Below are 55,719 nucleotides of genomic sequence, written 5' to 3' on the forward strand. Positions count from 1 at the left end.
GGACTGCGACGCCGCCCAGGAGATGCTCGGCGACTCGGTCTCCGTCTACCTCGACGGCGGCCCGACCCCCGCGGCCGTGCCGTCCTCGATCGTCGATGTCACCGGCCGGATCCCGGTGCTGCTGCGCGAGGGCGCGATCAGCGCGGACGAGCTGCGCAAGGTCGTGCCCGATCTCGAGGTGGCCAATTGATGGCGCCCCTGGGGCGTGGCATAGCAGGACCCTGCGACGACGACTTGCCCCCATCCGCCTCCTCCCGCCGCCTCACCACGTTCCGGATCCTCCACGTCAGCACCGGCAACGTCTGCCGCTCACCGATCACCGAGCGGCTGCACCGCCATGCCCTGGAGGTACGCCTGGGGGAGGCCCGCAGCGGCGGGCTGCTCGTGGAGAGCGCCGGCACCTGGGGCCACGAAGGCGCCCCGATGGAGGCACACGCCGCCACCGTGCTCGCCGACTACGGCGCCGACCCGGCCGGCTTCATCGGCCGGGAACTCCTGGACGAGCACGTCATCCGCGCCGACCTGGTGCTGACCGCCACCCGTGACCACCGCGCCCAGGTCATCTCGATGGGCCACTCCGCGGGACTGCGCACCTTCACCCTCAAGGAGTTCAACCGGCTGGTGCGGGCGATAGACCCCGCCACCCTGCCCGAGCCCGACCCGGACCTGCCGGACGGCGGGCTGGTCGAGCGCGCCCGCGCGCTGGTCGGCGCCGCCGCCGCGCTGCGCGGCTGGCTGCTGGCGCCCGACCCGGAGTCCGACGAGGTCTACGACCCCTACGGCGCCCCCATCACCTTCTTCCGCTCCATCGGCGACGAGATCAACCAGGCACTCGACCCGGTCGTCACGGCGCTGACGGGACTCCCGGCACGCGCCTGACCCCCGGGCGCGGCCCGGTGGCCGCGCACACCGCGCCCGATCGCCGTGCCGCGCCTACATTGGGACTACGACCCCGTACGAGGCCCGGAGCACGCCATGCCCGCCACCACCACGTCACCCCGCAGCGAGACCCGGGCCGGCCGTGTCCCGGCCGACGGGCGAGCGTCCGGGGCCGGTACCGCCGAGGAAGCCGCGGAGCGGGCGCGCCAGGCCGTGCGCGCCGGTGCGGCCGCGCCGGCCGGCGTCGGCGACTTCGCCGCCCTGCTGGGCGAGGACCCGGAGATCGCCGGGACACTGCTCGCCGAGTGCGCCCGCCAGGCCGACGGCCTCCAGCTGATCGCCGCGGAGAACTTCACCTCGCCCGCGGTGCTCGCCGCCCTCGGCTCCCCGCTCACCAACAAGTACGCCGAGGGCTACCCCGGCGCCCGGCACCACGGCGGCTGCGAGATCGTGGACCTCGCCGAACGGATCGCCGTCGAACGCGCCAAGGCCCTCTTCCGCGCCGAACACGCCAACGTCCAGGCCCACTCCGGGTCCTCGGCCGTGCTGGCCGCCTACGCCGCCCTGCTGCGCCCGGGAGACACCGTTCTGGCCATGTCCCTCCCGCACGGCGGACACCTCACCCACGGCTCCCCGGCCAACTTCTCCGGCCGCTGGTTCGACTTCGTCGGCTACGGCGTCGACGAGGAGACCGGACTCCTCGACCACGACGCGATCCGCGCACTGGCCCGTGAGCACCGCCCCAAGGCCATCGTCTGCGGTTCGATCTCCTACCCCCGGCACATCGACTACGCCGCCTTCCGCGATATCGCCGACGAGACCGGCGCCTATCTGATCGCGGATGTCGCGCACCCGATGGGACTGATCGCCGGGGGAGCGGCGCCCAGCCCCGTCCCGTACGCCGATGTGGTGTGCGCCACCACGCACAAGGTGCTGCGCGGGCCGCGCGGCGGGCTGATCCTGTGCGGTGCGCGGCTGGCCGAGCGGATCGACCGGGCGGTGTTCCCGTTCACCCAGGCGGGCGCCCAGATGAACTCCGTCGCCGCGAAGGCCGTCGCCTTCGGCGAGGCCGCCACCCCCGCCTTCCGCACGTACGCCCACCAGGTCACCGCCAATGCCCGCGCGCTCGCCGCGGCGCTGGCCGGCCAGGGGCTGACGATCACCACCGGCGGTACCGACACCCATCTGATCAGCGCCGACACCGCCCCGCTCGGTGTGGACGCGCGGACCGCCCGGGGCCGGCTTGCGGCCGCCGGGATCGTGCTGGACACCTGCGCGCTGCCGTGCGCCGAGGCCGCCAGGAACCCCGCGGCCCGCAGCACCGGCATCCGGCTGGGCACCGCCGCGGTGACGACCCAGGGGATGGGGGAGGCCGAGATGGCGCGGATCGCGGAGCTGATCGCGGCGGCGCTGCGCGAGGACCCGGCGGCCCGTTCCGGAGCCGTCGCGCTGGCACGGAGGTTCCCGCCTTATCCCGGTCACGGCTGAATCGTCCTGGTCGCGGCCGGGTGTCGCCGCCGGCCGCGACCCTTCGAGGAGGAGCGGTGTCTTCCCCTGTTCCACGGAGCCCTGTTTCACGGAGCCCTGTTTCACGGAGAAGGGGCCGACCCGCATAGGGTGTGAGGCTGTGATGGCCAGCTATACCAATGGGGCAGCCCGTGCGTGAATACCTGCTGACGCTGTGCGTCACGGCCGCGGTGACCTACCTGCTGACCGGGCCGGTACGGAAGTTCGCGATCGCGGCCGGGGCGGTGCCGGAGATCCGGGCACGCGATGTGCACCGCGAACCGACACCACGGCTCGGCGGCATCGCGATGTTCGGCGGGCTGTGCGCGGGGCTGCTGGTCGCCTCGCATCTGACGAACCTCAAGAGCGTCTTCGAGTCCAACGAGCCACGGGCGCTGCTCTCCGGTGCCGCGCTGATCTGGCTGCTCGGGGTCCTGGACGACAAGTGGGGCGTGGACGCGCTGGTCAAGCTCGGCGGCCAGATGATCGCCGCGGGCGTGATGGTCCTCCAGGGCCTGACGATCCTGTGGATCCCGATCCCCGGTGTCGGCACCGTCTCGCTGACCCCGATGCAGGGCACTCTGCTGACCGTCGCCCTGGTCGTGATCACGATCAACGCCGTCAATTTCGTCGACGGTCTCGACGGGCTGGCCTCCGGCATGGTCTGCATCGCCGCCGCGGCGTTCTTCATGTACGCGTACCGGATGTGGTTCGGCTACGGCATCGAGGCGGCCGCGCCCGCAACGCTGTTCTCGGTCGTTCTGATGGGCATGTGCGTGGGCTTCCTGCCGCACAACATGCACCCGGCGCGGATCTTCATGGGCGATTCCGGATCGATGCTGATCGGTCTGGTGCTGGCGGCCGGGGCGGTCTCGGTGACCGGCCAGGTCGACCCGGACCTGCTCAACTCGAAGGTGGGCGGTCTGCGCGAGGCGACCCATGCGATGGTGCCGGTCTACATCCCGCTGCTGCTGCCGCTGACGATCATCGCGGTGCCGGTCGCCGACCTCATCCTGGCGATCGTGCGGCGTACGTGGCAGGGCCAGTCGCCGTTCGCCGCCGACCGCGGTCATCTCCACCACCGACTGCTGGAGATCGGCCATTCTCACAGCCGGGCTGTCCTGATCATGTACTTCTGGTCGGCGCTGATCGCCTTCGGCGCGGTCGCCTACTCGGTGAACAACGCGAGCATGTGGATCGTGCTGAGCATCGCGCTGCTGAGCGCGGTCGGCCTGGTGCTGCTCCTGCTGCCGCGGTTCAGACCGCGGGCGCCGCGCTGGGCGGAGCGGATGGTGCCGCCGCGCTACCGCAGGGTCGTCCGCGAACCGGCCGCGCCGGAGGCGGTGGCGGACGACGCGGCGACGGCGGCGGACGGGGCGGCCGCGGGGGAGCCGGCGGCGGAACGGGAACCGGTTCCGGTGGGTGTCCACGGGGCCACCGCGATCGGCGACCGGTCACGCTTCGCGGATCACCGGCGGGCGGACAGTCACCACTGAAGCAGGGGTTCGACCACTCCGACGTGGGTCATAAACCTGGGCGGTTGACCCCATACCAGACAGGGATCGTGCTGTCACTGCACCAACGCGCAGGTTCACGCTCAAGTGTGACAGGCAGCACACGAACCAGGTAAAGACCTCATCAAATAGTTTGTGATACCGTTCACGAAACCCGGCGATAGAGCCGAAGGACCGTAGTGCGACGGCCCTTTGGCCTCAGGTTCTTCCTCAGGCCGGGGCTACGCTCGTCCCTGACGACATCACCCCCACCTTTTGCCGGAGCGCCGCCATGCAGTCGAATGACGCCCGACTTCTCCTTCACGCCGCTGTGCCCACGCTCGCCATCGGCGTCATCGCCGTTGCCGTGAGCGCTGCGGTCGCGGGCGGGGCGGGAGCGCTCGGCGCCGTCGTCGGCATCGCACTGGTGCTGATCGTGATGGGCGCCGGACTCGCCGTTCTCCAGTACGCCGCGAAGAACCTTCCGCAGCTGTTCCAGATGATGGGGCTGCTGCTCTACACCGTGCAGATCCTGCTCGTCGGTGTCTTCCTGCTGACGTTCAAGGGCACAACGCTCTTTGATACCAAGGCATTTGCGTTCACGTTGCTCGGCACCACCCTGGTGTGGATCGCCGCCCAGACCCACGGTCACATGAAGGCAAAGATTCTCTACGTCGACCCCGACTCCGCAGAGGCGAAGGCGGCGGAGACGGCGGGGTCGCCGACGTGACCGGTAGGGCCGGGATAAACGCCCGCACGCGGGCCTGCTATCGTCCGATGCCAACTGCGGCACAGTTGGTGCAGGTGGCTGAGCTCCTGAGTTCCACGGGATGGAACGGGCAGTCCTCACGACCCATGCCTGTGATCCGACCCGGCCCAGCGCCGAACCGCCGCCCCCCATTCCGTAACACCAGTCCAGTGCCGCACCGTGGCTCAACGCCGCGCCGACACAACGAGGTTGCCGTACCCATGCGCCACGCTGAAGGAGCCCGCGGTGAGTGCTGAAACGATGCTCGCCTTCGAGACCGACTGCCACATCTTCTCCGGGTGTGGCTTCGAGGCCCCGGGTCTTCATTCGTTCGTTTTCGAACCCCTCTTCACGGTCGGTGGCTTCGAGTTCAACAAGCCGATGCTGCTGGCCTTCCTCAGCACGATCGTCGTGGTGTGGTTCTTCTGGGCCGCGTTCGGGAAGGCCAAGGTCGTCCCCGGCAAGCTTCAGATGATCGCCGAAGCCGGCTACGACTTCGTGCGCCGCGGGCTCGTGTATGACGCGCTGGGCAAGAAGGAGGGCGACAAGTACGTCCCCTTCATGGTCTCGCTGTTCTTCTTCGTCTGGCTGATGAATATCTGGTCGATCATTCCGGTCGCCCAGTTCCCGGTGACCTCGGTCATCGCGTTCCCGCTCGGCCTCGCCCTGGTGGTCTACGTCCTCTGGCTGTCCCTGACCTTCCGGAAGCACGGATTCGTCGGCGGCCTGAAGAACATCACCGGCTACGACAAGTCGCTCGGCTGGATCCTCCCGCTGATCATGGTGCTCGAACTCGCACAGCACCTGATCATCCGGCCCTTCACGCACGCGGTACGGCTCTTCGCGAACATGTTCGCGGGCCACATGCTGATCCTGATGTTCACCATCGCCAGCTGGTACCTGCTGAACGGCGTCGGCATCATCTACGCGGGTGCCTCGTTCGTGATGACTCTCGTGATGACCGCGTTCGAGCTCTTCATCCAGGCCGTCCAGGCGTACGTCTTCGTCCTCCTGGCCTGCAACTACGTCCAGGGCGCGCTGGCCGAGAACCACTGAGCCCCGGCTCCCCCGTCCCAACAGACGTCCGGTGGCCAACCCCCACCGGTCCGTGAACAGAGAAGGAAGTAACGGCATGTCCGCTGCTCTCGAAATGGTCAACCTCGCCGCCAAGGACACTTTCTCCGGCAGCGCCAGCGCGATCGGCTACGGCCTCGCGGCGATCGGCCCTGGCGTCGGCGTCGGCATCATCTTCGGTAACGGCACCCAGGCCCTCGCGCGTCAGCCCGAAGCGGCCGGCCTGATCCGCACCAACCAGATCATGGGTTTCGCCTTCTGTGAGGCGCTCGCCCTGATCGGCATCGTCATGGGCTTCGTCTACCAGTAAACGAAGCGCATCGACTATCCATTCAGACGGAAGGCACTGATGTGAACGCCCTGGTGAACATGGCGGTGGAGGTTCCTGAGAACCCCCTGATCCCGCCGATTCCAGAGCTGGTCATCGGTCTTATCGCCTTCTTCATCGTCTTCGGCTTCCTCGCCAAGAAGCTCCTCCCGAACATCAACAAGGTTCTGGACGAGCGCCGCGCGGCGATCGAGGGCGGCATGGAGAAGGCTGAGGCCGCCCAGGCCGAAGCTCAGCAGGTGCTTGAGGACTACCGGGCCCAGCTCGCCGACGCGCGTCACGAGGCCGCGCGGCTGCGCCAGGAGGCGCAGGAGCAGGGCGCGACCCTCATCGCCGAGATGCGTGCCGAGGGCCAGCGGCAGCGTGAGGAGATCATCGCTGCCGGTCACGCCCAGATCGAGGCGGACCGCAAGCAGGCCGCGCAGTCGCTGCGTCAGGACGTGGGCAAGCTCGCCACCGACCTGGCCGGCAAGCTCGTCGGCGAGTCCCTCGAGGACCACGCCCGGCAGAGCCGGACCATCGACCGCTTCCTCGACGAGCTCGAGTCCAAGGCGGCGCCGGACGCGACGAAGGCTGAGGCCGGCCGATGAACGGAGCGAGCCGCGAGGCACTCGCCTCCGCACGCGAGCAGCTCGACGCGCTGACGGACAACACCTCCGTCGACGCGGCGAAGCTCGCCGAGGAGCTGGCTGCCGTCACCGCTCTGCTCGACCGCGAGGTATCGCTGCGTCGGGTCCTCACCGACCCGGCGCAGACCGGCGAGGCGCGGGCCGAACTGGCCGGGCGGCTGCTCGGCAGCCAGATCGGTGGCCCGGCCGCCGACCTGGTCAGCGGCATGGTCCGGTCCCGCTGGTCGCGCTCGCGTGACCTCTCGGACGCGATCGAGGAGCTGGCGTACAGCGCCGACCTGATCGCGGCGCAGCGTGCCGGCCAGCTCGACGACGTCGAGGACGAGCTGTTCCGGTTCGGCCGGATCGTGACCTCGGCGGGCGAGCTGCGCAGCGCGCTGACGGACCACAACGCCACGGACTCGGCCAAGACCGCGCTGCTGCACACGCTGCTGGGCGGCCGGGCCAACCCGGTCACCGAGCGGCTCGTGGTCCGTCTCGTCGGACAGCCGCGGGGCCGTAGCCTGGAAGCGGGGCTCGACGCCCTCTCCAAGCTGGCCGCGGACCGCCGGGGCCGGATGGTCGCGGTGGTCACCACCGCGGTGCCCCTCGACGAAGGGCAGCGGGAGCGTCTCGGCGCCTCGCTGGCCAGGATGTACGGACGGCAGGTCCACCTGAACCTCGACGTGGACCCCGAGGTCCTCGGCGGCGTCCAGGTACGGATCGGCGACGAGGTCATCAACGGAACCGTCGCGGACCGCCTCGATGAGGCGACCCGGCGGATGGCCGGCTGACCCAGCCACCAACTCAAGAGCTGCACAGCCGGCGGCCAGGCGCCGGACCAGCCGGCCGGACCGAGAGGTCCGGCTGCGGTCCGGGACCGGCCCCGGGGACACAGCACAAGCATGACGGCGGCCCGAGTTGGGCCGTAGGCGGAAACCCCCTGGGGGGACGGCCCCCCAGACCCCCGCAAGTAACTTCGGGCCCAACAAGGAGAGCAGGGAACCCAGATGGCGGAGCTCACGATCCGGCCGGAGGAGATCCGGGACGCGCTGGAGAACTTCGTCCAGGCGTACAAGCCGGACGCGGCCTCGCGCGAGGAGGTCGGCACGGTCAGCGATGCAGGTGACGGCATCGCGCACGTCGAGGGGCTTCCCTCGGCGATGGCGAACGAGCTGCTGAAGTTCGAGGACGGCACGCTCGGTCTTGCGCTGAACCTGGACGAGCGCGAGATCGGTGCGGTTGTCCTCGGCGAGTACAGCGGTATCGAGCAGGGCCAGCCGGTGCAGCGCACCGGTGAGGTGCTCTCGGTCGCCGTGGGCGAGGGCTACCTCGGCCGCGTCGTCGACCCGCTGGGCAACCCGATCGACGGCCTCGGCGAGATCGAGTCCGAGGGCCGCCGCGCCCTGGAGCTTCAGGCTCCGGGCGTCATGGTCCGTAAGTCGGTGCACGAGCCGATGCAGACCGGCTACAAGGCCGTCGACTCGATGGTGCCGATCGGCCGCGGCCAGCGTCAGCTGATCATCGGTGACCGCCAGACCGGCAAGACCGCCCTGGCCGTCGACACGATCATCAACCAGCGCGACAACTGGCGCTCGGGCGACCCGAAGAAGCAGGTCCGCTGCATCTACGTCGCCATCGGCCAGAAGGGCTCCACCATCGCGTCCGTGCGCGGCGCGCTGGAGGAGGCCGGCGCCCTGGAGTACACCACCATCGTCGCCGCCCCGGCGTCCGACCCGGCGGGCTTCAAGTACCTGGCGCCCTACACCGGCTCGGCCATCGGCCAGCACTGGATGTACCAGGGCAAGCACGTCCTGATCATCTTCGATGACCTCTCGAAGCAGGCCGACGCCTACCGCGCCGTGTCCCTGCTGCTGCGCCGTCCGCCGGGCCGTGAGGCGTACCCGGGTGACGTCTTCTACCTGCACTCGCGTCTGCTGGAGCGCTGCGCGAAGCTCTCCGACGAGCTGGGCGCCGGTTCGATGACGGGCCTCCCGATCGTCGAGACCAAGGCGAACGACGTGTCGGCGTTCATCCCGACCAACGTCATCTCCATCACCGACGGCCAGTGCTTCCTCGAGTCCGACCTGTTCAACGCGAACCAGCGCCCCGCGCTGAACGTCGGTATCTCGGTCTCCCGCGTCGGTGGCTCCGCCCAGCACAAGGCGATGCGGCAGGTCTCCGGACGACTGCGCGTGGACCTCGCCCAGTTCCGCGAGCTGGAGGCGTTCGCCGCCTTCGGTTCCGACCTGGACGCGGCCTCCAAGGCACAGCTGGGCCGCGGTCAGCGCATGACCGAGCTGCTCAAGCAGAGCCAGTACTCCCCGATGCCCGTCGAGGAGCAGGTCGTCTCCATCTGGGCCGGCACCACCGGCAAGATGGACGACGTCCCGGTCGCGGACATCCGCCGCTTCGAGCGGGAGCTCCTGGACTACCTGAACCGGGAGAAGAAGGAGCTGCTGACCAGCATTGCCGAGGGCGCCAAGATGTCCGACGACACCATCCAGGCGCTCACCGACTCCGTCGCCGCCTTCAAGCAGCAGTTCGAGACCTCGGACGGCAAGCTGCTCGGTGAGGACGCTCCGGTCAGCACCACCAAGTGACGACGGAAGGGACCTGATCCATGGGAGCCAAGCTCCGGGTCTACAAGCGTCGCATCCGCTCCGTCACCGCGACCAAGAAGATCACCAAGGCGATGGAGATGATCGCCGCCTCGCGCATTGTCAAGGCACAGCGCCAGGTGGCGGCATCGACGCCGTACGCGAGTGAACTGACCCGCGCGGTGACAGCGGTTGCCACCGGTTCGAACACCCAGCACGCCCTGACCACCGAGGTGGACAAGCCGGCCCGCGCCGCGGTGCTGCTCATCACGAGCGACCGCGGTCTGGCCGGCGGCTACTCCTCGAACGCCATCAAGGCTGCCGAGCGGCTCACCGAGCGGCTCGGGGCCGAGGGCAAGGAGGTCGACACGTTCATCGTCGGCCGCAAGGGTGTGTCCTACTACGCCTTCCGCGAGCGCACGGTCGCGGATTCGTGGACCGGCTTCACCGACAGCCCGACCTACGCGGACGCCAAGGCCGTGGCCGGGCCGCTGATCGAGGCCGTCCTCAAGGACACGGCCGAGGGCGGCGTGGACGAGCTCCACATCGTCTTCACCGAGTTCGTGTCGATGATGACGCAGTCGCCGGTCGACGACCGGCTGCTGCCGCTCAGCCTCAAGGCGACGGCCGAGGCGGAGGAGACGGCCCAGGGCGAGATCCTGCCGCTGTTCGACTTCGAGCCGTCGGCGGAGGACGTCCTCGACGCGCTGCTGCCGCGGTACGTCGAGTCGCGGATCTACAACGCACTGCTCCAGGCCGCCGCCTCCAAGCACGCGGCCACGCGGCGTGCGATGAAGTCGGCGACCGACAACGCAGAAGAGCTCATCAAGTCGCTCTCGCGGCTTGCCAACGCGGCCCGACAGGCCGAAATCACCCAGGAAATCAGCGAGATCGTCGGTGGCGCCAGCGCCCTGGCCGACGCGACCGCGGGGAGTGACTGACAACTATGACCACCACAGTTGAGCCGACCGCTGCGTCGGGCGTGGCCAACGGCCGCGTCGCGCGCGTCATCGGCCCGGTTGTCGACGTGGAGTTCCCCGTCGACGCGATGCCGGACATCTACAACGCGCTGCACGTCGAGGTCGCCGACCCCGCCGAGCAGGGCAAGCTCAAGACGCTGACCCTGGAGGTCGCCCAGCACCTGGGTGACGGCCTGGTCCGCGCCATCTCGATGCAGCCCACCGACGGCCTGGTCCGCCGGGCGCCGGTGACCGACACCGGCGCCGGGATCACCGTCCCCGTCGGCGATGTCACCAAGGGCAAGGTCTTCAACACCCTCGGCGAGATCCTGAACGTGGACCCCGCCACGGTCAAGGTGACCGAGCGCTGGCCGATCCACCGCAAGGCCCCGAGCTTCGACCAGCTCGAGTCGAAGACCGAGATGTTCGAGACCGGCGTCAAGGTCATCGACCTGCTGACCCCGTACGTCAAGGGCGGCAAGATCGGTCTGTTCGGCGGCGCGGGCGTCGGCAAGACCGTCCTCATCCAGGAAATGATCTACCGCGTGGCCAACAACCACGACGGTGTGTCGGTGTTCGCCGGTGTCGGCGAGCGCACCCGTGAGGGCAACGACCTCATCGAGGAGATGTCCGAATCCGGCGTCATCGACAAGACCGCCCTGGTCTTCGGTCAGATGGACGAGCCCCCGGGCACCCGGCTGCGCGTCGCGCTCGCCGGTCTGACCATGGCGGAGTACTTCCGCGATGTGCAGAAGCAGGACGTGTTGTTCTTCATCGACAACATCTTCCGCTACACCCAGGCGGGCTCCGAGGTCTCCACGCTGCTCGGCCGTATGCCGTCCGCGGTGGGTTACCAGCCGAACCTGGCGGACGAGATGGGCCTCCTCCAGGAGCGCATCACCTCGACCCGTGGTCACTCGATCACCTCGATGCAGGCGATCTACGTCCCCGCGGACGACCTGACCGACCCGGCGCCGGCCACCACCTTCGCCCACCTGGACGCGACGACCGTGCTGTCCCGTCCGATCTCGGAGAAGGGCATCTACCCGGCGGTCGACCCGCTGGACTCGACGTCCCGGATCCTGGACCCGCGCTACATCGCGCAGGATCACTACGACTGCGCCTCGCGGGTCAAGACGATCCTCCAGAAGTACAAGGATCTCCAGGACATCATCTCGATTCTGGGTATCGACGAGCTCGGCGAGGAAGACAAGCTCACCGTCTACCGCGCCCGTCGTATCGAGCGGTTCCTGTCGCAGAACACCCACGTGGCGAAGCAGTTCACCGGTGTCGACGGCTCGGACGTCTCGCTCGACGAGTCCATCACCGCGTTCAACGCGATCGCGGACGGCGAGTACGACCACTTCCCCGAGCAGGCGTTCTTCATGTGCGGTGGCATCGAGGACCTTGAGGCCAACGCAAAGAAGCTCGGCGTCTCCTGACCCGTGCTCCCGGTCCCGGGGGCGGCCCTGGCCGCCCCCGGTCCGTACGACCACTAGTATTTGACCCAACATCTGCCGAGCCAGGCAGGTGGAGACCCGAGGAGCCATCGTGGCTGAGCTGCACGTCGAGTTGGTCGCCGCGGACCGTCAGGTCTGGTCCGGCGAGGCCAGCCTGGTCGTCGCGCGCACCTCGTCGGGCGACATCGGCGTCATGCCCGGACATCAGCCGCTGCTCGGCGTGCTGCAATCGGGCCCGGTGACGATTCGTACGACCGGCGAGAGCGGGGACGGCACCGTCGTCGCCGCCGTGCACGGCGGCTTCATCTCGTTCGCCGACAACAAGCTGTCTCTGCTCGCGGAGATCGCCGAACTGTCGGACGAGATCGATGTCCAGCGCGCGGAGCGGGCCCTGGAGCGAGCGAAGTCGGCGGCCGACGCGGCCGCCGAGCGCCGCGCCGATGTCCGGCTGCGCGCGGTGACGGGCGTTCACTGAGCCCCGTCACCGACGAGATCGATCCTCAGCCGCGGGCTGCCCCGGAATTCTTCGGGGCGGCTCGCGGCTGAGGCAATGCAGGTGCGTTTCCCTGCCCCCGGACTCCGCCCGGGGGTACCCCCACCGAAGCGAGGAGGTCGGTCGAGATGGTCCTCGCTCTGCTTGTGAGCGGCGCGGTCGTGGTGCTGGTGCTGCTGGGGCTGTTCGTCTTCGGACTGCGGCGGCGGCTCATCCAGCGGTCCGGCGGCACGTTCGACTGCAGCCTGCGCTGGGACGTACCGGAGCACGAGACCGACCCCAGCGGCAAGGGTTGGATCTACGGTGTGGCGCGCTACAACGGCGACCGGGTCGAATGGTTCCGGGTCTTCTCCTACGCGCCCCGGCCCCGCCGGCTCCTGGAGCGGTCGGCCATCGAGGTCCTCCAGCGCCGTACCCCCCAGGGCGAGGAGGAGCTGGCACTGCTCTCCGACTCCCTCGTGCTCGCCTGCCGGCACGGCGGTACGCGGCTGGAGCTGGCGATGAGCGAGGACGCCCTCACCGGTTTCCTGGCCTGGCTGGAGGCGGCGCCTCCCGGGCAACGGGTCAATGTGGCGTGAGTGAGGGGCGCCCGCTCCTCCGGCAGGGAGTCCGGGGGAGGGGCGAGGTGCGGTGACACCGGGCTGATGCGCGCGGTGGCCCGGCCGGGCGTGGCACGGGGCCGCGCGGCCGGCCCCCGCCGCTACGGAGCTTCCACACCCAACTCCTGTGCCAGGACGGCCGCCTGGACCCGGCTGCGCAGTTCCAGCTTGGCCAGCAGCCGGCTGACATGTGTTTTGACGGTGGCCTCCGCCATCACCAGCCGCACCGCGATATCGGCGTTCGACAGCCCGCGGCCCAGGGCGCCCAGCACCTCCCGCTCGCGCGGGGTGAGCAGGTCCAGGACGGCCGGATCGGGGATCTCGCGGTCCCCGGCGGACCGGTAGGGCGCCCGCGGGCCGGCGAACTCCGCGATCAGCCGGCGGGTCACGGCGGGCGCGATCATCCCCTCGCCGGAGGCCACGGTGCGCACCGCGGTCAGCAGGGTGGCCGCGTCGCTGTCCTTGAGCAGAAAGCCCACCGCGCCCGCGCGCAGCGCCCCGAAGACGTACTCGTCCAGGTCGAAGGTGGTCAGCACCAGCACATCCGCGAGCCCCTCGGCGACGATCTGCCGGGTGGCCGAGACCCCGTCGAGCCGGGGCATCTGGATGTCCATCAGGACCAGGGCGGGGCGCAGTTCACGGGCGAGCCGGACCGCTTCCTCGCCGTCCACCGCCTCGCCGACCACCTCGATGTCGGGGGCGGAGCGCAGGATGAGCACCAGCCCGGCCCGTACGGCGGACTGGTCCTCGGCGACCAGGACCCGGATCGGCCGGGTGTCGGTGCCGGTCATCGTCGTACCTCCTTCTCGGCGCCGGGCAGCGCTGCCCGCACCAGCCACACCGTGCCGTCCGGCCCGGCGTCGAATGTGCCGCCCAGCAGGGCGATCCGCTCGCGCATGCCGACCAGGCCGGCACCGGAGCCGGGCGCGCGGGGCCCCGGCCGGGCCGCGAACGGGCTGCTGACAACGACGCTGAGCGCCCCGTCGGGCTGCTGCGCGATCCGCACCCGGACCTCGCCGGGTGCGGCGTGCTTGAGCGCGTTGGTCAGCGACTCCTGGACGATGCGGTACGCGGCCAGTTCGACCGGCGCGGCCGGCCGGGCCCCGGAGCCCGCGCCACCGGGGTGCCGGGCGTCGTCCAGTACGAAGGTCAGGCCGCTGCTCGCACCGTTCGTACCGGCCTGGGTGATCAGCGCGTCGAGACCGTCGAGGGTGGGCGTCGCGGCCGGCTCCGTACCGCCGCCGCGCGCCGTGGGGTCCCGCAGCAGTCCGATGAGGCGACGCATTTCGGCCAGGCCCTGCACGCTGTTCTCCCGGATCACCCCGAGGGCCTCGCGGGTCGCCGCCGGGTCGTCGATGGTCTGCGCGGCGGTGGAGTGGATCGCGATGGCGGAGAGGTGGTTGGCCACCATGTCGTGCAGTTCGCGGGCCATCCGCGTCCGCTCGCCCAGCACCGCCTGGGTCCGGTCCATCTCGGCCAGCAGCGCCGTCTGCTCGGCGCGCAGCCGGGCGGTCCGGGCGGCGTCGCGGTGGTCGCGGATGATCAGGCCGGTCCAGGCGGGGGCGATGGTGATCAGGGCGAGGGCGACGCTGACCAGCAGGACCTGCGGCTGGCGCCAGACCGCGGTGATGACGACGGTCGCCCCCACGGTCACCAGCACGCTGAGCGTGCAGAGGCGGCGGGCCGTGGCCGGGCCGGCGTAGAGCACCGCCGCGTAGACCAGGTCCGTGAACATCAGGACCGTGGCGATCAGGGTGCCGGCGCAGGTGTCGAGGGCGAGCGCGAGGACCCCGATGGCCAGCGCGGTCCGCGGGGCGGTCCGGCGCATCAGCTCGGCGCCGGAGATCGCGGTGAGCGCGACCAGGGTGAGCGCGGACGGCAGGCCGAAGAGCGGCGGGCCGCCGTTCAGCCCCAGCGTCCAGAGCAGCAGCCCGAAGAGCAGCCCGCCGCCCGCGGCGGCCACATCGACGCGGTGCGGCCGGTGGCGGGCGGCGGGGGGTCGGCGGCTCATTCCCCCATCCAACACGTCGCGGCGGCCCGCCGCGTCCGCGCCCGGGGCGGATCCCGCCGGCCCGGGATACATCGAAAGATGGAGGCCCGGATCACCTCGTACGACGACGAAGGAGCCGGGCGCCGCCGGGAGACTTGAGGTGTCCATTCGAAGAGGAGACGCCGTGGTTGTCACGCTCATCATCGCCTGCGAGGTCGGCTTCTGGGTCCTGCTGGGCGTCGGCCTGGCCCTGCGGTACCTGGCGCGGATGCCGCGCACGGGTGCGGCGGTGCTGCTCCTGGAGCCGCTCCTGGAACTGACCCTGCTGATCGTCACCGCGATGGACCTGAGGAACGGCGCGGCGGCGGACTGGAAGCACGGTCTGGCCGCCGTCTACATCGGCTTCACGGTCGCCTACGGCCACTACACGATCAAGTGGGCCGACGGGCACTTCGCGCACCGCTTCGCGGGCGGCCCGCCGCCGGTCAAGCCCCCGCGCTACGGTATGGCCCGTGCCGGGCACGAGGCGCGGCTGTGGCTGCGTACGGTGCTGATGGCGGCCGTCGCCGCCGGACTGCTCCAGATCGCGGTCTGGTACGTCGGCGACGGCGGCGACACCACGTCACTGCGCGGCTGGCAGGGGACCTCTCTCCAGATCGTCGCCATCCACGGAGTCATCGCCCTCTCGTACCTCCTGTGGCAGAAGAAGGACCCGCACGACGGCGCCACGGACGCGGTGGCACCGCCCCGGACGCGGGCGAAGAACCTGGAGTAGACGGGGCCCGGGGTCTCCTGCGGCGGGCCGGTGCGTCCTAGCGCTCCCCGCCCGGCACCCACAGGACGTCCCCGGCCTCCTTGTTGGCGGCGCGCGCGAGGATGAACAGCAGGTCCGAGAGGCGGTTGAGGTAGGTCGCGGCCAGCGGGTTCATCGTCTCGCCGTGCTCCTCGAAGGCCGCCCAGGTCGAGCGCTCCGCGCGCCGTACGACCGTGCACGCCTGGTGCAGCAGCGCGGCGCCGGCGGTGCCGCCCGGGAGGATGAAGCTGCGCAGCTTCTCCAGGTCCGCCAGGTAGTGGTCGCAGTCGGCCTCCAGCTTGTCGATATAGCTCTGTTCGACGCGCAGCGGCGGGAACTTCGGGTTCTCCGCCACCGGCGTGGACAGATCGGCGCCGACGTCGAAGAGGTCGTTCTGCACACGCAGCAGCACCGTGGCGACGTCCTGCGGCAGCGAGCCGAGGGCGAGCGCCACGCCGATGGCCGCGTTGGCCTCGTTGGCGTCCGCGTAGGCCGAGATCCGCGAATCGGTCTTGGCGGTACGGCTCATGTCGCCGAGGGTGGTGGTGCCCGTATCGCCGGTGCGGGTGTAGATGCGCGTCAGATTCACCATGGGGACGAGCCTACGCCGCGGTCTTCCGGAAGGCCCGGGTGCACAGGACGACGGAGACGGCGGCCAGGGCGAGCGCGGCGAGGACGCCGTGGAGCACCGCGGGGGCGGTGTAGTCACCGGCGAACGCGGCCCGGACCGCGTCGACGGGATAACGCAGCGGCATGACGTGCGAGACCGCGTCGAGCCACGCGGGCCCCAGCGCCATCGGCAGCAGCAGCCCGGACAGCAGCATCGACGGCAGGGTGACGGCGTTGACGACCGGGGCGAACTCCTGCGGGGTGCCGACCTTCAGCGCCAGCGCGTAGGAGAGCGAGGCCAGCGCGACGGTCAGCACGGCGACGAACACGAAGCCGATGAGGATGCCGGGCAGCGGCGCCCGCAGCCCCATCGCCACCGCGGCCGCCACCAGCAGCCCGGACTGGAGGACGAGCACCACGGTGTCCCGCAGCACCCGCCCCAGCAGCAGCGCCGGCCGGCTCACCGGCGTCACCCGCATCCGCTCCACCACCCCGTACTGCTTCTCGACGAGGATGCCGAAACCGCAGAACCCGGCCCCGAACAGGGCGAGCTGGAGCAGCAGACCGGGGACGAGCGACTGCCAGGAGCTGCTGCCGGACGGCCCCAGGCGCAGACCGGTCAGCAGCGGACCGAAGAAGAGCAGATACAGCAGGGGCATCAGCAGCCCGAAGAGCATCTGGAGCCGGGAGCGCAGCGTCTGCCGTGCGTAGCGCCCGAAGATCAGGACGGTGTCGGAGAGGAAGCTGGAGAGAGCGGAGGAGAGGGGAACGGAGCGGGAAGGGGGCATCGGGGCTCCTGGCTGGGGAGGGAATGGGGGCGGGCGGGCTCGCGGACGGTGGGTTCAGACGGCGAGCGGTGCGGCGTCCCGCGGCGCGGCACCGCGCCCGGTGACCGCGAGGAAGGCGTCCTGGAGCGAGGCGTCGGCGGACCCCGCGTGCGCCCGCTTGAGCGCGTCCGGGGTGCCCTCGGCGACCACCACGCCGTGGTCGACGATGACCAGCCGGTCGGCGAGCGCGTCCGCCTCGTCGAGGTAGTGGGTGGTCAGGAAGACGGTGGTGCCGTGCTCGGCGCGGATGCGGCGGACCAGCTCCCACAGGGCGGCGCGGCTGCCGGGGTCGAGGCCGGTGGTCGGCTCGTCCAGGAACAGCACCTCGGGGCGGTGGGTGAGTCCCAGCGCGAGGTCCAGCCGCCGCCGCTGGCCGCCGGAGAGCGCCGCGGTCCGGTTCTCCAGAAGGCCGGTGAGGCCGAGGTCGTGCGCCAGCTCCGCGGCGCGGTCCGCCGCTTCGGCCTTGGTCAGGCGGTACAGCCGCCCCTGGGTGATCAGCTCCTCGCGGACCGAGACGCCCGGGTCCACCCCGCCGGACTGGGCGACATAGCCGCTGCCGCGCCGCACGCCCACGGGGTCCGTGGCGAGGTCGCAGCCGGCCACCGTCGCGCTGCCGCCGGTCGGCGTGAGGAGGGTGGTGAGCATGCGCAGGGTGGTGGTCTTGCCCGCGCCGTTGGGGCCGAGGAAGCCGAGGATCTCGCCGCGCCGGACGGTGAGATCGATGCCGCGTACGGCCTCGACGGGGCCGCGGCCGGTGGTGAACGTCCGGGCCAGCCCGGTCGTGGTGATGACTGCCATGGCCCCAGAAAAACAGAGGCTCCACAATTTTGCAATGCCTCCAAGTTTGATGCGGGGGCAGCTACGTTTACGATGACGGCATGACAGAAGGGCTCAGGGAGCGGAAGAAGCGCCGGACCAGGCAGCTGATCTCGGATGTGGCCACCGGGCTGTTCCTGGAGCGCGGTTTCGACGCGGTGACGGTGGCCGAGGTCGCCGAGGCCGCGGAGGTCGCCGTCAACACCGTCTACAACTACTTCCCGGCCAAGGAGGACCTCTTCCTCGACCGGAGCGCCGCCCTGGTGGAACGGCTCTCGCGGTACGTCCGCGGCCGCGACCCGGGCGAGTCGGCCGCCGCCGCGGTCCTGCGCGAGCTGCGCGGCGAGGTGGAGGCCGTCTCGCCCACCGTCGGCCTGATGGCGGGGTACGACCGGTTTCTGCGCGTCGTGCACGGTGCGGACGCCCTCAAGTCCCGCCTCTGGCACCTCCAGCAGGAGCAGCTCGTCCACCTGGCGACGACGCTGCGCGAGGAGACCGGCTCGGCGGCCGACGACCCGCTGCCGACCCTGGTGGCCGGTCAGCTCAACTGGGTGCACACGGCCCTCGCCGACGCCATCGGCCGCGAGATGACCGCGGGCCGCGCCCCGGCCGAGGTCTCCCGCGAGGCGCTCGTCCTGCTCGACGAGATGGAGGACCTGCTGGGCGAGAAGGTCCTCAACTACGCCGTACGGCCGCCCGGCTGACGGCCTCCCGGCCCGCGTCCGCGCCCCGCGGTGTGATGTCCGTCATCTGAGACGTGACGCGCATCTCTTACCCGCCAAAGGACCGCCCGCGACCGCTAACGTCACCTTGAGAGCCGTTGGGTACACAGGGCGTGAGGGGACAGCAGTGGCAAAGAAGCTCGCCGTCATCGGGGCCGGACTCATGGGGTCGGGTATCGCGCAGGTCTCCGCGCAGGCGGGCTGGGACGTCATCCTGCGCGATGTGACGGACGAGGCGCTGGCCCGCGGCAAGGGCGGCATCGAAGCCTCGTACGCGAAGTTCGTCGCCAAGGGCAAGCTGACGGCGGACGCCGCCGAGCAGGCGCTGGCCCGCATCACCACCACCACCGACCTGGACGCGGCCGCCGACGCGGACCTCGTCGTCGAGGCCGTCTTCGAGAAGATCGAGGTCAAGCGCGAGATCTTCCGGGCGCTGGACAAGCTCGCCAAGGACGAGGCGGTGCTGGCCTCCAACACCTCCGCCATCCCGATCACCAAGATCGCGGCGGCCACCTCCCGCCCCGAGCGGGTCGTGGGCACGCACTTCTTCTCGCCGGTGCCGATGATGCAGCTCTGTGAGCTGGTGCGCGGCTACAAGACCAGCGACGAAACCCTCGCCACCGCCCGGGAGTTCGCCGAGTCCGTCGGCAAGACCTGTGTCGTCGTCAACCGCGATGTCGCCGGGTTCGTGACCACCCGGCTGATCTCGGCGCTGGTCGTCGAGGCCGCGAAGCTCTACGAATCCGGCGTGGCCAGCGCCGAGGACATCGACATCGCCTGCAAGCTGGGGTTCGGCCACGCGATGGGACCGCTGGCCACCGCCGATCTGACGGGCGTGGACATCCTGCTGCACGCCGCCGACAACATCTACACCGAGTCCCAGGACGAGAAGTTCGCGCCGCCGGAGCTCATGCGGCGGATGGTCGACGCGGGCGACCTCGGCCGCAAGAGCGGGCAGGGCTTCTACGCGCACTGATGCCACGTCAGGGCCCGGTGGTCCGACGGCGTCACCCGTCCGGGGTGACTTCGGTATCGGTTCGCTTACAGGCGGCAACTTCGCCGTATGAGAGGCAGTCAGTTCGGTAGACGTCACGCACGAAGACCCATGATCTCGGGGAGCGCATATGCACATCAGGGGCGACCACGCCGAGCTGGTCGTCGGGGGCCGCCTCGACGTCCGCACCGCGGCGGACGCCCGTACGGTCCTGCACACCGCCGTCGACTCCGGCCACGGCGATCTCGTGCTGGACCTGACCGAGCTGGACTCCTGGGATGCCACCGGGCTCGGCGTGATCATGGGAGTGCACCGCCGCGCGGGCCGGGCCAACCGCCGGCTCGTGCTGCGCGGGGTGCCGGCCCAGATGCAGCGCCTCCTGGTGGCCACCCGGCTGCACCGCATTCTCGCGATCGAGGGCGGTATCGCGGCGGAGTCGCTGCCGCGCGGGTGAGCCCCCCGGCCGGCAGGGCGGCCCCGGGCGGCCGGTGCCGGCGGCGGAGCCTGTACCGTGATGCGGCAAAAGCCGCGAAACCGAGCGATTCTCACCACATCGGGGCGTTCCGGTCAGGAAGGGACCCCGGCGGTGCACCGGGGCGTTCCCCCGGTCTATGGTTCGATTCCCGGCCGTGTGCCATCAGCCGCGGCGGGCACCGGACCAGACGCGCCGGCCGAGGACTCTTCCGGCCGGCCGGAGAGTGCGGACGGCCGGAAGCGCAGTCGGCACGCCACATCTGGGGGCATTCAGCATGGACCCGAACACGCACCGGGGACCTGACGAGAACGGCGAGCAGGGCCACCCTGCCGAGCCGCCGGCGTCCGCGCCGGGCGACCCGCAGACCGGCACCGGCGGCCTCGCCCGGGTCGTCCAGCTCGTCTCGGGCAGCTACCTCGTCACCGTCAACCCCGTCGACGGCAGCGAGATCGAACCCTGCCCGCCCGGTGAGCACCCGGCCGCCCCCGGCAGGCTCGGACCGGCCGGGCGCGCGGCGGCGCCGGTGCCCCCGGAAGCGCCCGGATTCGCCGGCCACGCACTCGGCCTCGAAGAGCGCGCCGAGGACATCGAACACCTGGTACAGCTGCTCTCCCGCGGCAGGTCCGTGCGCGTCACCGGACCCGCGGGCTCGGGCCGCACCCGGCTGCTGGACGCCGTGGCCGACGCCTGCGCCGACCTCGCCCCGGACGGCGTCGTCCGGCTCTCCGGCTACCACCGCACCGCGACCGACGTGCTGTACGCGCTGTTCGCGGCGGTGCACGAGGCCACCCAGTACCGTCCCGAGCGCCCGGAACTGCTGCGGCTGCTCGCCGGTATCGGCGCGATCGTCGTCCTGGACGACCTGGAATTCGGCGGTGACGCGCTCGACGAGCTGCTCGAGGCGACCCCCGAATGCGCCTTCCTCCTCGCGGCCACCCCGGACGTCGCGGCCCCCGGCCCCGACGCGCACCTCGAAGAGGTCACCCTCGCCGGCATCGGCCTCGGCGGCTGCGTACGGATGCTGGAGCACGCCGTCGACCGGCCGCTCACCGACGACGAGGCGGCCTGGGCGGCCGACCTCTGGTACGCGTCCGAGGGGCTGCCGCTGCGCTTCGTCCAGGCCGCGGCCCTGCTGCGGCAGCGCGAGGACCGGCTGGCGGGCCCCGGTGCCCTCGACGACGGCTACGGTCTCTTCCCCGACCGGCCGCGGGACGACGCGTCCGACGGGACCGCGGAGGACGCCGGCACCTCGCTCCCGGCCCCGGACGAGGCCGCCCCGCGCCTCGCCGCCGGGCTCGGCGCCGCCGCCCGGGAGACGCTCCGCTTCGCGGTCGCGCTCGGCGGCGAGCTGCCGAGTCCGGCGCAGCTGCCGGCGCTCACCCAGGACCCGCTCGCGGAGGCCGCCCTCGGCGAACTGCTGGGCTGCGGGCTGATCACCCCGGCCGGTACCCACTTCCGGCTCGCCGCGACCGTTCAGGAGCAGCTGACCGCGGCCGGATACGCGGCAGGCGCGGCCGGACGGGCGCACACCGCCGCCCAGCACTACGCCTGGTGGGCCGGACACCCCTCGGTCACCCCCGAGCAGGTCGCCGCCGAGTCCGACGCGGTGCTGGCCGCGATGGCGGTGCTGACCGGCAGCCGGGAGAGCGGCCACACCAGCGCGGCGGTGCTGCTCGCCCGGACGGCGGCGCCCGCGTTCGCCGCGGCGCTGCACTGGAGCGCCTGGGAGCGCAGCCTGCGGCACGGCCAGGAGGCCGCGCGGCTGGCCGGCGAGGTCGCCCAAGAGGCGTATTTCCACCACGAGCTGGGCGTACTGGCACTGTGCACCGGCAGCCTCGACCGGGCGCGCGCCGAGCTGGAGGCGTCCATCGGGCTGCGCGGCGTGCTCTCCGACCGGGACGGTGCGGTCGCCGGCCGGCGGGCGCTCGCGCTGGTCGCGGACCGTACGCGGTTCGCCCGGACGGTCGGCATGCCGCAGCTCGCGGCCGGCCCCACCGCGGCGAAGGCGCGGCCCGGGACGGCCGACCCGTCGCCCGACGACGTGCCCACGACACTGGTGCCGGTCGTCGGGCAGACCGTGCCGACGGCCGTCGCCCACGGCGCCGTGGTCAGCGCGAACGCGGCCGGCGGTGCGGCCGGCGGCAAGGGTGCCGCGGCCCGTCCGGCCGGTAAGCGGGGGATCTTCGGCGGGGCGCGGCGCAACCTGGTGGCCGCCGGCGCCGGAGTGCTGCTGGCGGCCGTGCTCGGCACCGTCGTCACGCTCGGCGCCACCTCCGGCGGCGGCGACACCGACGGCGGCCAGGTCACCTCGGAGCAGAGCACGGCGCCGGACGGCGACGGCCAGGACGGGCCGTCCGAGCAGCCCGGTACGGGACCGGACCGGTCGCCCTCCGACACCGGCGCGGACCGGTCCGGGACCCCGGGCGGCGAGCTCAGCCCGTCCCCGAGCACCGGCAGCCCCGACACCAGCGGCACGCCGACCGACCCCGGCAACCGGCCCACGGACCCGACGACCGGCCCGACCCCGCCGGCCGGTTCGCCGAGCACGGGTACGGACCAGCCCCCCTCGCACAAGCCGAGCGGCAAGCCGAGCAATCCGAGCCCGACGACGGACAAGCCGACGGAGGACCCCACCACCCCGACGCCCAGCGACGATCCGACGGACAAGCCGACGACCGAGAACCCGCCGCACACGGCCGTCGGCCCGATGGGCGGCGCGTCCGGCTCCGGATCACCGGCCACCTCCGGCAACCCGTCCTCGTCCGGCCACGGCGCCGACGGCACCCCCGTCGGCTGACGCCCGCCCGGGCCCGTACGGGGGTCCGGGGGCGCCGGAGACAGCACAACGGCCCGGTACGGGGCCGGCCGCCGAACGGGCGGGCCGGCCGCGTACCGGGCCGTCGTGCTGCCGGAGCGGGCCGGGCGGGGTCAGAACAGGCGGAGCTTGTCGTCCTCGATGCCGCGCAGCCCGTTGTAGTCCAGCACGACGCAGCTCATGCCGCGGTCGGTCGCCAGCACCCGAGCCTGCGGCTTGATCTCCTGGGCCGCGAAGATGCCCTTGACCGGGGCCAGGTGCGGGTCGCGGTTGAGGAGTTCGAGATAGCGGGTGAGCTGCTCGACGCCGTCGATCTCACCGCGCCGCTTGATCTCCACGGCGACGGTCTGGCCGTCCGCGTCGCGGCACAGGATGTCCACCGGACCGATGGCGGTGGGGTATTCACGCCGAATCAGCGAATAGCCTTCGCCGAGGGTTTCGATCCGGTCGGCGAGCAGCTCCTGGAGGTGGGCCTCCACGCCGTCCTTGATGAGGCCCGGATCGACGCCGAGCTCGTGGGAGGAGTCGTGGATGATCTCCTCCAGGGTGATGATGAGCTTCTCGCCGCCCTTGTTCTCCACCGTCCACACATCACCGTCCCCCTCCTTGAGCGAGCAGGGCGGGGACATCCAGTTGAGCGGTTTGTAGGCCCGGTCGTCCGCGTGAATGGAGACGGAGCCGTCCGCTTTCACCAGGATGAGGCGGGGGGCCGAGGGGAGATGGGCTGTGAGCCGGCCCGCGTAGTCCACGGAGCAGCGGGCGATGACGAGACGCATGGTGCGTCACGCTACTCGACCGGAGGCCGCCGACGCGATTCGCCCCTGGATCGACCTGTTCGACGATGGCCGGTTGTCTGTGCATTCTCCTGGTGCGGGCCACTGGCGCGGCATACCGTTGCAGCGGGGGGTCGTGAAGCGAACACGCTCCGTCGCGATATCCCCGTGTCCCATCCCTGAGGCCCCGTCCCGGCGGGGCCGCGAGAGGAGAACCCCATGTCGCTCGACGTCTCACCGGCCCTCCTCGAACAGGCCGAGCGAGGCGAGGTCGATGAAGCGGATTTCGTCGACTGCGTCCGGACCTCCCTGCCCTACGCATGGGAGATGATCAGCTCTCTGGCGGCCCGGCTGAAGGAGGACGGTGGAGAATTCGCCGACAACCAGACGCCCCCGCCGAGCGAGTTCGCCCGCGGCCAGTTGCTGCGCGCGTTGGCGAGTAACGCCATCCGCGGGTCGCTGGAGCGCCACTTCGGTGTGCGTCTCGCCTTCCAGAATTGCCACCGGGTCGCCGTCTTCCCGCTCGACCCGTCGGTGGACGACCGCCTGGCCCGATTCACCTCCGTACGGGGCCAGCTGCTGAACCAGTCGCCCGAACTGCGCGACTGCTGACCGGAGTTGCTGCCGCTGCGCACGTGGAAGCGGGCACCTTCGGTGCCGGTGCGCCAGCGGCAGCACCACCGGACAGCTACCTGACCTCACCAGAGCACGGCGCCCTCGCACCACCGCACGGCCACCGGCGGCCGCACCACAGGGCACGCCGGGGCGCTGCCGCGGGCCGCTCCGCCGGAGGCGGCGGGGTCACCCCAGCTGCGGCAGGACCTCCGCGCCCAGGCGGCGGACGTTCTCCTCGGTGGCGGCGAGATCGCCGGAGCCCTCGACGAGCAGCGCGTACCTCGTGATGCCCGTACGCTCCGCCGAGGCCGCCAGCCGGTCCGCGCACAGCCGTGGCGGACCGACGGGATGCAGCGCGCACAGCAGCTCCGTATAGGCCAGCGGATCGCGCATCGAGCGGTAGCGGCCGTCGACGGTCACATGCGCGCCGAGCCCCTGCCGCAGCCAGCCGGGCATCGCCTTCGTCAGCGACTCCGTCGCGTCCTGGCGGGCATCGGCGATCTGCACCACCCCCGCCGACACATGCGCGGCCGCGGCCACTTCGTCGCCGTCCCGGCCGGCTTCCAGGGCGGCCGACCGCCACAGCGCGACCATCTCCGCCTTCTCCTCGTCCCCGCAGTGCATCCCCACCAGCATCGGCAGCCCGCGCGCGGCGGCCAGCCGGACCGACGCGGGCGAGGTACACGCCACCACCACCGGAGGGCCCGGGGGACCGGCCGACGGGTCGTCCGGATCGGCGAGCGACTCGATCGGCCGGGGCACGACCGCCACCTCCCGGAACGCGTAGCGCTCGCCCGCCGCGCCCACCCGGGGCTCCCGCAGCCAGCGCAGCAGCAGATCCAGGGCCTCCGGGAAACCGTGGTCGTACGCGGCGAGTCCGGCGCCGAAGACCTCCAGATCCACCCACGGCCCGCCCCGGCCGACACCGAGCGTGAACCGGCCGTCGGAGGTGAGATGCAGCAGCGCCGCCTGCTCGCCGAGGGCCACCGGATGCTGGGTCGGCAGCACACTGACCGCCGTCCCGACCCCGATCCGGCGGGTCCGCCCCAGCAGCAGCGCGGCCAGCGTCACCGCGGACGGGCAGACGCCGTACGGTACGAAATGGTGTTCCGCCAGCCAGACGTCGTCGAGCCCGGCCTCCTCCGCGACCTCCGCGGAGCGCACCGCGCGGTGCAGCGTCTCGCCCTGTCCCTGGCCCGGAAATTGAGCGGCCAGGATGAAAGCCCCAACGCGCATCGTTCTCTGCCTCCCTCGCAGCCGACGCGGCCTCCCCCACACGGGCAACAACGTCTGACACGTGCCATGGGCACGGCCTGGCGGGAAATCTCCAGATGATCGCAGAAACGTATCGGGCGGCGCCTACCCATGACCGAGCCGCGTACGCTGGTGACAGCCCGTGATCCCGTAAATTTCCGAGGTGCCCAGTGTCTCCGCGTCGAAACCGTCAGCGCGTCGGTGCGCAGCCCACCGAGCACGTGGACGGGGACCGTTACGGTCTGGAACGCACGGAAGAGTGGCGCGGCGAGGAGTGGGTCGTCCGGCAGGTCGCCGGCGCCGGTGCGGCCAAGCACTACCGCTGCCCCGGCTGCGACCAGGAGATCCCGCCCGGCGTCCCGCATGTCGTCAGCTGGCCGCAGCACGGCGATGTGGACGACCGCAGACACTGGCACCGGGCGTGCTGGACAGCACGGGACCGCCGGAGCGCACGGCTCCAGCGGTCCCGGAACGCGCCCAGATACTGAGCGCTCGCGCGGTGCGCGGAATCAGACGTCGCGCTTGGCCAGCACGGCGTAGGCGCTGCCGAGGGCGACCGCGGTGAGGCCCGTCATGATCCACAACGGGTCCCAGCCCGAGGGGCCGTTGTCGGTCACGGCGCTGCTGTACATCGCGCCGAGCTGGCTGGGGATCGCGTACTCCAGCAGCCATGCGCGGACGTCCGACAGGCTCTCCGCCATCATGAAGATCGCCAGCACGAGCGGCAGCAGGTAGAGGCCGATCATGAGCGTGATCGCGCCCGCGGAGTGCCGCAGCAGCGAACCGAGGGCGAGCGCGAACAGTCCGGTCATCGCGACGAAGAGGCTGACGCCCACGGTCGCCTTGAACCAGTCGCCGCCGGTCGGCGCCTCCGTCGTCATATCGCCGAGCAGGGCGGTGTTGAGGAGCGCTACCAGCACGGTGGTGACCAGGGAGACGGCGAAGCTCAGCGCGAAGAAGACGATCGCCTTGGCGGTCAGTATCCGGGCGCGGCTCGGGCAGGCGGTCAGGGTGGTGCGGATCATGCCGGTGCCGTACTCGGAGGTGATGACCAGCACGCCCAGTGTGAGCAGGCACATCAGGCCCATCATCATGCCGAACGTGCCGAAGCTCAGGGGCGAGGTGTTCCCGAGCCGGCCGCCGCTGCTGGCGACCACCGTGGCGGTCAGCAGGCTGATGCCCAGGACCAGGACGACCATCACGCCCAGCGTCCAGAGCGTCGAGCGCACCGAGCGGATCTTCGTCCACTCGGAGGCCAGCGCATCGCCGAGGTGGGTACGGCGCACCGGGATCGGCGAGACGTAACCGCCGCCGCCCTGCCAGTTGGGTCCGGGCTGCGGCTGGGGGTGTCCCTGCGGGTGTCCCTGCGGGGGGATCGGGGGCTGTCCCTGGTGCTGCGGGCCGCCGGGCGCGGCTCCGGCGTACGCGGGCCGGGGCTGCGGCTGGGGCATGCCCGGAGCCTGGGCCTGGGCCTGGGCCGGAGCCTGGGCCTGGAGCAGCATCGTGCCCGGCTCCTCGGCGGGCACGGACCGCTCGGGTGCCGACTGGGCCTGGAGCAGCATCGTGCCGGCCTCCCCGGCCGGTGCGGAGTGCTCCGGAGCGGGCTGCTGAACGGCCGGACCCGGCTGCTCCGGCTGCGGCTGCTGGGCCGCCTGCGGCTGCGGCTGTGCCTGCGGCTGCTGCGGCGGGGCCGGCGGTGCGGCCGGTATCGGCTGCCGGGCCTGCGGGGTGTCGTTCGGCTCAGGCTGCGCCTGGGGCTGCGGCTGCTGAGGGCTGGTCATCGGGCGTCCTCGTGGTGCGGCGTGGTCGGGGCGGCGGCGGCGGGGGCGGCGGGCGGCATCGGCGCGGCGGGCTGCGGCTGCTGCCCGTACGGGTGGGGTGCGCCGTACGGACCGGGTGCCCCGTACGGGTGACCCTGGGCCTGGCCGGGACCGGGCGGCGGATAGCCCTGCCCCGGTGCGGCCCCGGGCGCCTGCTGCCCGTACGGGTTCTGCTGCGCGTACGGGTTCGGCTGCGCCTGGCCGGGGTGACCGGGCCCGCCCTGCGGGCCGGGGGCGTACCCGGGGCCCGCGTAGCCCTGCGGCGGGCCACCCTGCGGCGCGTACCCGGCGGGCGGCCCCTGGAGACCGGCCCGCGGGTCGGCCGTCGAGCGGTAGTCCACGGCGCCCTGCGTCATCCGCATGTACGCCTCCTCCAGGGACGCCTGGTGCGGCGACAGCTCCCACAGCCGGATGTCGGCCGCGTGCGCGAGCTCACTGATACGGGGCAGCGGCAGCCCGGTCACCCGCAGCGCACCGTCCTGCTCGGCCGTGGTCCGGCCGCCCGCCTCGCCGAGCACCGCGGCCAGCTTCTCGCGCTGCTCGGGCTCGGTGTCGGGGGTGCGCACCCGCGCGAAATCGGCGGAGTTGGCCGAGATGAAGTCCGTGACGGACATGTCCGCCAGCAACTGGCCCCGGCCGATCACGATCAGATGGTCGGCGGTGAGCGCCATCTCGCTCATCAGGTGTGAGGAGACGAAGACCGTACGGCCCTCGGCGGCGAGCTGCTTCATCAGATTGCGCACCCACAGGATGCCTTCGGGGTCGAGGCCGTTGACCGGCTCGTCGAAGAGCAGCACCTGCGGGTCGCCGAGCAGTGCCGCCGCGATGCCCAGCCGCTGGCCCATACCCAGCGAGAAGCCGCTGGAGCGGCGCTTGGCGACATCCTGGAGGCCCACCACGCCGAGCACCTCGTCGACCCGGCGGGCCGGGATGCCGGACAACTGGGCGAGCGAGAGCAGATGCTGACGCGCGCTGCGGCCGCCGTGCACGGCCTTGGCGTCGAGCAGCGCGCCCACCTGGCGGGGGGCGTTGGGGAGCTTGCGGAAGGGGTGGCCGCCCACGGTCGCATGCCCCGAGGTCGGTGTGTCCAGGCCCAGGATCATGCGCATCGTCGTCGACTTGCCGGAGCCGTTGGGCCCCAGGAAGCCGGTGACCATGCCCGGCCGTACCTGGAACGACAGGTTGTGCACGGCCGTCTTGGCGCCGTAGCGCTTCGTCAGGCCGACTGCCTCGATCATTCTCCGCCCCTCGCGAGATCGTCGGGGCAGAGGTCCCTCGTGCCCCCCGTGAGGGTTATGAGGCTATCCGGATGTTGACGGTTCCCGCCAAAACGGGTGCGGGGGCCCGTGACGGACCGTCCGGCCGGAGCCCCGCCGGTCAGGCGTCGCGCCGCTTCAGCAGGACGAACCCGCCGAGCAGCGCGGCCAGCACCCAGCCGACCATGATGGCCAGACCGCCCCACGGGCCGTACGTCACATGGTCGTTGACCCGCGGGACCACCTGCATGATCTTCTGGCCCGCCTGGTCGGGGAGATAGCGGCCGATCTTCCGGGTCGCCGGGACGTTGCCGAGGATGCTGGAGATCAGGAAGAAGAACGGCATCAGGATGCCCAGCGACAGCAGCGGGCTGCGCAGCATCGTGGCCACGCCCATGGAGAACAGCGCGATCAGCGTCATGTAGAGGCCGCCGCCGATCACCGCGCGCAGCACGTTCGGGTCGCCGAGGTGCGCCCGGTGGCCGCCCAGCACCGCCTGCCCGGCGAAGAACGCCGCAAAGCTGGTCGCCAGGCCCACGACGCACACCAGCGCCGTGGCCACCGCGAGTTTGCAGGCGAGGAAGGTGCCGCGCTGCGGGACGGCGGCGAGCGAGGTGCGGATCATGCCGGTGCTGTACTCGTTGGAGACGACCAGCACGCCGAAGACGATCATCGCCAGCTGGCCCAGGCCCATCCCGGCGAAGCTGGCGTTGGTGGGGTCGAAGGCGATCTGGTCCTTGGCCGCCAGCGAACCGAAGTCGCTCTTGGCCAGGAGGCAGAGCAGCACCCCCAGGGCGACGGTGATCACCACGGCGATGCCGAGCGTCCACACCGTGGACTGCACCGACCTGATCTTGGTCCACTCCGACCGCAGGACCTGTGTGACCGCCGACATCGTCAGCTCCCCTTCCGCTGCCAGTCCGCTCCCCAGCCGCCGCCCTGCGGGGCATCCGGCCCCGGGCCGCCCGCGGCCGCGGCGACCGCGGGCACCGCGGACCGCGCCGCCGGCGGTTCGCCGTCGTGTGCGTGGTACTCCACCGATTCGGCGGTGAGCCGCATGAACGCCTCTTCCAGGGAAGCCTGCTGAGGGCTCAGCTCGTGCAGGACGAGTTGCTGCCGGGCGGCCAGTTCGCCCAGCCGGGTCGCGGGCACCCCGTCGATCTCCAGCGAGCCGTCGTCGGCCGCCACCGCCCGGATGCCCGCGCTGTGCAGCATGTCGCGCAGCCGCTCCTGTTCCGGCGACCGCATCCGGACGTAGGACCGTGAGTTCTGGTGGATGAAATCGGCCATCGAGGTGTCCGCCAGCAGCCTGCCCTGTCCGATCACGACCAGATGGTCGGCGGTGAGCGCCATCTCGCTCATCAGGTGCGAGGAGACGAAGACCGTACGTCCGCGGTGCGCGAGGTTCCGCATCACCGTGCGGATCCAGTGGATGCCCTCCGGGTCGAGGCCGTTGACCGGCTCGTCGAACATCAGGATCTCCGGGTCGCCGAGCAGCGCCGCGGCGATGCCCAGCCGCTGCCCCATACCGAGCGAGAACCCCTTCGAGCGCTGGGTGGCGACGGTGCTCAGCCCGACCGTGTCCAGCACCTCGCCGACCCGCCGGCGCGGAATGCCGTTGCTCTGCGCCAGACAGAGCAGATGGTTGTAGGCGCTCCGGCCGCCGTGCACCGCCTGCGCGTCCAGCAGCGCCCCGATGTACCGCAGCGGGTCCTTGAGCTGCCGGTAGTGCTTCCCGTCGATACGGACCGTGCCGGCCGTCGGATTGTCCAGGTCGAGCATCATCCGCATGGTCGTCGACTTGCCCGCCCCGTTGGGGCCGAGGAAACCGGTGACGATGCCGGGCCGCACCGTGAAGGAGAGATGGTCCACGGCGAGCTTCTCGCCGTAGCGCTTGGTCAGCCCGTCCAGCTCGATCATGTACAGCACGCTAGGCGCGACCCGGGACCCGCGCCACCGGGAGCGGCGCCCGGCCCGGCCGCGGCACGACCGCGCCCCCGCACCGCCGGAGGGGCGGTACGGGGGCGCCGGGAATCAGTTCCGCGCGGCCTGCGGCCGACGCGTCAGCGGGACTGCTGGGCCGGGACGCCGCGGGTGAGGGTCTCGTCCTCGCCCGGGGAACCGGCCGCGGCGACGGCCGCACCGGTCAGCGTCGCCAGCATCTCGCGGACGTTCGTCAGCTGCGCGTTGATGGAGTCGCGGCGGTTCGTCAGCGCCGCCAGCTCGCGCTCCGACTCGCTGCGGATCCGGTCGGCCTTGGCATTGGCGTCGGCCACGATGTCCTCGGCCTGGCGCTGTGCGGTCTCCACCGTCTGGCGGGCCCGGCGCTCCGCGTCCGTCCGCAGCTTCTCGGCCTCCAGCCGCAGCTGCTCGGCGCGGTGCTCGATCTCCGCGAGACGCTTCTCCGCCTTGGCCTGACGGGAGGCCAGGTCGCGCTCGGACTGCTCCCGGCGCTTGGCGAGATTGGTCTCGAAGTCGGCGGCGGCCTGCGCGGCCTTGGCGCGGGTCTCCTCGAAGAGGCTCTCCGCCTCCTCACGCTTGGACTGCGCGTCCTTCTGGGCCTCGGAGCGCAGCGTGGACGCCTCGCCCTTGGCCTTCTCGACGATCCGGGCGCCCTCGTCCTCCGCCTTCGACTTGCGCTCGGAGGCGAACTGCTCGGCGTCGTTACGGACCTGCTGGGCGGACGACTCGGCCAGCTCGCGGTGCTGCTCGGCGGCCCGCCGGGCCTCCTCACGCAGATCCTTGGCCTCCTCCTCGGCCAGCCGGAGGATCTTCTCCACGCGCGCACCGAGGCCCGCGTAGGACGGCTCCGCGTCATTGACCTGGGCCTGGGCGTTCTGCGTTTCGAGGTGCAGCTCCTCGATCCGCTTCTCCAGTGAGGTGATGCGGGCCAGAGCACTGTCACGATCGGCGACGAGCTTCGTAATGCGGTCGTCCACCTGACCGCGGTCGTATCCACGCCGCACGAGCTCGAAGCCGAAAGGGGAGGAAGTGTCGCTCATGGGGTTCCTGTCGAAAGAGACCGGTGAGGTGTTTTAAGGGGAATCCTAGGGGCCTTAACGGCGTGTCATCGAGTCAATGCACGTTTGTTGTGGAGAATGACCCCTCATTTGAGTGGCTACCCCTCGGACTGCTTGCCACTCGAACGAGTTGCCCCCGCGCCCGCGGCGGCCTTCGTGCCGCCGCCCTTGCCTTCCGCGCCCCCCGTGGGCGTCTCGAACGACTCCAGCGCCTCCAGCACATCCTGGACGCGGGAGATCTCGGTGTTGATGTCCTTGCGCCGGCGCGCCAGGACCTCCAGCTCGTGTTTGCCCTCGTCGACGATCCTGGTCGCCTCCGCCTCGGCCTCGGCGCGCCTGCGGTCCGCGTCGCGCACGGCCTCGGCCTTCTTGTTCTCGGCCTCCTTGATGAGGGTCTCGGCCTTCTTCACCGCCGCGATCCGGACCTTGCTCGCCTCGCTGTTCGCCTTCGACAGCAGCTGCTCGGCCTTCTCCTCGGCCTCCGTCTGCTGCGCGGTGGCCTGCGCGATGAGCTTGTCGACGCGCTCGCCGGCATTCTTCATCGCCTCCGACGCCTCGCGGCGGGCCCGGTCGTGCAGCTCCTCGACCTCGCTCTCGATCCGCGTCCGCAGCTCCTCCGTGCGGTCCCTTATCGCCGTGGCGTCCCCACGGGCCTCGGCCAGCAGCGTGTTCGCGTCCGTACGGGCCTTCTCCACCCGCGTGTTGCCCGCCACCGTCGCCTCCATGACGATCCGGTCGGCCTCCTTGCGGGCCGCCCCGACCATCGCGTCCGCCTGCTCCTCGGCCGCCGCGGCGGCGCGCAGCGCCTCCTCCTGGGCCTTCGCGACGAGCTGGTCGGCCTGCTCCGCGGCGTCCGCGCGGCGCTTGGCGGCGTCCGCGCGGGCCTCGTCCAGCAGCCGGTCCGCCTCCTGCCGCGCCTCGGCCCGCAGCCGCTCCGCCTCCGCGGTGGCGTCCGCCTCGACCTTCGCGGACTCGGCGCGGGTGCGGTTGGCGTGCTCCTGCGCGGAGGTGACCGTCTCGGCCGCGTCCGCCCGCAGCCGGTCCGCCTCCCCGGTGGCCGTCGCGATCATCCGGTCCGCCTGCTCGCGGGCGTCGGCCCGGGTGCGGTCCGCGTCCCGGTCGGCCGCCGCGGAGGTCTCCGCCGCCTCCGCGCCCAGCCGCCCGGCCTCCGCGGTGGCCTCCGCGATCAGCTCGTCGGCCTGCGCCGCAGCGTCCGAACGGGTCTTGTTCGCCGCCTCGCGTGCCTGGTCGCCGCTGCGCTCCGCCTCGGCACGCGCCGTCTCCAGCACCTCGGCCGCCTCGGCCCGCAGCCGCTCCGCGGCCTCGGTCGCCTCCCGGACCATCGCGAGCGCCTGCTTCTCGCCGTCCGTCCGCAGCCGGTTGGCGGCCCGCTCGCCCTCCTCGACCGTACGGTCCGCGTCCTCCTGCGCCGAAGACGTCAGCTCGGCGGCCTCGGTGACGATCCGTTCGGCCTCCGCGCGCGCCTCGGTGAGCAGCCGGTCGACCTGCTCGGCGGCGTCCGACCGCATCCGGTTGGCGTCGTCCCGCGCCTCCGCACGGGCCCGTGCCGCGTCCTGCTCACCGGACGCCAGCGCGTCCGACGCGTCAGTACGCAGCTGCTGCGCCTTCGCCGACGCGTCCGTGACCAGCTTCTCCGCCTGCGCGGTCGCCTCCGACACCAGGCGGCCGGCCTGCTCCGCGGCGTCCGCGCGCACCGATTCGGCGTCCTTGCGCGCCGTCTCCAGTACCTCGGCCGCCTCCGCGCGCAGCCCCTCGGCCTCCTCGATGGCCTCCGAAACCGCCCGCTCCGCAAGGGACTTGGCAGCCTCCGAAGCCTCCTGCGCCTCACTGCGCACCCGCGCCGCGTCGGCCGTGGCGCGCTCGCGCTCGTCGTGCGCGTCGGCGCGGACCCGGTCCGCCTCCTCCTGCGCCTCGGACTTGGTGCGCTCCGCGGCGTGCTCGGCCGCCGAACGCAGCCCGGCGATCTCCTCGTCGGCCTGCTCGTGCAGCCCCGCGACCGCGTCCCGTACCTGCTGGGCGGTCGTCTCGGCCGTCGCCACCAGCTCGTTCGCGCGCCGGTCCGCCTCCTCGACCAGCCGCTCCGCCTCCGCCTGCGCCTCGCTCACCCGGGTACGGGCCGACGCCAGCAGCTCTTCGCTCTGCTCCTGCGCCGCGGTGCGCTCCTGGTGGGCCTCCTCGCGGGCCTCGCCCAGCAGCTGCTCGGCCTCCCGGCGCCGCCGGGCCGCCTCCTCCTGGGCCGCGGCCAGCTCCTGGGCCGCCTCCGTCCCCGTGCGCTCGGCCGCCGCCGCCGCCTCCGCGCGCACCCGGTCGGCGGTCTCCTGCGCCGCCTCCTTCAGGCGCGCCGCCTCGGCCGTCGCCTCGGTGCGCAGCCGCCCGGCCACCGACTCGCCCTCGGCACGCGCCGCCGCGGCGTCCGCGGCCGCCTCCGTGCGCAGCCGCTCGGTCTCCTCCTCGGCCTGCTGCTGCGAGGTACGGATCCGCTCGGCGGACTCCGACTTGAGCCGGGCCGCCTCCTCCTGCGACTCCCGGCGCAGCCGCTCCGCCTCCGCGCGGGCCTCGCGCAGCGCCTCCTCGGCGGCGGCGACCTTGTCCGACGCCTCAGTGTGCAGCCGGTCGAGTTCGGCCTGCGCCTCGGCCTGCCGCTCCGCGGCGGCCTGCTCGGCCTCGGCCCGCAGCCGCTCGGCGGACTCCTCCGCCTCCGTCGTCACCGTCTCGGCGGCCTGGGCGCCCTCGAAGAGCAGCTCCTCGGCCTCCGTACGGGCCTTCTCCAGCACCTCCTCGGCCTGCCGGCGCAGCGCCGTGGCGCGCTCGGTGGCCTCGGTCCGCACCCGCTCGCTCTCGGTGCCGGCGCTCGAACGGGTCTCCTCGGCATCGGCCTTGGCCTTGGTCAGCAGCTCCTCGGCGGTACCGGCCGCCTCCTCGATCTGCTGGACGGCCTCCCGGCGGGCCTCGCCGCGGATCCGCTCGCCCTCGGCGACCGCGTCCGCCCGCAGCTGCTCCGCCTCGCCGCGCAGCCGGCGGGCCTCCTCCTGGAGCTCGGCGGTCTTGGCGCGGTACTCCTTCGTGTCGTCCTTCGCCGCGCCCTTGAGCTGCGCCGCGGTGTCGTGCGCCTCCTCGCGGAGCCGGTCCGCCTCGGTCTCGGCCTCCCGGCGCAGCCGCTCGGCCTCCTCGGCGGCGGCCTTGGTGGTGGCCTTGGCCTCCTCGGACGCCTTGGTCAGCACCTCCTCCGCGGTCCGCGCCGCCTTCGCCAGCTGCGCCGCGGAATCCTCCGCCGCCTTGGACCGCGCGCTCTCCTGCGCCTCGGCGATCAGCCGCTCGGACTCCGCGCGGGCGTCCGCGCGCAGCTGCTCGGCCTCGGCCCTGAGGTCCTCGGCCTCCTTCGTCGCCTCGCCGACCAGCCGCGCGATCTCCGCCTTGGCCGTACGGGTGCGCTGCTCGTTCTCGGACTCGGCGGCCGAAAGCCGCTTGGTGGCGCTCTGCTGCGCCTCGTCGACCAGCTTCTCCGCCGCGGCCCGCGCCTCGCGCAGCGCGGCGTCCGCCTCCTGGATGCGCGCCTCGGCCGTGCGGGTCAGCTCGGCGGCCTGCCGGCGCGCCTCCTCGGACTCGCTGCCGGCGCTGGTGCGCAGCTGCTCGGCCTGGTCCGTGGCCTCCTGGGCCTGGCTGGACGCGGCGGCCAGCAGCCGCTCGGCGTCCGAACGCGCCCGGCGCAAAATGCTTTCCGCTTCGGCGCGGGCCTGTTCGGCCTCGGCGCCCAGCCGCTCACGGGCCCGCTCCGCCAGCCGCTGTGCCTCGGCGCGCGCGGCGCCCAGCGACTGTTCGGCCTCCGCCCGGGACTCCTCCATCAGGCGGCGGGCCTGGGACTCCGTACGGGCCCGCAGCTGCTCGGCCCAGGCGACGTTCTCGTTGACGTGCGATTCGACGGTCTGGCGGCGCTCGTTGAGCTCCTCGTCCAGCCGCTGCCGGCGGCCGACCGCCTCCGCGTGCAGCTCCGCCTCCAGCCGGGCCTGCCGCTCGGCCTGCTCCTGCAACAGCCGCTGGGTCTGCGCACGGGCCTCGCGCAGCTCGCGCTCGGAGTCCGCGCGCAACTGGTCGGCCTGGATCTGGGCGTTGCGCAGCAGCTGGTCGGCCTGATGGCTGACGTTGTCGTAGGCAGGACGGGTCGCGAGGTTGCGGCGCGCCTCGTGGAGCTTGGCGCGCAGCACCTCGACCTGATAGCCGAGATCGTCGGCGTGCTGGACGGCCTTGTCCCGCTGGGTCTTCAGCCGCTCCATCTCGGCTTCGAACTGCGAGAGGTGATCGTCAGCCTCGTAGCGGTCGTTGCCCCGCACTGCGCGGTCCCATCCGTCCCCTGGTCATGGTGGCGGCCGGCTCCGTCCTTCTCGCGACTCGTCCCATACACGTCATGTCGTACCGGATTCGCTCGCGGTGGAGCCGACCCTTTCCGAAGAAATGGTGTCAGATCATCGGCAGAGCATGGACCGAGCCCCATCCCGTACCCCGGCCGCGGCTGCACTCTACCGGCCGGGGAACGTGAAGGTCAGTGGTCTGTCGCGGTGGGGGACGCGGCGGTGACGAGTTCGGTCAGCACACCGTGGCAGTCCTTGGGGTGCAGGAAGGTGATCCGGGACCCCATACTGCCGGTCCGGGGCTCGTCGTACAGCACCCGGACGCCCTTGTCGCGGACGGCCTGCGCGTCGCCGTCCACGTCCGCGGTGCCGAAGGCGATGTGATGCACACCCTCGCCGTTCTTGGCCAGCCACTTGCCCACCGCCGAGTCCTCGCGGGTGGGCTCCAGAAGCTGGAGATAGGAGGCGCCGCCGTCCGATGTTTCGTTGATCTTGAGCATCGCCTCCCGGACGCCCTGCTCTTCGTTGATCTCGGAATGACACACCTCGAAGCCGTACGTGGCACGGTAGAAGTCGACGGTCTTGTCGAGGTCGAAACAGGCGATCCCGATGTGGTCGATTCGCGTCAGCATGGTTCCAGTGCACCGCTCGCACGGCTGGTTACGCAACGTGCGCGCGATCACACCCACTTCCCGGTGACCCGGCGGGTACCGCTCAGTACATTGACGGGAACCCTCGTTAACTTCCCTGCAAAGGAAGGCCGCACCGCATGTCTGCAACGAACGGCACGAACGGCACCACTTCAGTGATCGTGGCGGGAGCGCGCACCCCCATGGGCCGTCTCCTGGGGTCCCTGCGGACCTTCTCGGGCGCGGACCTGGGCGCGGTGGCCATCAGGGCGGCGCTGGACCGGGCGGGTATCGGCGGTGACCAGGTCCAGTACGTGATCATGGGACAGGTCCTTCAGGCCGGCGCCGGGCAGATCCCCGCCCGGCAGGCCGCGGTCAAGGCCGGCATCCCGATGAGCGTCCCGGCGCTGACCGTCAACAAGGTCTGCCTCTCCGGTCTCGACGCCATCGCGCTGGCCGACCAGCTGATCCGCGCCGGGGAGTTCGACGTGATCGTCGCGGGCGGCCAGGAGTCGATGACCAACGCGCCGCACCTGCTGCCCAAGTCCCGTGAGGGGTTCAAGTACGGGGCGGTGGAGATGCTCGACTCGATGGCGCACGACGGCCTCACCGACGCGTACGAGGGCATCGCGATGGGGGAGTCGACCGAGCGGCACAACGGCCGCCTCGGCATCGCCCGCGCCGAGCAGGACGAGGTGGCCGCACGCTCCCACCAGCGGGCCGCGGCGGCGCAGAAGAACGGGATCTTCGAGGCGGAGATCACCCCGGTCGAGATCCCGCAGCGCAAGGGCGAGCCGGTGATTTTCCGCCAGGACGAGGGGATCCGCGCGGAGACCACCACCGAGACGCTCGGCAAGCTGCGCCCGGCGTTCACCAAGGACGGCACGATCACCGCCGGCACCTCCTCGCAGATCTCCGACGGCGCGGCCGCCGTCGTCGTGATGAGCCGGGCCAGGGCCGAGGAGCTCGGCCTGGAGTGGATCGCCGAGATCGGTGCGCACGGCAATGTCGCGGGCCCGGACAACTCGCTCCAGTCGCAGCCCTCGCACGCGATCGAGCACGCGCTCGGCAAGGCGGGACTGAGCGTCGAGGATCTTGATCTGATCGAGATCAACGAGGCGTTCGCGGCGGTTGCCGTGCAGTCAATGAAGGACCTCGGGGTCTCGCCGGAAAAGGTGAACGTCAACGGCGGCGCCATCGCGCTGGGCCACCCGATCGGCATGTCCGGGGCCCGGCTCGTGCTGCACCTCGCGCTGGAGCTGCGGCGGCGCGGCGGCGGCGTGGGCGCGGCGGCCCTGTGCGGCGGCGGCGGACAGGGCGACGCGCTGATCATCCGCGTCCCGGGCAAGTGACGTCCCGGCCTTTCGCGTCGCGGATGAGCGGTCGCGGGCAGACAAGCGCGTACGAGTGGAGGAGCTGAGCCGATGGTGGACGTCCCGCAACTGGTGGAGCAGGCACGGCAGGGCCGGCCCCGGGCGGTGGCCCGGCTGATCTCCCTCGTGGAGGGGGCGGCGCCGGAGCTGCGCGAGGTGATGGCCGCGCTGGCGCCGCTCACCGGAAGCGCCTATGTGGTCGGGCTGACCGGCTCACCGGGTGTCGGGAAGTCCACCACCACCTCGGCGCTGGTGAGCGCGTACCGCAAGGCCGGCAAGCGGGTCGGGGTGCTCGCCGTCGACCCGTCCTCGCCGTTCTCCGGCGGCGCGCTGCTCGGTGACCGGGTGCGGATGACCGAGCACGCGTCGGACCCGGGCGTCTACATCCGCTCGATGGCCACCCGCGGACATCTGGGCGGTCTGGCCTGGGCCGCGCCGCAGGCGATCCGGGTGCTGGACGCGGCGGGCTGCGATGTGGTGCTGGTCGAGACGGTCGGGGTCGGCCAGTCCGAGGTGGAGATCGCCTCGCAGGCCGATACGAGCGTGGTGCTGCTGGCCCCGGGGATGGGGGACGGCATCCAGGCGGCCAAGGCCGGGATCCTGGAGATCGGCGATGTCTACGTCGTCAACAAGGCGGACCGGGACGGCGCGGACGCCACCGCGCGGGAGCTCAACCACATGCTGGGGCTGGGCGAGGCGCGGGCGCCGGGCGACTGGCGGCCGCCGATCGTCAAGACGGTCGCGGCGCGGGGCGAGGGCATCGACGAGGTGGTCGAGGCCCTGGAGAAGCACCGGGCCTGGATGGAGGAGCGGGGCGTCCTGCGGCAGCGGCGGCGGGCGCGCGCGGCGCGGGAGGTCGAGACGATCGCGGTGACGGCGCTGCGGGAGCGGATCGGCGACCTGAGCGGGGACCGGCGGCTGGACGCGCTGGCGGAGCGGATCGTGGACGGCGGGTCGGATCCGTACCGCGCCGCGGACGAGCTGGTGGAGGGGCTGACGAACGGCGGCTGAGGAGCGGGGCCCGACCGGGCCACCGGCCCCGGACGCGCCCGGCGGGGCCCTTGGCGGAGATCCTCGGCCAAGGGCCCGGCCGCGGCCCGGCGGGGCCCCGGCCGGACCGGCTGTCGCGTCAGAGGCTGCCGCGGCGCTCGCGCAGGTGCTCGGCCACCGGGGTGAGCGAGGCCCGCAGGGCGTTGAGGTCCTCGGGGGTGAACAGGTCGATGAAGTGCTTGCGCACCGACGCGACATGGTGCGGGGCGACCCGGCGCATGGTCTCCCAGCCCTCGTCGGTCAGCACGGCGTACAGCCCGCGGCGGTCCGACTCGCAGCTCTCGCGGCGGACCAGACCGGCGTTCTCCATGCGGGTGATCTGGTGCGAGAGCCGGCTCTTGGACTGGAGGGTGCCGGCCGCCAGATCGCTCATCCGCAGCCGGCGGTCCTCGGCCTCGGAGAGGTTGACCAGGATCTCGTAGTCGTTGTTCGTGAGGCCGAACGGCTGTAGGTCGCGCTCCAGTTGGTGCATCAGCAGCCTGCTGACGTCCAGATGAGTGCGCCAGGCACGCTGCTCCTGGTCGGTCAGCCAGGGGGTGTCGCTGTCGGTCGTCATGGATGAATTCTACCCGTGAAAGTTGAAAAATGAATTAATATGCCGTGATTGGCAGAAACCAACCGGCCGGGCGCCGGGGTGACGGTCAGGCGTTCGAAGTCACCGTCCGCAGACTACCGCTCACAGCCCGAAGCGGCGCTGGAGCCCCCCGAGGTTGCCGGGCAACTGCGGCGGTTGTGAGCCACTTTGCGGAGCTGGTACGCCCCCGCCCGGTACGCCCTCCGCGGTCACCGTCGCGCCGGTCGCCAGCTCCGGCATCAGCTGCTCGGTGGACTGGAGCAGAACCGTGCCGGCCCCGACGAACTCGAACTGGTGCTCCTCGCCGGAGGCCCCGCCGAGACCGGTGTGCGCCCGTACCTCGCCCAGGAATCCCCGCAGGTACCGGTGGTCGTAGTGGTGACAGGGGGACGGGCAGTCCGCCCAGCCGACGAGCGCCTGCGGATCGACCCGGATCGGCGGTTCGGCGAAGACCACCGGACCGTTCGAGGCGGCCACGAACTTGCCCGTGCCGATGAGGGTGAGGAAGCCCGGGATGATCGACTGCTTCAGCGACAGAGATGGCTGAAAGGCGAGCAGATTGCCGGAGCGAATCGTGAGGTTGCCCTCATCGAGGTCGTAGGAGTTCACGTCGAAGGCCCGGTCGGCGAGGAGCATCTTGCCCCGGCCCTCGGCGACGACCCAGTCCGCGGCGTGCAGTGGCGAATGGAAGCTGTGGGCGATCAGCCGGTCCAGGGGGCCGTGCCCGATGCCGTGGAAGTCGATCCGCCCGTAGTAGGCGATCATCTTTCCCTTTTGCAGGAACCACTGGCCGTCGAGCGCCACGCTGAAGGCGTACTCGTTGACGTTGTCATCGCTCGGCAGCGTGTGGATGTCGTGGACGACGGGACCGGTCACAGCTTCTCCTCCGACGCCTGTACGTAGACGGTGCCCTCGCCCGACAGCTCCAGCTGGAAGCCCTCGCCCGAGCCGCGGCCGACCATCTCGCGCCAGCCGAGCGCCGTGGACAGTTTGTTCTGGACATCCCCGCGGTGCGCGACATACGCCTGCGGGTCGACGTGCACCGTGCGCTGCGGCGTGATCGGCAGTTCGATGACGCCGCCGTGCGCCATCACCGCGGTCGAGCCGTGCCCCTGGAGCGTGGTGGTGAACAGGCCCTGCCCGGTGAACTGGCCGCGCACCATGCCCATCACCCCGCCCTGCGACCCCAGGAACATCGTGCCCTGCCGGAGCGAGCCGTCGAAGGCGAGCAGCCGGTCGGCCTCGACATAGAGGGTCTCGCCCGTCAGGTCGACGATGTGGATGTGATGGCCGCCGTGACCGAACATCACCGTGCCACTGCCTTCTACTGTCATCAGCGGGGTGGCCTCGCCGGCGATCCGGCGGCCGAGCATCGAGCCGATGCCGCCCTGGCCGCCCTGGATGTTCGGGGTGAAGGAGACCTCGCCACGGTAGGCGAGCATCGCGCCGCGCTGGCTGTACAGCCGCTCGCCCGGCCCGATCCGGGCCTCCACCATGCGGGAGTTGATCACCGTGAACGGCATCAGAGCTCACCGCCCAGGGTGTTGCGCTCGCTGGGCTGCACGTACACCAGGCCCTCGCCCTCGAAACGGATCTGGAACGCCTCGCCGGAGCCCTCACCCAGGAACGTGCCGAGATTCACCCCGGACTGGAAGTGCTGTTTGAGGTCGCCGGTGTGCGCGACGTACGCGCCCGGGTCGACCTGGAGCGGATACTCCCGGGTGACCCGCAGCACCACCGCGGGACCGTCGGAGGTGATCGCGGCCTGGCCGCGGCCCTCGACGGTGGTGGTGAACAGACCGTTGCCCTGCGCCGCGCCGCGCAGCCCGGTGAAGGTCGTGCCGGTGCGCAGCGCCGCGTCCGTGCACAGCAGATTGCTCGCCTCGACGTACAGCTTCTCGCCCCGCAACTCCACCAGATTGATCTCGCTCGCGCGGTCGGCGAAATAGCAGGTCCCCTTGCCCATCACCTCCATCACGGCCATCTGCTCACCCGTGAGGCGCCGGGTGACCAGACCGCGCAGCCCTTCGCCGCCGCCGGTCTTCTTCTTGAATGTCATCCGGCCGTCGTACGCGACCATCGCACCGTTCTTCGCCTTGACTGCGTCGCCCGCCATGTCGACGGCGAGCACCTTGCTTCCCTGGAGCCGAAACTGAGCCACGCCCCGACCGTAGTCGGCCGGGGCCCCGCGGGGCAGGCCCAGGGCCCCGGACCCCGCACGCGTTGATCGCCGGGACGGCTGTAACAATGGGGCGGAGTTTGTGAACTCTTGCACAAGCAATCCCCGGCACCAGCGGTCCGGCACCAGGAACGCTGCCTGCCCCTGCCACCCGAACGAGGTTCCCGTGGACATCAAGACCGCCGCCGCCCTGCACCGACTGCGCCTGGCATCCATTCCGGAGGCGCTCTCCTTCCCGGCGCTGCTGATATTCGGCACCGGTTTCCGTATCGCGCTCGACTACGACTCCCTGGTGATGCCGCTCGGCATGCTGCACGGCGTGCTGTTCGTGATCTACGTGCTGCTGCTGCTGGACGTGTGGAACCGCACCAAGTGGCCCGTCAAGCGGGTCGCCTTCTTCTTCCTGCTCGCGATCCTGCCCTTCGGCGGGCTGTACGGGGACAAGGTCCTCAAGCGCGAGGAAGAGGCCGGTGTGGCCGCCGCCCACGCGCGCGAGGAAGGCACGGTGGACGCATGATCGTCGCCTTTTCGGTGAGCCCGCTGGGCGTCGGCGAGGACGTCGGGGAGTACGTCGCCGACGCGGTCCGGGTGGTCCGCGAGTCGGGGCTGCCCCACCGCACGGACGCCATGTTCACCTCCATCGAGGGCGAGTGGGACGAGGTCATGGACGTCGTCAAGCGCGCGGTCGCCGCCGTCGAGGCGCGCTCCGGACGCGTCTCCCTGGTCCTCAAGGCCGACATCCGGCCCGGCGTCACGGACGGTCTGACCACCAAGGTCGAGACCGTGGAGTGCTATCTCGCCGCGGGCGGCCCGGCGGCCCCGGACCTGCCCTGACCCACCCCGCCGCCGGGGCGGCGCCCGGCGGCACGCGCTCGTCCGGCACCTGAGGTCCGTACCGGTGCCGGACCGGGGCGAATGACGATCACGGGCCTGGACGTGGCGCCGGCCGGAGCCGCCGAGCCGGCACCCCTTCGAGTGGTCATGCCGGCCGTGGGTGTGCCGGGGCGGTCCGCGTGGCGGCGGTGAGCGCCGCGGTGCGGCGGACGGCGGGCGGGCCGGTTCCGGGAGGGCGCGTACGAGCCCGGTGCCGAGGCCGGTGGCGGGCGCGGAGGCGGGGGCGGGCACCGGCGCGGAGGCGGGTGCCGTGGGGCGGAGCCGGTTTGTGTGCCCGGAGTCCGAGACGGGGCTGACCACCATATGACCGGCGGGTAGGGTCGGGTCCGTGCCGAAGCCGCTCAGTCTTGCTTTCGATCCCATCGCCCGCGCCGACGAGCTGTGGCAGCAGCGATGGGGCGCCGTGCCGTCGATGGCCGCGATCACCTCGATCATGCGCGCCCAGCAGATCCTGCTGGCCGAGGTGGACGCCGTGGTCAAGCCGTACGGGCTGACGTTCGCGCGCTACGAGGCGCTGGTGCTGCTGACCTTCTCCAAGGCCGGTGAGCTGCCGATGTCCAAGATCGGTGAGCGGTTGATGGTGCATCCGACGTCGGTGACGAACACCGTCGACCGGCTGGTGAAGTCCGGTCTGGTGGCCAAGCGGCCGAACCCGAACGACGGGCGCGGCACGCTCGCGTCCATCACGGACAAGGGGCGCGAGGTGTGTGACGCGGCCACCCGGGACCTGATGGCGATGGACTTCGGGCTCGGGGCGTACGACGCCGAGGAGTGCGGGGAGGTCTTCGCGCTGCTGCGGCCGTTGCGGGTGGCGGCGGGGGACTTCACGGAGGACGTCACGGAGTCCGCCGCCAGAGGCTGATCGGGTCAACCGCGGTCCCCGGGCGATGGGGGCGGCGAAGATCGGGCCGGAACGGGCGGTTACGCTCGATGGCATGAAGAAGAGCGTCCTGACCCGTTACCGGGTGATGGCCTACATCACCGCCGTGATGCTGCTGGTGCTGTGCTTGTGCATGGTTTTCAAGTACGGCTTTGGGATGGGCAAGGACCTCACCCTGGTCGTGTCCCAGATCCACGGTGTGCTGTTCATCATCTATCTCGTCTTCGCCTTCGACCTGGGCTCCAAGGCGAAGTGGAAGTTCGGCAAGCTGCTGTGGGTGCTGGTCGCGGGGACGATCCCCACGGCGGCGTTCTTCGTCGAGCGGAACGTCCGGCGGGAGATCGAGCCGCGGGTCACGGAGGGGACGCCGCAGCCGGTCAAGGTCTGAGCGGCCCCGGTTCTCTTACGCGCCCTGCCGGTGGTGGGGCGCGTTTTTCGTTGCCGGGGGCTGGGGCTGGGGCTGGGGCTGGGGCTCTGGGGGCCCGGGGTTTCCGTACCGCGGCGGGGGCCGGAGCGGCTGGGGGCCGCTCGGGGGGCCTCCGGGCGAAGACTCCTGTCGGTGGCCATCGACATTTACTAGGACGTCCTAGTAAATTCGAGGGTATGGACGCTGACGCGATCGAAGAGGGCCGCCGCCGCTGGCAGGCCCGGTACGACTCCGCCCGGAAGCGCGATGCGGACTTCAGCACGCTCTCGGGCGACACCGTGGAGCCGGTGTACGGGCCCCGGCCCGGTGACACGGTGGACGGGTTCGAGCGGATCGGGTGGCCGGGGGAGTACCCCTTCACGCGTGGTCTGTATCCGACCGGCTACCGGGGGCGGACCTGGACCATCCGGCAGTTCGCCGGGTTCGGCAACGCCGAGCAGACCAATGAGCGGTACAAGACGATCCTGGCCAACGGTGGCGGCGGACTGTCCGTCGCCTTCGACATGCCGACGCTGATGGGGCGGGACTCCGACGACCCGCGCGCGCTCGGCGAGGTCGGCCACTGCGGTGTCGCCATCGACTCCGCGGCGGACATGGAGGTGCTGTTCCAGGACATCCCGCTCGGGGACGTCACGACCTCGATGACGATCAGCGGGCCGGCCGTGCCGGTGTTCTGCATGTATCTCGTCGCGGCCGAGCGGCAGGGCATCGATCCGGGCGTGCTCAACGGCACCCTCCAGACGGACATCTTCAAGGAGTACATCGCCCAGAAGGAGTGGCTCTTCCAGCCCGAGCCCCATCTGCGGCTGATCGGCGACCTCATGGAGCACTGCGCGGCGGGCATCCCCGCGTACAAGCCGCTCTCGGTCTCCGGCTATCACATCCGCGAGGCGGGGGCGACGGCCGCGCAGGAGCTGGCGTACACGCTCGCCGACGGTTTCGGGTACGTCGAGCTGGGGCTTTCCCGGGGGCTGGACGTCGACACCTTCGCACCGGGGCTGTCGTTCTTCTTCGACGCGCATCTCGATTTCTTCGAGGAGATCGCCAAGTTCCGGGCGGCGCGCAGGATCTGGGCCCGCTGGATGCGCGACGTGTACGGCGCGACGAGCGAGAAGGCGCAGTGGCTGCGGTTCCACACACAGACCGCCGGGGTGTCGCTGACCGCCCAGCAGCCGTACAACAACGTCGTCCGGACGGCCGTGGAGGCGCTGGCCGCGGTGCTCGGCGGTACCAACTCGCTGCACACCAACGCACTGGACGAGACGCTGGCGCTGCCCAGTGAGCAGGCGGCCGAGATCGCGCTGCGCACCCAGCAGGTGCTGATGGAGGAGACCGGGGTCGCCAATGTCGCGGACCCGCTGGGCGGTTCGTGGTTCATCGAGTCGCTGACCGACCGCATCGAGGCGGACGCGGAGAAGATCTTCGACCAGATCAAGGAGCGCGGCGCGCGGGCCGTGCCCAGCGGGCAGCACCCGATCGGGCCGGTCACCTCCGGGATCCTGCGGGGTATCGAGGACGGCTGGTTCACCGGCGAGATCGCCGAATCCGCCTTCCGCTACCAGCAGTCCCTGGAGAAGGGGGACAAGCGGGTGGTCGGCGTCAACTGCCACCACGGCTCGGTCACCGGCGATCTGGAGATCCTGCGGGTCAGTCACGAGGTGGAGCGCGAGCAGGTACGAGTGCTGGCGGCGCGCAAGGCGGCCCGGGACGATGCCCGGGTGCAGGCTTCGCTCAAGGCGATGCTGGCGGCCGCGCGGGACGGCGGGAACATGATCGAGCCGATGCTGGCGGCGGTCCGGGCCGAGGCGACGCTCGGCGAGATCTGCGGAGTGCTGCGGGACGAGTGGGGCGTCTACACCGAGCCGGCCGGATTCTGAGGGAGCGGCCGCGCCGCAGGGCGCGGCCGCTCACCCCTTGAGCGCGGCTCCGAGGACGGGGCTGACGACGAAGAGCCCGAAGACGGCCGCCGCCGCGAGGACGAGCACGATGACGCGGGTCGCGGTGCCCTTGGTCGCGCGCCACGCCGCTCCCACGGCCTGCCAGGACCCGTCGGTTTTCCAGAGCACACCCGTGAGCAGGAAGAAGAGCGCGATGTCGGCGATGAGGAGGCCGGTGAAGGCGCCCAGGAATTTGGGAATGGCCGACCAGGAACCGCGCATGAGATAACCCCCGCCGGGAGTGCTCTCGTCCTTCTGGGCCGGGAGCACGACCTCCTCGGGGAAGCGCTTCTCCACGTCGTTTATCGCTGCCTTGCCGTCGACGAATTTCCCGTCGTCCGCGCGGAATGTCCCCGTGCAGTCGAAGGTGTGCGTGGAATGTGGGCCCCCGCCCTTTCTGCCGGTATTGGAAACCTTGTGCACGGAGCACTCGCCGACCGTGAACGATCCGTGTGTGCCGATGACGCCTGTCGCGGTCAGCCCCTTCGTGAAGAACACGACGCCGAAGAGCAGGGCAGCCGCGATGGTGAGCGAGGCGACGCACTGCCCCAGAAATGGCTTGATGGCGGCGGGAAGTGAAAACCGGGGCATTGAGGGAGATTCCCTTTCGTGTCGTCAAGGGGGGGCGACGAAGACCCCCGCAGAGTGTCGGATACCGTACGTCACAAGGTTTATCCGATCACCGGCAGTGGATATCAGGGGGGCTCCATGGCAGGCTCGGGGTACGACGTCGACCCGGCCGTTCTCAAGACGCAGGGTGGCGTTTTCGAGCAGATCGGCTCAGGATTCACCGCGGCCGCCCACCAGTTGGCCGACGCGATCGGTGGGGATCCCGGGGAGAACTGGGGCGACGACGACTTCGTCGGTACCTTCAACACCTTCTACGGGCCAGTGGCCGAGGGGATCTCCCACTCGATGCCGCACCTCGGCGAGGCGCTCTCCAAGATCGGCAGCAATCTCCAGGAGATGGGCACCCGGTACGAGTTCACCGAGCAGACCCAGGACGACACCATCACCGCGTACGCGGCGAACCGTCCCGATCTGACGATGTGACGCCGTCACAGATCCGTACGCCCGGCCAACGCACCGCCATCACACGCTTCTCGGGGGAGTGACCCAGCTTGTCCATCATGCTGCCGACGGAAGTCGACTGGATTCTCGATCTGCTGGGATTCAACTGGCCCAATGCCGACGAGGACAAGATGTGGGAGGCGGCGGAAGGCTGGAGCGCTTTCGCCACCTCCGTCCGGCAGTACCAGGCGGACGGTATCGCCGCCGCGAACGCCGTACGCGGCGCCAACTCCGGTGAGGCGATCGAGGCTTTCGACGAGGCGTGGAAGAAGTTCGCGGGCGGCGGTGACGGCTATCTCGACGAGGTCATCGAGGCCGCCGAGATCCTCTCCTTCGCGCTCGACGCGGTGGCCACGATCGTCCTGACGATGAAGATCGCGGTGATCGCCCAGCTCATCGCCCTGGCCATCGAGTTCGCCATCGCCCAGGCCGCCGCGCCGGTCACCCTGGGCGCCTCCGAGATCGGTGCGGCCGCGGCCACGCAGACGACCAGGATGATCGTCCGCCGGATCCTGAACGAGGCGAAGCAGAAGATCATCCATGCCATCACGGAGGCCATCGAGCAGAAGGCCGTGAAGAAGGTCCGCGAGATGCTGACGGACCTGATCAAGGACGTGGGCAAGGACATGGCCAAGGGGCTCGCGGGGAACCTCGTCGCGCAGGGGATCCAGACCCACTTCGGGGAGCGGAAGGGGGTCTCCGGCAGAGACGCGTTCGACGCGATGGCCAAGCCCGCCGTCGACAAGGCCGAAGGCATCGCCAAGGTCGGCACCGGCACCGCTCAGATGGCCCACGGGGTCGACGCGATCGCGCACGGCGATCTCTCGGAGGGCGCCGACCAGATCTGGGCGGGGCGCAAGGAACAGTCCGAAGGCTTCATCAACGTCGCCGGCGTCGTCACGAAGGACAGGCCGTCCGCGGGTGAGGGCGGCGGGCCGGCGCCCGCGCCCCGGGCCCCCGCTCCCACGCCGCCGCCCGAGCCCACCACCCGCAGCGGCCGGGACGAGGCCGATCGCGTCCGCGACGCCTTCGGCTGAGACCGGCCGACGACGGCTGGTTCCGGTATCCGTGAAGAGGAGTTCCGTCCCGATGAACAACAGGCACGACAGGCACAGCGGGCACGACACCACCGCTCCGGGAGAGCGCGAGTACCCCATCGAGGAGCAGGACCTGTCGGAGGAGCAGAACGAGCACCTCACCACGTCCCTCCGTGCCGTGCGGAACAACGCGGCCGCCCCGCCCGCCCTCCAGGACCTCGCCCGCAAGATGCTCGGTGGCCGGCTGGCGATCAAGGACGTCCTCGACGACCCGGCCGGTCACCGCGCGCTCACCGAAGGTCTCGCCGGTCTCGGCGACCAGTGGCGGTCGATGTCGCCGCAGGACCGCCAGGCGGTCCGGACGGCCGTCGCCGAGGGCGCGGACGAGCGGGTGGCCGGCCGCGGTTGATACCGCGACCGCAGGCGGCGTGCCGGGCCATGGTGCCGGTCGCCGGGCCGGCGGAGACACGGGGGAGCGGACGCCCCCGATCCCCTGGATGAAGATCCCCTGGATGAAGATCCACTGGATGAACAAGTCCGATGTCCTTGGCGGGCAACGGTGAGTGAGCACTTGATCGGGGCGTCGACGGTCACGGTGTGGCAGATGGCGGTGGACATGGCCCCGGTTCCGGGACCGATGCGGTCCTCCATAGGGGTGGAAGGCCGTTCGAGCGGGCATGGCGGGGCCGACGGTATGCGCATAAATGGGGCATGACACCTCGCGCACCCGCGTTCGCGCTCGTCGGGGCCGCGGCCCTGGCCGTCCTCGTCCTCGCAGGCCCGGCGGTCCCCGCCGTCGCCGCGCCCGCCGCCACCTGTGGGCAGGCCGTGGCCCAGACCCGCAGCGATCTGGAGAGCGCCGGTGCCCCGAGCAGCCACACTGACTGGCAGGGCGTGCGCGACGACGCCCAGAGCTTCGTCGACAGCCACCCCTACGACGGCAGCGGCACCAGAAAACTCCGCGCCGACATCGACAGCCTGAACGCCAACTGCGCCGCGTAGCCCGCATACAGGCGCCCGGCGGCGCGACCGGTGCCGACCCCGGGCCGACAGCCCGCGGCCGAGCCGACTCCACCTCCTGCCGGGCCCACCGGCACGCTGCCGGGGCACGCAGGAAACCGCCGGCGGGTGCCGGGTGGAGACGCACGCCCCGGCAGCACCGCGCCCGACTCGGCCGCCGAGCGACGGGTGGCCGGAGCACGTTGGCGCGACCCGGCTGCCCGGTCACAGGGGCGGTCGAGGTCCGGGGCGCCTGCGACGGGGCGAGCGGGATCAGGCTCGCCGGCGACGCCGTGCAAAGGCGGCGGCGAGCGCCATGGCCAAGGTGGTGTTGGCGGCGGTCCAGAACACGAGCCTGGCGTTCTGGCCATTGACCGTCCGCAACTCCCCGTCTGTGTGGCGGCAGAACGAGTCGGGCGGGAAATACCGCGAGACAGGAGTGCTGCGCGTGCCGTAGCAGGGCGACGTATCGGGAAACAGGCCCGGCTGCGCGCGCTGCGAGAGGGCGCCGCCGACGAACACTGTCAGCCAACCGGCCAGCAGGAACACGATCAGCATCCAGCTGGGGACCCTCGCTCGCTGCCCCAGCCGCCAGACCAGGCAGGTTGGCATGACGAAAACGACAGACGCGGCGAACAGCAGGATCAGAGCCTTCATGATCCTCCGACCATAGTGATCGATGATCCGCCGGACGGGCCCTAACCCCGTTCCGGGTGCGCATCACGCGCACGAGGCGCGTGTTCCGGGAGGAGCTGGGCAGGGGCCGCGGGGCGGGCGGTCGGCGGCAGGCCCGCGGTTCTGCCGCCGGGCGGCCGGCCCCGGTGGGACCGGGGGGCGGGGTCGGACGCCGGGTGGCGGTAGGGGGTCGCGCGGGCGCGGGAGCGGTAGACGATGTAGGGGCGGGTCAGGTAGCCGAGTGGTGCGGTGAAGGCGTGTACCAGGCGGCTGAAGGGCCAGAGGGCGAACAGTGCCATCGCCAGGAGCGCGTGCAGCTGGTAGGTGACGGGGGCCTGGGCCATGAGCGTCACCTGGGGGTCGAGGGTGAACAGGCTGCGGAACCAGACGGAGACGCCCGTGCGGTAGTCGTAGGCGCCGGGCACCGCGCCGCCGGCGGTGACGGTGAGGCCGGCGAGCAGGACGGCGGCCAGCAGCGGGTAGACGGCGCGGTCGCTGCGGCTGGTCGCCCGGCGTACGGCCGGTACCCGTAGCCGGCGCCAGAGCAGGACGGCCAGCCCGGTGACGGCGGCGAGGCCCGCGGCGCCGCCGGCCAGCAGCGCGTTGGTGTGGTAGAAGCTCTCGCCGATGTGCAGGTGGTCGGTCCATGACTCGGGGACGAGCAGGCCGATGACATGGCCGGCGAAGACGAGGACCAGCCCGTAGTGGAAGAGCGGGCCGCCGATGCCGAGCAGCCGGCTCTCGTGCAGCTGGCTGGAGCGGGTGGTGAAGCCGAAGCGGTCGTAGTGGTAGCGCCAGAGGCTGCCGGCGACCAGGACGGTGAGGACGACGTAGGGCAGGACGCCCCACAGGGCGATGCGCAGATGTGTCAACGACGGGTTCCTTCCTGGTGCGGGCCGTCCCGGTCGGGGAAGGGGTCGAGCCCGACGCTCTCGGCGGGCGGCCCGTGGCGGGCGAGCTGGAGCGCGGCCGCCCGGTCGGCGGGCGCCGGTCCGGGCAGCGTCCGGCGGACGGCGCCCAGCACGTCGGCGTACGGGCTGTGGTAAGCGGTGAGCGCGTGGCCGAGGAGTTCGAGTGCGGGGCGGTGGGCGGTCAGCAGCTCCTCGCCGGGCCGGGGGCAGCGGGCGGCGAACTCCAGGACGGCGGGGAGGAAGTCGGGGAGTTCGGCCGCGGCCAGCTCCCAGCCGTGGGCGCGGTAGAGGGCCTTGAGCCGGGCCAGGGAGGCGCCGCGGCGGCGGGTGTCGCCGTCGGTGTAGTAGGTCAGGTGCAGGGTGCGGCGGCGGCTGCGGTCGAAGGTGCGGACGTAGCGGGCCGCGAGGTCGAGCGGCGGCACCCCGTCCACGGCCGCGCAGAACCGCGTCAGCAACTCCGTCTCCGGGCCCGGGAGTTCGCCCAGGTCCGTGCGGACGGTGCGCAGCAGACCGGGCCAGCTGTCGTCGGGGTAGCTCAGCAGCAGGGCCGCCGCCTGGTGAACGGCCGGGCGGTTCACCGGTGTTCCCCCCGTCGGGGGAAGAGCCCGGCGGGCCGCGAGCGGCCGTCCCAGTTCAGCAGGTTGACGCGGCCGCGCAGCCCGCCACTCGCGGCCGGCTCGGGGGCGGTGGGCGGGGCGTGGAAGTCCGCCATGCCGGGCAGGCCACTCTCCATCATGCCGGGGCCGCCGTCGCCGTCCAGGCTGCACCCGCCGTCCGCCCCGTCCTCGGGCACGCTGCCGGTGTAGCTCGTCGGGATCACATACCGCTCCTCGTACTTGGCGATCGCGAGCAGCCGGTACATCTCCTCGATGCCGTCGGCGTCCATTCCGACGCTCCGGGCGATGGCCGGATCGCGCGGCTCGTCGAGGTTGATGCGGCGCATATGGGCGCGCATCGCGGCGAGCCGGCACAGGGCGGCCTCCACGGGGCCGGTGTCACCGGCGGTGAAGAGCCCGGCGAGGTACTCCAGCGGAATGCGCAGGGTGTCGATGGCCCCGAAGAGACCGGCGGGGTCCTCGCCGTCGTGCCCGGTACCGGTCAGCGCGTCCACGATCGGGGAGAGCGGCGGGACGTACCAGACCATCGGCATGGTGCGGTACTCCGGGTGCAGCGGCAGCGCCACCCGGTAGCGGGTGATCAGGGCGCGCACCGGGGAGCGGCGGGCGGCGGTGAGCCAGTCGTGCGGGATGCCCGACCGCTCGGCCGCCTCGGCCACCTCGGGGTCGTCCGGGTCGAGGAAGCAGCCGAGCTGTGCCTCGTAGAGGTCCTGTTCATCGGGGACGGCGGCGGCTTCGCCGACCTTGTCCGGGTCGTAGAGCATCACGCCGAGGTAGCGCAGCCGCCCCACGCAGGTCTCCGAGCAGACGGTGGGCTCGCCCGCCTCGATGCGGGGGTAGCACAGGGTGCACTTCTCGGCCTTGCCGCTCTCATGGTTGAAGTAGACCTTCTTGTACGGGCAGCCCGAGACGCACATCCGCCAGCCCCGGCACCGGTCCTGGTCGACCAGGACGATGCCGTCCTCGATGCGCTTGTACAGCGCGCCGGAGGGGCAGACGGCCACGCACGACGGGTTGAGGCAGTGCTCGCAGATCCGCGGCAGATAGAACATGAACGCCTGCTCGTACTCCAGCCGTACGCGTTCGTTCATCCGGCGCAGGACGGGGTCCTCGGCGATGTGGCCGGGGCCGCCGCCGAGGTCGTCGTCCCAGTTGGGGCCCCAGGTGACCGCCGTGGGGCGGCCGTCGATCAGCGAGCGGGGCCGGGCGGTGGGCACATCGTCGCCGAGCGGGGCCGAGGTGAGGTTCTCGTAGTCGTAGGTCCAGGGCTGGTAGTAGTCGTCCAGCGAGGGGAGTTCGGGGTTGGCGAAGATCCGGGCGAGGCGGCGGGCGCGGCCGCCGGTGCGCGGTACGAGGCGGCCGCCCTTGAGCCGCCAGCCGCCCCGCCACCGGTCCTGGTCCTCGTGGCCGCGGGGGTAGCCCTGGCCGGGGCGGGTCTCGACGTTGTTGAACCAGACGTACTCGGTGCCGGTCCGGTTGGTCCAGGTCTGCTTGCAGGTGACCGAGCAGGTGTGGCAGCCGATGCACTTGTCGAGGTTCATGACCATGGCCACTTGAGCCATCACCCTCATGTCAGTACTCCATGGTGCTAGTAGGACACGGTCTGGGAGCGGCGGCGGATGACGGTGACGGCGTCACGCTGGTTGCCGGTCGGGCCGTAGTAGTTGGGGGCGAACGACAACTGGCCGTAGCCGCCGATGAGATGGGTGGGTTTGATCAGGAGTTTGGTCAGCGCGTTGTGGACGCCGCCGCGCCGGCCGGTCGCCTGTGACCTGGGCACGTTCACCAGCCGTTCCTGTACGTGGTACATGAACACGGTGCCGGCCGGCATGCGGTGCGAGACGACGGCGCGGGCGACGACCACGCCGTTGGCGTTGACCGCCTCGATCCAGTCGTTGTCCGCGGCTCCGATGGCCCCGGCGTCCGCCACGCTCATCCAGATGACCGGCCCGCCGCGGGCCAGGGTCTGCATGAGCAGGTTCTCCTGGTACTCGGAGTGGATGGACCACTTCGAGTGCGGGGTGACGTACCGGACGGTCACCGTGCGCTCGCCGTCCGGGCCGCCGGTGGTCCCGGGGCCGCTCTCGCCGAGCGCGGCGAGGTCCAGCGGCGGCCGGTAGACGGGCAGTTGCTCGCCCAGTTCGGCCATCCAGTCGTGGTCGAGGTAGAAGTGCTGGCGGCCGGTGAGGGTGTGCCAGGGCTTGCCGTGCTCGGTGTTGACGGTGAACGGCGAGTAGCGGCGGTCGGTGGCCTCCTTGCCGGACCACTCGAAGCTGGTGGAGACCTGGACGGGCCGCTCCTGGGTGTCGGAGAAGAGCACCCGCCGCTCGGCCACCGACTCGCCCAGCGCCGCCAGGCCGCTGCCGGGACCGCACCGTTCGGCGAGGCGGGCGAACCCCTCGGCGGCGATCCGCCCGTTGGTGGTGCCGGACAGCGCGAGGATCGCCTCGCAGAACTTCACGTCCGTGTCCAGCAGCGGCCGCCCGGCGGCCGCGCCGCGGGCGGCGGTGCCGCAGCGGGCCGCCAGCCAGCGGCTCTCCGCCACGGGGTGGACGGTGAGCCCCTTGACGGTCATACCGTCGCGCTCCGCCAGCGGTCCCAGGGCAGCGAGCTTGCCGGCGATGGCCGTGTAGTCGCGCTCCACCACCGTGCGCGGGGGCAGGTTGCCGCCCGGTACGGCGGGGGCGCCGGTGCGCCAGTCGGGGACGGTGCCGCCGGGCTGCGCCGTCTCGCCGGGGGTGTCGTGCTGGAGGGCGGTGGCCACCAGGTCGTACGCCACGTCGAGGCGTCCCTCGGCCAGTTCGCCGAGCCGGGCGGCCAGGCCGTGGAAGATCTCGAAGTCGGTGCGGGCCTGCCAGGGCGGGTCGATCGCCGGGGTGAAGGCGTGGACGTAGGGGTGCATGTCCGTACTGGAGAGATCGTGCTTCTCGTACCAGGTGGCGGCCGGCAGGACGAGGTCGGCGAAGAGCGTCGTGGACGTCATCCGGAAGTCGAGGGCGAGCAGCAGGTCGAGCTTGCCACGCGGCGCCTCCTCGTGCCAGGTCAGCTCGCCCGGCCGGTCGGCGGGCGGCGCCTCCGCCGCGCTCGCGTTGTCCTGGGCGCCGAGCAGATGCCGCAGGAAGTACTCGTTGCCCTTCGCGGAGGAGCCGATGAGGTTGGCGCGCCAGACGGTCAGCACCCGCGGCCAGTTGCCTGGCGCGTCCGGGTCCTCGCAGGCGAAGTCCAGCCGCCCGGCCGCCAGTTCGTCGGCGACCCAGGCGCCGGGTTCGCGGCCGGCCGCGCGGACCCGGGCGCCCAGGTCGAGCGGGTTGGCGGCGAACGTCGGGTAGGAGGGCAGCCAGCCCAGCCGGGCGGACTGGGCGACCAGGTCGGCGGTGTGCCGGCCGGTGAAGAGGCCGCGCCCGGTGGGTGCGGCCAGCACGTCCGCCCGGTAACTCTCGTAGCGCCACTGGTCGGTGTGCAGATACCAGTACGGGGTGCCGGCCATCTGCCGGGAGGGGCGCACCCAGTCGGCGGCCGTCGCCAGCTGCTGCCAGCCGGCGTACGGGCGGACCTTCTCCTGGCCGACGTAGTGCGCCCAGCCGCCGCCGTTGACGCCCTGGCAGCCGGTCAGCAGGAGCAGCGTCAGAAAGGCCCGGTAGATGGTGTCGGAGTGGAACCAGTGGTTGGTGCCCGCCCCCATCACGATCATGGACCGGCCGCGGGTCTGCTCCGCGTTCCGGGCGAACTCCCGCGCGATCCGGATCACCTGGGCGGCCGGTACGGAGGTGATCTCCTCCTGCCAGGCCGGGGTGCACGGCCAGGTGGCGTCGTCGTACCCGGTCGGCCAGTCGCCGGTGAGCCCCTCGCGGTGCACGCCGTAGGTGGTGAGCAGCAGATCGAAGACGGTGGTCACCAGGCGGCCGCCGATCTCGCGGACCGGCACCGTACGGCGGACCGTGCCCCCGGGCCGGTCGAAGCGGGGCAGGACCACCTCCGCGGTGGCGCCGCCCCCGGCCCCGTGGAAGGTGAGTTCGGGCACGAGGTCGCCGAGGTCCAGGTTCCAGCGGCCCTTGCCGCGCTCGGACCAGCGCTCGCCCAGCGTCCCGGGGGGAACGGCCGGCCGGCCCGTGGCGGCGTCGAACACCATCGGACGCCAGCGGTCCGCCTCCTCGCCCGCGCCGGCGCTCCCGGCCGGGCCCGGATCCGCGGCGGTGACGAACTTCCCCGGCGTGTGAGCGCCGTCCGCCCGCTCGTCGAGCGCGACCAGGAACGGCAGATCGGTGAAGCGCCGGACGTAGTCGGTGAAGTAGGGCACCTGCCGGCGGACGAAGAACTCGGTGAGGACGACGTGCCCCATCGCCATCGCCAGGGCGCCGTCGGTCCCCGGGTGCGGGTGCAGCCACTGGTCGGCGAACTTCGTGGCGTCCGCGTAGTCGGGGGAGACCACCACCACCTTCTGCCCCCGGTAGCGGGCCTCGGCCATCCAGTGCGCGTCCGGCGTCCGGGTCACCGGCACGTTGGAGCCCCACAGCATCAGATACGCCGCGTCCCACCAGTCGCCGGACTCGGGCACATCGGTCTGATCGCCGAA

Annotated in this window: 56 protein-coding genes (2 of these 56 cut by a window edge); 32 read left to right on the forward strand and 24 right to left on the reverse strand. The window is 71.7% G+C overall.

Annotation, left to right across the window (positions count from 1 at the left end; genetic code table 11):
* From ACLJWH_RS35440 to ACLJWH_RS35505, 14 genes are all read left to right on the forward strand, one after another.
* Positions 1–190, forward strand: the end of a protein-coding gene (locus ACLJWH_RS35440) for an L-threonylcarbamoyladenylate synthase (protein WP_052856453.1). The gene continues 458 nt to the left of window position 1, outside the view; 190 of the gene's 648 nt are visible here — the last part of the coding sequence; its start codon lies beyond the left edge, outside the window; it ends in the stop codon at positions 188–190.
* Positions 187–879: a protein-tyrosine-phosphatase gene (locus ACLJWH_RS35445; RefSeq protein WP_411145906.1), complete on the forward strand. Its 693-nt coding sequence runs from the start codon at positions 187–189 to the stop codon at positions 877–879. The genes ACLJWH_RS35440 and ACLJWH_RS35445 overlap by 4 nt, the downstream gene beginning before the upstream one ends.
* 96 nt (positions 880–975) lie before the next feature.
* Complete coding sequence (glyA, locus tag ACLJWH_RS35450; protein WP_411145907.1) at positions 976–2,367, forward strand: serine hydroxymethyltransferase; 1,392 nt, start codon at positions 976–978, stop codon at positions 2,365–2,367.
* Between the two features lie 158 nt (positions 2,368–2,525).
* Positions 2,526–3,881, forward strand: a complete 1,356-nt coding sequence (locus tag ACLJWH_RS35455; RefSeq protein ID WP_411145908.1) for an MraY family glycosyltransferase — start codon at positions 2,526–2,528, stop codon at positions 3,879–3,881.
* 289 nt (positions 3,882–4,170) lie between these two features.
* Positions 4,171–4,608, forward strand: coding sequence for a hypothetical protein (locus ACLJWH_RS35460; RefSeq protein WP_411145909.1), 438 nt, complete (start codon positions 4,171–4,173; stop codon positions 4,606–4,608).
* Between the two features lie 279 nt (positions 4,609–4,887).
* Positions 4,888–5,682, forward strand: a complete 795-nt coding sequence (atpB, locus tag ACLJWH_RS35465; protein ID WP_052856449.1) for a F0F1 ATP synthase subunit A — start codon at positions 4,888–4,890, stop codon at positions 5,680–5,682.
* 76 nt (positions 5,683–5,758) lie between these two features.
* Positions 5,759–6,010, forward strand: a complete 252-nt coding sequence (gene atpE, locus ACLJWH_RS35470; protein ID WP_052856448.1) for an ATP synthase F0 subunit C — start codon at positions 5,759–5,761, stop codon at positions 6,008–6,010.
* 41 nt (positions 6,011–6,051) lie between these two features.
* On the forward strand, positions 6,052–6,618 hold the full coding sequence (locus tag ACLJWH_RS35475; protein ID WP_052856447.1) for a F0F1 ATP synthase subunit B: 567 nt from the start codon (positions 6,052–6,054) through the stop codon (positions 6,616–6,618).
* Complete coding sequence (locus ACLJWH_RS35480) at positions 6,615–7,430, forward strand: F0F1 ATP synthase subunit delta (protein ID WP_411145910.1); 816 nt, start codon at positions 6,615–6,617, stop codon at positions 7,428–7,430. The genes ACLJWH_RS35475 and ACLJWH_RS35480 overlap by 4 nt, the downstream gene beginning before the upstream one ends.
* Before the next feature lie 216 nt (positions 7,431–7,646).
* Positions 7,647–9,239, forward strand: coding sequence for a F0F1 ATP synthase subunit alpha (gene atpA / locus ACLJWH_RS35485; protein ID WP_411145911.1), 1,593 nt, complete (start codon positions 7,647–7,649; stop codon positions 9,237–9,239).
* A 20-nt stretch (positions 9,240–9,259) separates the two neighbouring features.
* Positions 9,260–10,177: a F0F1 ATP synthase subunit gamma gene (locus ACLJWH_RS35490; RefSeq protein WP_411145912.1), complete on the forward strand. Its 918-nt coding sequence runs from the start codon at positions 9,260–9,262 to the stop codon at positions 10,175–10,177.
* A 5-nt stretch (positions 10,178–10,182) separates the two neighbouring features.
* Entirely contained in the window at positions 10,183–11,637 is a 1,455-nt protein-coding gene (gene atpD, locus ACLJWH_RS35495; RefSeq protein ID WP_411145913.1) for a F0F1 ATP synthase subunit beta, read from the forward strand.
* Between the two features lie 109 nt (positions 11,638–11,746).
* Positions 11,747–12,130: a F0F1 ATP synthase subunit epsilon gene (locus ACLJWH_RS35500; RefSeq protein WP_052856442.1), complete on the forward strand. Its 384-nt coding sequence runs from the start codon at positions 11,747–11,749 to the stop codon at positions 12,128–12,130.
* Positions 12,131–12,276: 146 nt separating this feature from the next.
* Complete coding sequence (locus ACLJWH_RS35505) at positions 12,277–12,726, forward strand: DUF2550 domain-containing protein (protein WP_052856441.1); 450 nt, start codon at positions 12,277–12,279, stop codon at positions 12,724–12,726.
* Positions 12,727–12,848: 122 nt separating this feature from the next.
* Here ACLJWH_RS35505 and ACLJWH_RS35510 read toward each other — a convergent pair whose 3' ends face one another.
* On the reverse strand, positions 12,849–13,538 hold the full coding sequence (locus ACLJWH_RS35510; RefSeq protein WP_411145916.1) for a response regulator: 690 nt from the start codon (positions 13,536–13,538) through the stop codon (positions 12,849–12,851).
* On the reverse strand, positions 13,535–14,758 hold the full coding sequence (locus ACLJWH_RS35515) for a sensor histidine kinase (protein WP_411145917.1): 1,224 nt from the start codon (positions 14,756–14,758) through the stop codon (positions 13,535–13,537). Before ACLJWH_RS35515 ends, ACLJWH_RS35510 begins: the two co-directional genes overlap by 4 nt.
* Positions 14,759–14,921: 163 nt before the next feature.
* Between ACLJWH_RS35515 and ACLJWH_RS35520 the strand changes: the two genes are divergently transcribed.
* Positions 14,922–15,512 carry a hypothetical protein gene (locus ACLJWH_RS35520; RefSeq protein WP_411145918.1) on the forward strand — a complete coding sequence of 197 codons (591 nt, stop codon included), beginning with the start codon at positions 14,922–14,924 and terminating at the stop codon, positions 15,510–15,512.
* A 37-nt stretch (positions 15,513–15,549) separates the two neighbouring features.
* Here the strand turns inward: ACLJWH_RS35520 and ACLJWH_RS35525 are convergent, their stop codons facing one another.
* The 3 genes from ACLJWH_RS35525 to ACLJWH_RS35535 are packed head-to-tail and all read right to left on the reverse strand — an operon-like array spanning position 15,550 to position 17,764.
* The gene (locus ACLJWH_RS35525; protein ID WP_411145919.1) at positions 15,550–16,122 is read right to left on the reverse strand and encodes a cob(I)yrinic acid a,c-diamide adenosyltransferase; all 573 of its coding nucleotides are present in this window, start codon (positions 16,120–16,122) and stop codon (positions 15,550–15,552) included.
* 10 nt (positions 16,123–16,132) lie between these two features.
* Positions 16,133–16,927 carry an ABC transporter permease gene (locus ACLJWH_RS35530; RefSeq protein WP_411145920.1) on the reverse strand — a complete coding sequence of 265 codons (795 nt, stop codon included), beginning with the start codon at positions 16,925–16,927 and terminating at the stop codon, positions 16,133–16,135.
* A gap of 54 nt (positions 16,928–16,981) precedes the next feature.
* Entirely contained in the window at positions 16,982–17,764 is a 783-nt protein-coding gene (locus ACLJWH_RS35535) for an ABC transporter ATP-binding protein (protein ID WP_411145921.1), read from the reverse strand.
* Between the two features lie 80 nt (positions 17,765–17,844).
* On the opposite strand from ACLJWH_RS35535, the gene ACLJWH_RS35540 reads away from it, so the two are divergent.
* From ACLJWH_RS35540 to ACLJWH_RS35555, 4 genes are all read left to right on the forward strand, one after another.
* The gene (locus ACLJWH_RS35540; RefSeq protein ID WP_411145922.1) at positions 17,845–18,486 is read left to right on the forward strand and encodes a TetR/AcrR family transcriptional regulator; all 642 of its coding nucleotides are present in this window, start codon (positions 17,845–17,847) and stop codon (positions 18,484–18,486) included.
* Between the two features lie 145 nt (positions 18,487–18,631).
* On the forward strand, positions 18,632–19,480 hold the full coding sequence (locus ACLJWH_RS35545) for a 3-hydroxyacyl-CoA dehydrogenase family protein (protein WP_411145923.1): 849 nt from the start codon (positions 18,632–18,634) through the stop codon (positions 19,478–19,480).
* 148 nt (positions 19,481–19,628) lie between these two features.
* Entirely contained in the window at positions 19,629–19,952 is a 324-nt protein-coding gene (locus tag ACLJWH_RS35550; protein ID WP_411145924.1) for an STAS domain-containing protein, read from the forward strand.
* Positions 19,953–20,247: 295 nt separating this feature from the next.
* A complete protein-coding gene (locus ACLJWH_RS35555) occupies positions 20,248–22,770 on the forward strand; it encodes an ATP-binding protein (RefSeq protein ID WP_411145925.1) in 2,523 nt (840 codons plus the stop codon).
* A gap of 131 nt (positions 22,771–22,901) precedes the next feature.
* On the opposite strand, the gene nucS is transcribed toward ACLJWH_RS35555, so the two are convergent.
* Positions 22,902–23,564, reverse strand: a complete 663-nt coding sequence (gene nucS / locus ACLJWH_RS35560) for an endonuclease NucS (RefSeq protein ID WP_411145926.1) — start codon at positions 23,562–23,564, stop codon at positions 22,902–22,904.
* Between the two features lie 216 nt (positions 23,565–23,780).
* Here nucS and ACLJWH_RS35565 point away from each other — a divergent pair, with 216 nt between their 5' ends.
* Positions 23,781–24,173: an SCO5389 family protein gene (locus ACLJWH_RS35565; protein ID WP_052856430.1), complete on the forward strand. Its 393-nt coding sequence runs from the start codon at positions 23,781–23,783 to the stop codon at positions 24,171–24,173.
* Between the two features lie 189 nt (positions 24,174–24,362).
* Here ACLJWH_RS35565 and ACLJWH_RS35570 read toward each other — a convergent pair whose 3' ends face one another.
* Positions 24,363–25,412 (reverse strand): LLM class flavin-dependent oxidoreductase, encoded by a 1,050-nt coding sequence (locus ACLJWH_RS35570; RefSeq protein ID WP_411145927.1) that lies wholly within the window; start codon positions 25,410–25,412, stop codon positions 24,363–24,365.
* Positions 25,413–25,600: 188 nt separating this feature from the next.
* Between ACLJWH_RS35570 and ACLJWH_RS35575 the strand changes: the two genes are divergently transcribed.
* Entirely contained in the window at positions 25,601–25,918 is a 318-nt protein-coding gene (locus ACLJWH_RS35575) for an ATP/GTP-binding protein (RefSeq protein ID WP_411145928.1), read from the forward strand.
* Positions 25,919–25,939: 21 nt separating this feature from the next.
* Here ACLJWH_RS35575 and ACLJWH_RS35580 read toward each other — a convergent pair whose 3' ends face one another.
* The 7 genes from ACLJWH_RS35580 to mce form a co-directional block, all read right to left on the reverse strand.
* Positions 25,940–26,881, reverse strand: coding sequence for an ABC transporter permease subunit (locus ACLJWH_RS35580; protein ID WP_411145967.1), 942 nt, complete (start codon positions 26,879–26,881; stop codon positions 25,940–25,942).
* Positions 26,882–27,207: 326 nt separating this feature from the next.
* Positions 27,208–28,488: an ABC transporter ATP-binding protein gene (locus tag ACLJWH_RS35585; RefSeq protein ID WP_411145929.1), complete on the reverse strand. Its 1,281-nt coding sequence runs from the start codon at positions 28,486–28,488 to the stop codon at positions 27,208–27,210.
* A 139-nt stretch (positions 28,489–28,627) separates the two neighbouring features.
* Positions 28,628–29,401: an ABC transporter permease gene (locus ACLJWH_RS35590; protein WP_411145930.1), complete on the reverse strand. Its 774-nt coding sequence runs from the start codon at positions 29,399–29,401 to the stop codon at positions 28,628–28,630.
* Between the two features lie 2 nt (positions 29,402–29,403).
* Positions 29,404–30,426 carry an ATP-binding cassette domain-containing protein gene (locus tag ACLJWH_RS35595; protein ID WP_411145931.1) on the reverse strand — a complete coding sequence of 341 codons (1,023 nt, stop codon included), beginning with the start codon at positions 30,424–30,426 and terminating at the stop codon, positions 29,404–29,406.
* A gap of 143 nt (positions 30,427–30,569) precedes the next feature.
* Positions 30,570–31,508 carry a cellulose-binding protein gene (locus ACLJWH_RS35600; protein WP_411145932.1) on the reverse strand — a complete coding sequence of 313 codons (939 nt, stop codon included), beginning with the start codon at positions 31,506–31,508 and terminating at the stop codon, positions 30,570–30,572.
* A 116-nt stretch (positions 31,509–31,624) separates the two neighbouring features.
* A complete protein-coding gene (gene scy / locus ACLJWH_RS35605; protein WP_411145933.1) occupies positions 31,625–35,875 on the reverse strand; it encodes a polarized growth protein Scy in 4,251 nt (1,416 codons plus the stop codon).
* Between the two features lie 209 nt (positions 35,876–36,084).
* Entirely contained in the window at positions 36,085–36,525 is a 441-nt protein-coding gene (mce, locus tag ACLJWH_RS35610; RefSeq protein ID WP_411145934.1) for a methylmalonyl-CoA epimerase, read from the reverse strand.
* A 173-nt stretch (positions 36,526–36,698) separates the two neighbouring features.
* On the opposite strand from mce, the gene ACLJWH_RS35615 reads away from it, so the two are divergent.
* Positions 36,699–37,874 carry an acetyl-CoA C-acetyltransferase gene (locus ACLJWH_RS35615; RefSeq protein WP_411145968.1) on the forward strand — a complete coding sequence of 392 codons (1,176 nt, stop codon included), beginning with the start codon at positions 36,699–36,701 and terminating at the stop codon, positions 37,872–37,874.
* Positions 37,875–37,946: 72 nt separating this feature from the next.
* Positions 37,947–38,906, forward strand: coding sequence for a methylmalonyl Co-A mutase-associated GTPase MeaB (meaB, locus tag ACLJWH_RS35620; protein ID WP_411145935.1), 960 nt, complete (start codon positions 37,947–37,949; stop codon positions 38,904–38,906).
* A gap of 118 nt (positions 38,907–39,024) precedes the next feature.
* On the opposite strand, the gene ACLJWH_RS35625 is transcribed toward meaB, so the two are convergent.
* From ACLJWH_RS35625 to ACLJWH_RS35640, 4 genes are all read right to left on the reverse strand, one after another.
* Entirely contained in the window at positions 39,025–39,501 is a 477-nt protein-coding gene (locus ACLJWH_RS35625; protein WP_411145936.1) for a MarR family winged helix-turn-helix transcriptional regulator, read from the reverse strand.
* Positions 39,502–39,621: 120 nt separating this feature from the next.
* Positions 39,622–40,395 carry an AIM24 family protein gene (locus ACLJWH_RS35630; protein ID WP_411145937.1) on the reverse strand — a complete coding sequence of 258 codons (774 nt, stop codon included), beginning with the start codon at positions 40,393–40,395 and terminating at the stop codon, positions 39,622–39,624.
* Positions 40,392–41,042, reverse strand: coding sequence for an AIM24 family protein (locus ACLJWH_RS35635; protein ID WP_411145938.1), 651 nt, complete (start codon positions 41,040–41,042; stop codon positions 40,392–40,394). The genes ACLJWH_RS35630 and ACLJWH_RS35635 overlap by 4 nt, the downstream gene beginning before the upstream one ends.
* Positions 41,042–41,680 (reverse strand): AIM24 family protein, encoded by a 639-nt coding sequence (locus ACLJWH_RS35640; RefSeq protein ID WP_411145939.1) that lies wholly within the window; start codon positions 41,678–41,680, stop codon positions 41,042–41,044. The genes ACLJWH_RS35635 and ACLJWH_RS35640 overlap by 1 nt, the downstream gene beginning before the upstream one ends.
* Positions 41,681–41,864: 184 nt before the next feature.
* On the opposite strand from ACLJWH_RS35640, the gene ACLJWH_RS35645 reads away from it, so the two are divergent.
* The 5 genes from ACLJWH_RS35645 (at position 41,865) to ACLJWH_RS35665 (ending at position 45,776) form a co-directional block, all read left to right on the forward strand.
* Positions 41,865–42,215: a DUF3817 domain-containing protein gene (locus ACLJWH_RS35645; RefSeq protein WP_411145940.1), complete on the forward strand. Its 351-nt coding sequence runs from the start codon at positions 41,865–41,867 to the stop codon at positions 42,213–42,215.
* On the forward strand, positions 42,212–42,532 hold the full coding sequence (locus ACLJWH_RS35650) for an MTH1187 family thiamine-binding protein (protein WP_411145941.1): 321 nt from the start codon (positions 42,212–42,214) through the stop codon (positions 42,530–42,532). Before ACLJWH_RS35645 ends, ACLJWH_RS35650 begins: the two co-directional genes overlap by 4 nt.
* A gap of 388 nt (positions 42,533–42,920) precedes the next feature.
* Entirely contained in the window at positions 42,921–43,454 is a 534-nt protein-coding gene (locus ACLJWH_RS35655) for a MarR family winged helix-turn-helix transcriptional regulator (protein ID WP_411145942.1), read from the forward strand.
* Between the two features lie 73 nt (positions 43,455–43,527).
* Positions 43,528–43,860 (forward strand): DUF3817 domain-containing protein, encoded by a 333-nt coding sequence (locus ACLJWH_RS35660; protein ID WP_411145943.1) that lies wholly within the window; start codon positions 43,528–43,530, stop codon positions 43,858–43,860.
* 215 nt (positions 43,861–44,075) lie between these two features.
* The gene (locus tag ACLJWH_RS35665) at positions 44,076–45,776 is read left to right on the forward strand and encodes a methylmalonyl-CoA mutase (protein ID WP_411145944.1); all 1,701 of its coding nucleotides are present in this window, start codon (positions 44,076–44,078) and stop codon (positions 45,774–45,776) included.
* 30 nt (positions 45,777–45,806) lie between these two features.
* Here ACLJWH_RS35665 and ACLJWH_RS35670 read toward each other — a convergent pair whose 3' ends face one another.
* A complete protein-coding gene (locus tag ACLJWH_RS35670; protein WP_411145945.1) occupies positions 45,807–46,427 on the reverse strand; it encodes a hypothetical protein in 621 nt (206 codons plus the stop codon).
* Between the two features lie 117 nt (positions 46,428–46,544).
* Between ACLJWH_RS35670 and ACLJWH_RS35675 the strand changes: the two genes are divergently transcribed.
* The 4 genes from ACLJWH_RS35675 (at position 46,545) to ACLJWH_RS35690 (ending at position 48,946) form a co-directional block, all read left to right on the forward strand.
* Positions 46,545–46,889, forward strand: coding sequence for a hypothetical protein (locus ACLJWH_RS35675; RefSeq protein ID WP_411145946.1), 345 nt, complete (start codon positions 46,545–46,547; stop codon positions 46,887–46,889).
* A 77-nt stretch (positions 46,890–46,966) separates the two neighbouring features.
* Complete coding sequence (locus ACLJWH_RS35680; RefSeq protein WP_411145947.1) at positions 46,967–47,944, forward strand: PE-PGRS family protein; 978 nt, start codon at positions 46,967–46,969, stop codon at positions 47,942–47,944.
* A 52-nt stretch (positions 47,945–47,996) separates the two neighbouring features.
* Positions 47,997–48,353 carry a hypothetical protein gene (locus ACLJWH_RS35685; protein WP_411145948.1) on the forward strand — a complete coding sequence of 119 codons (357 nt, stop codon included), beginning with the start codon at positions 47,997–47,999 and terminating at the stop codon, positions 48,351–48,353.
* Positions 48,354–48,655: 302 nt separating this feature from the next.
* Positions 48,656–48,946, forward strand: a complete 291-nt coding sequence (locus tag ACLJWH_RS35690) for a hypothetical protein (protein WP_411145949.1) — start codon at positions 48,656–48,658, stop codon at positions 48,944–48,946.
* A 270-nt stretch (positions 48,947–49,216) separates the two neighbouring features.
* Here the strand turns inward: ACLJWH_RS35690 and ACLJWH_RS35695 are convergent, their stop codons facing one another.
* The 5 genes in view from ACLJWH_RS35695 to ACLJWH_RS35715 are tightly spaced (at most 41 nt apart) and all read right to left on the reverse strand, a layout consistent with a single transcriptional unit that may run on beyond the window.
* Positions 49,217–49,600, reverse strand: coding sequence for a hypothetical protein (locus ACLJWH_RS35695; RefSeq protein WP_411145950.1), 384 nt, complete (start codon positions 49,598–49,600; stop codon positions 49,217–49,219).
* Between the two features lie 41 nt (positions 49,601–49,641).
* Positions 49,642–50,490: a respiratory nitrate reductase subunit gamma gene (gene narI, locus ACLJWH_RS35700; protein WP_411145951.1), complete on the reverse strand. Its 849-nt coding sequence runs from the start codon at positions 50,488–50,490 to the stop codon at positions 49,642–49,644.
* Entirely contained in the window at positions 50,487–51,107 is a 621-nt protein-coding gene (gene narJ / locus ACLJWH_RS35705) for a nitrate reductase molybdenum cofactor assembly chaperone (protein WP_411145952.1), read from the reverse strand. Before narJ ends, narI begins: the two co-directional genes overlap by 4 nt.
* Positions 51,104–52,717 carry a nitrate reductase subunit beta gene (gene narH, locus ACLJWH_RS35710; RefSeq protein WP_411145953.1) on the reverse strand — a complete coding sequence of 538 codons (1,614 nt, stop codon included), beginning with the start codon at positions 52,715–52,717 and terminating at the stop codon, positions 51,104–51,106. The genes narJ and narH overlap by 4 nt, the downstream gene beginning before the upstream one ends.
* 17 nt (positions 52,718–52,734) lie before the next feature.
* Positions 52,735–55,719 carry the 3' portion of a nitrate reductase subunit alpha gene (locus ACLJWH_RS35715; protein WP_411145954.1) on the reverse strand. 741 nt of this gene lie beyond the right edge of the window, so 2,985 of the gene's 3,726 nt are visible here — the last part of the coding sequence; its start codon lies off the right edge, out of view; it ends in the stop codon at positions 52,735–52,737.

Source organism: Streptomyces sp. x-80 (assembly GCF_046549095.1).
GTDB classification, from domain to species: domain Bacteria; phylum Actinomycetota; class Actinomycetes; order Streptomycetales; family Streptomycetaceae; genus Streptomyces; species Streptomyces celluloflavus.

Bases quoted from the DNA above. Each gene is read 5' to 3' on its own strand.
- glyA (WP_411145907.1), top strand. From the start codon at position 976: ATGCCCGCCACCACCACGTCACCCCGCAGCGAGACCCGGGCCGGCCGT.
- ACLJWH_RS35455 (WP_411145908.1), top strand. From the start codon at position 2,526: ATGGGGCAGCCCGTGCGTGAATACCTGCTGACGCTGTGCGTCACGGCC.
- ACLJWH_RS35460 (WP_411145909.1), top strand. From the start codon at position 4,171: ATGCAGTCGAATGACGCCCGACTTCTCCTTCACGCCGCTGTGCCCACG.
- atpB (WP_052856449.1), top strand. From the start codon at position 4,888: ATGCTCGCCTTCGAGACCGACTGCCACATCTTCTCCGGGTGTGGCTTC.
- atpE (WP_052856448.1), top strand. From the start codon at position 5,759: ATGTCCGCTGCTCTCGAAATGGTCAACCTCGCCGCCAAGGACACTTTC.
- ACLJWH_RS35480 (WP_411145910.1), top strand. From the start codon at position 6,615: ATGAACGGAGCGAGCCGCGAGGCACTCGCCTCCGCACGCGAGCAGCTC.
- atpA (WP_411145911.1), top strand. From the start codon at position 7,647: ATGGCGGAGCTCACGATCCGGCCGGAGGAGATCCGGGACGCGCTGGAG.
- ACLJWH_RS35490 (WP_411145912.1), top strand. From the start codon at position 9,260: ATGGGAGCCAAGCTCCGGGTCTACAAGCGTCGCATCCGCTCCGTCACC.
- atpD (WP_411145913.1), top strand. From the start codon at position 10,183: ATGACCACCACAGTTGAGCCGACCGCTGCGTCGGGCGTGGCCAACGGC.
- ACLJWH_RS35505 (WP_052856441.1), top strand. From the start codon at position 12,277: ATGGTCCTCGCTCTGCTTGTGAGCGGCGCGGTCGTGGTGCTGGTGCTG.
- ACLJWH_RS35510 (WP_411145916.1), bottom strand. From the start codon at position 13,538: ATGACCGGCACCGACACCCGGCCGATCCGGGTCCTGGTCGCCGAGGAC.
- ACLJWH_RS35515 (WP_411145917.1), bottom strand. From the start codon at position 14,758: ATGAGCCGCCGACCCCCCGCCGCCCGCCACCGGCCGCACCGCGTCGAT.
- ACLJWH_RS35525 (WP_411145919.1), bottom strand. From the start codon at position 16,122: ATGGTGAATCTGACGCGCATCTACACCCGCACCGGCGATACGGGCACC.
- ACLJWH_RS35530 (WP_411145920.1), bottom strand. From the start codon at position 16,927: ATGCCCCCTTCCCGCTCCGTTCCCCTCTCCTCCGCTCTCTCCAGCTTC.
- ACLJWH_RS35535 (WP_411145921.1), bottom strand. From the start codon at position 17,764: ATGGCAGTCATCACCACGACCGGGCTGGCCCGGACGTTCACCACCGGC.
- ACLJWH_RS35540 (WP_411145922.1), top strand. From the start codon at position 17,845: ATGACAGAAGGGCTCAGGGAGCGGAAGAAGCGCCGGACCAGGCAGCTG.
- ACLJWH_RS35550 (WP_411145924.1), top strand. From the start codon at position 19,629: ATGCACATCAGGGGCGACCACGCCGAGCTGGTCGTCGGGGGCCGCCTC.
- ACLJWH_RS35555 (WP_411145925.1), top strand. From the start codon at position 20,248: ATGGACCCGAACACGCACCGGGGACCTGACGAGAACGGCGAGCAGGGC.
- nucS (WP_411145926.1), bottom strand. From the start codon at position 23,564: ATGCGTCTCGTCATCGCCCGCTGCTCCGTGGACTACGCGGGCCGGCTC.
- ACLJWH_RS35565 (WP_052856430.1), top strand. From the start codon at position 23,781: ATGTCGCTCGACGTCTCACCGGCCCTCCTCGAACAGGCCGAGCGAGGC.
- ACLJWH_RS35570 (WP_411145927.1), bottom strand. From the start codon at position 25,412: ATGCGCGTTGGGGCTTTCATCCTGGCCGCTCAATTTCCGGGCCAGGGA.
- ACLJWH_RS35580 (WP_411145967.1), bottom strand. From the start codon at position 26,881: ATGCCCCAGCCGCAGCCCCGGCCCGCGTACGCCGGAGCCGCGCCCGGC.
- ACLJWH_RS35585 (WP_411145929.1), bottom strand. From the start codon at position 28,488: ATGATCGAGGCAGTCGGCCTGACGAAGCGCTACGGCGCCAAGACGGCC.
- ACLJWH_RS35590 (WP_411145930.1), bottom strand. From the start codon at position 29,401: ATGTCGGCGGTCACACAGGTCCTGCGGTCGGAGTGGACCAAGATCAGG.
- ACLJWH_RS35595 (WP_411145931.1), bottom strand. From the start codon at position 30,426: ATGATCGAGCTGGACGGGCTGACCAAGCGCTACGGCGAGAAGCTCGCC.
- ACLJWH_RS35600 (WP_411145932.1), bottom strand. From the start codon at position 31,508: ATGAGCGACACTTCCTCCCCTTTCGGCTTCGAGCTCGTGCGGCGTGGA.
- mce (WP_411145934.1), bottom strand. From the start codon at position 36,525: ATGCTGACGCGAATCGACCACATCGGGATCGCCTGTTTCGACCTCGAC.
- meaB (WP_411145935.1), top strand. From the start codon at position 37,947: ATGGTGGACGTCCCGCAACTGGTGGAGCAGGCACGGCAGGGCCGGCCC.
- ACLJWH_RS35625 (WP_411145936.1), bottom strand. From the start codon at position 39,501: ATGACGACCGACAGCGACACCCCCTGGCTGACCGACCAGGAGCAGCGT.
- ACLJWH_RS35635 (WP_411145938.1), bottom strand. From the start codon at position 41,042: ATGCCGTTCACGGTGATCAACTCCCGCATGGTGGAGGCCCGGATCGGG.
- ACLJWH_RS35650 (WP_411145941.1), top strand. From the start codon at position 42,212: ATGATCGTCGCCTTTTCGGTGAGCCCGCTGGGCGTCGGCGAGGACGTC.
- ACLJWH_RS35660 (WP_411145943.1), top strand. From the start codon at position 43,528: ATGAAGAAGAGCGTCCTGACCCGTTACCGGGTGATGGCCTACATCACC.
- ACLJWH_RS35665 (WP_411145944.1), top strand. From the start codon at position 44,076: ATGGACGCTGACGCGATCGAAGAGGGCCGCCGCCGCTGGCAGGCCCGG.
- ACLJWH_RS35670 (WP_411145945.1), bottom strand. From the start codon at position 46,427: ATGCCCCGGTTTTCACTTCCCGCCGCCATCAAGCCATTTCTGGGGCAG.
- ACLJWH_RS35675 (WP_411145946.1), top strand. From the start codon at position 46,545: ATGGCAGGCTCGGGGTACGACGTCGACCCGGCCGTTCTCAAGACGCAG.
- ACLJWH_RS35680 (WP_411145947.1), top strand. From the start codon at position 46,967: ATGCTGCCGACGGAAGTCGACTGGATTCTCGATCTGCTGGGATTCAAC.
- ACLJWH_RS35685 (WP_411145948.1), top strand. From the start codon at position 47,997: ATGAACAACAGGCACGACAGGCACAGCGGGCACGACACCACCGCTCCG.
- ACLJWH_RS35690 (WP_411145949.1), top strand. From the start codon at position 48,656: ATGACACCTCGCGCACCCGCGTTCGCGCTCGTCGGGGCCGCGGCCCTG.
- ACLJWH_RS35695 (WP_411145950.1), bottom strand. From the start codon at position 49,600: ATGAAGGCTCTGATCCTGCTGTTCGCCGCGTCTGTCGTTTTCGTCATG.
- narH (WP_411145953.1), bottom strand. From the start codon at position 52,717: ATGAGGGTGATGGCTCAAGTGGCCATGGTCATGAACCTCGACAAGTGC.